55 protein-coding genes, 2 tRNA genes and 1 other RNA gene (1 of these 58 running past the window's edge) are annotated in these 57,671 nt (G+C 57.6%); 17 read left to right on the top strand and 41 right to left on the bottom strand.

Features of this window, described 5'->3' with window-relative positions; translation table 11 throughout:
* The 8 genes from L1249_RS11245 to L1249_RS11210 form a co-directional block, all read left to right on the top strand.
* A protein-coding gene (locus tag L1249_RS11245) for an ATP-binding protein (protein ID WP_044629486.1) crosses the window boundary here: on the top strand, positions 1–1,259 show its 3' end. 1,687 nt of this gene lie to the left of the window's left edge; the window shows 1,259 of its 2,946 coding nt (coding positions 1,688–2,946); its start codon lies off the left edge, out of view; the stop codon is at positions 1,257–1,259.
* Positions 1,237–2,619 (top strand): sigma-54-dependent transcriptional regulator, encoded by a 1,383-nt coding sequence (locus L1249_RS11240; RefSeq protein WP_137094229.1) that lies wholly within the window; start codon positions 1,237–1,239, stop codon positions 2,617–2,619. The genes L1249_RS11245 and L1249_RS11240 overlap by 23 nt, the downstream gene beginning before the upstream one ends.
* Positions 2,620–3,514: 895 nt before the next feature.
* Entirely contained in the window at positions 3,515–4,903 is a 1,389-nt protein-coding gene (gene pcnB / locus L1249_RS11235; RefSeq protein ID WP_054640977.1) for a polynucleotide adenylyltransferase PcnB, read from the top strand.
* Complete coding sequence (folK, locus tag L1249_RS11230) at positions 4,896–5,423, top strand: 2-amino-4-hydroxy-6-hydroxymethyldihydropteridine diphosphokinase (RefSeq protein ID WP_062360566.1); 528 nt, start codon at positions 4,896–4,898, stop codon at positions 5,421–5,423. Before pcnB ends, folK begins: the two co-directional genes overlap by 8 nt.
* A 154-nt stretch (positions 5,424–5,577) precedes the next feature.
* Positions 5,578–6,369 carry a 3-methyl-2-oxobutanoate hydroxymethyltransferase gene (gene panB, locus L1249_RS11225; RefSeq protein ID WP_062360564.1) on the top strand — a complete coding sequence of 264 codons (792 nt, stop codon included), beginning with the start codon at positions 5,578–5,580 and terminating at the stop codon, positions 6,367–6,369.
* Positions 6,370–6,390: 21 nt separating this feature from the next.
* On the top strand, positions 6,391–7,251 hold the full coding sequence (gene panC / locus L1249_RS11220) for a pantoate--beta-alanine ligase (protein ID WP_137094227.1): 861 nt from the start codon (positions 6,391–6,393) through the stop codon (positions 7,249–7,251).
* 33 nt (positions 7,252–7,284) lie between these two features.
* On the top strand, positions 7,285–7,665 hold the full coding sequence (panD, locus tag L1249_RS11215) for an aspartate 1-decarboxylase (protein WP_009723730.1): 381 nt from the start codon (positions 7,285–7,287) through the stop codon (positions 7,663–7,665).
* A gap of 212 nt (positions 7,666–7,877) precedes the next feature.
* On the top strand, positions 7,878–9,056 hold the full coding sequence (locus L1249_RS11210; RefSeq protein WP_044629480.1) for an acetyl-CoA C-acetyltransferase: 1,179 nt from the start codon (positions 7,878–7,880) through the stop codon (positions 9,054–9,056).
* Between the two features lie 75 nt (positions 9,057–9,131).
* On the opposite strand, the gene L1249_RS11205 is transcribed toward L1249_RS11210, so the two are convergent.
* From L1249_RS11205 to rlmE, 16 genes are all read right to left on the bottom strand, one after another.
* On the bottom strand, positions 9,132–10,301 hold the full coding sequence (locus L1249_RS11205; protein WP_137094226.1) for an MFS transporter: 1,170 nt from the start codon (positions 10,299–10,301) through the stop codon (positions 9,132–9,134).
* Positions 10,302–10,390: 89 nt separating this feature from the next.
* Positions 10,391–12,556 (bottom strand): polyribonucleotide nucleotidyltransferase, encoded by a 2,166-nt coding sequence (pnp, locus tag L1249_RS11200; RefSeq protein WP_137094224.1) that lies wholly within the window; start codon positions 12,554–12,556, stop codon positions 10,391–10,393.
* 136 nt (positions 12,557–12,692) lie between these two features.
* Entirely contained in the window at positions 12,693–12,962 is a 270-nt protein-coding gene (gene rpsO / locus L1249_RS11195) for a 30S ribosomal protein S15 (RefSeq protein ID WP_009723734.1), read from the bottom strand.
* Between the two features lie 117 nt (positions 12,963–13,079).
* Complete coding sequence (gene truB, locus L1249_RS11190; protein WP_137094222.1) at positions 13,080–14,000, bottom strand: tRNA pseudouridine(55) synthase TruB; 921 nt, start codon at positions 13,998–14,000, stop codon at positions 13,080–13,082.
* Positions 14,000–14,413, bottom strand: a complete 414-nt coding sequence (rbfA, locus tag L1249_RS11185; protein ID WP_044629476.1) for a 30S ribosome-binding factor RbfA — start codon at positions 14,411–14,413, stop codon at positions 14,000–14,002. The genes truB and rbfA overlap by 1 nt, the downstream gene beginning before the upstream one ends.
* A gap of 19 nt (positions 14,414–14,432) precedes the next feature.
* Positions 14,433–16,973, bottom strand: coding sequence for a translation initiation factor IF-2 (infB, locus tag L1249_RS11180; protein WP_137094220.1), 2,541 nt, complete (start codon positions 16,971–16,973; stop codon positions 14,433–14,435).
* A 27-nt stretch (positions 16,974–17,000) separates the two neighbouring features.
* Positions 17,001–18,515, bottom strand: coding sequence for a transcription termination factor NusA (gene nusA / locus L1249_RS11175; protein WP_044629474.1), 1,515 nt, complete (start codon positions 18,513–18,515; stop codon positions 17,001–17,003).
* A gap of 70 nt (positions 18,516–18,585) precedes the next feature.
* Positions 18,586–19,047, bottom strand: a complete 462-nt coding sequence (gene rimP / locus L1249_RS11170) for a ribosome maturation factor RimP (RefSeq protein WP_044629473.1) — start codon at positions 19,045–19,047, stop codon at positions 18,586–18,588.
* Between the two features lie 325 nt (positions 19,048–19,372).
* A tRNA-Met gene (locus L1249_RS11165) sits at positions 19,373–19,449 on the bottom strand.
* A gap of 147 nt (positions 19,450–19,596) precedes the next feature.
* Positions 19,597–19,683: transfer RNA gene (locus L1249_RS11160), tRNA-Leu, on the bottom strand.
* Between the two features lie 34 nt (positions 19,684–19,717).
* Positions 19,718–20,077, bottom strand: a complete 360-nt coding sequence (secG, locus tag L1249_RS11155; protein WP_044629472.1) for a preprotein translocase subunit SecG — start codon at positions 20,075–20,077, stop codon at positions 19,718–19,720.
* Between the two features lie 4 nt (positions 20,078–20,081).
* Positions 20,082–20,831, bottom strand: coding sequence for a triose-phosphate isomerase (gene tpiA / locus L1249_RS11150; RefSeq protein WP_044629471.1), 750 nt, complete (start codon positions 20,829–20,831; stop codon positions 20,082–20,084).
* 129 nt (positions 20,832–20,960) lie between these two features.
* Positions 20,961–22,310 carry a phosphoglucosamine mutase gene (gene glmM / locus L1249_RS11145; protein ID WP_044629470.1) on the bottom strand — a complete coding sequence of 450 codons (1,350 nt, stop codon included), beginning with the start codon at positions 22,308–22,310 and terminating at the stop codon, positions 20,961–20,963.
* A complete protein-coding gene (folP, locus tag L1249_RS11140) occupies positions 22,307–23,233 on the bottom strand; it encodes a dihydropteroate synthase (protein ID WP_044629501.1) in 927 nt (308 codons plus the stop codon). The genes glmM and folP overlap by 4 nt, the downstream gene beginning before the upstream one ends.
* A 107-nt stretch (positions 23,234–23,340) precedes the next feature.
* On the bottom strand, positions 23,341–25,338 hold the full coding sequence (gene ftsH / locus L1249_RS11135; protein ID WP_044629469.1) for an ATP-dependent zinc metalloprotease FtsH: 1,998 nt from the start codon (positions 25,336–25,338) through the stop codon (positions 23,341–23,343).
* A gap of 228 nt (positions 25,339–25,566) precedes the next feature.
* Complete coding sequence (gene rlmE, locus L1249_RS11130) at positions 25,567–26,214, bottom strand: 23S rRNA (uridine(2552)-2'-O)-methyltransferase RlmE (protein ID WP_044629468.1); 648 nt, start codon at positions 26,212–26,214, stop codon at positions 25,567–25,569.
* 114 nt (positions 26,215–26,328) lie between these two features.
* On the opposite strand from rlmE, the gene yhbY reads away from it, so the two are divergent.
* Positions 26,329–26,655, top strand: coding sequence for a ribosome assembly RNA-binding protein YhbY (gene yhbY / locus L1249_RS11125; RefSeq protein ID WP_016915916.1), 327 nt, complete (start codon positions 26,329–26,331; stop codon positions 26,653–26,655).
* Between the two features lie 102 nt (positions 26,656–26,757).
* Here yhbY and greA read toward each other — a convergent pair whose 3' ends face one another.
* The 8 genes from greA to grpE form a co-directional block, all read right to left on the bottom strand.
* Complete coding sequence (gene greA, locus L1249_RS11120; protein WP_044629467.1) at positions 26,758–27,234, bottom strand: transcription elongation factor GreA; 477 nt, start codon at positions 27,232–27,234, stop codon at positions 26,758–26,760.
* The gene (carB, locus tag L1249_RS11115; RefSeq protein WP_044629466.1) at positions 27,231–30,461 is read right to left on the bottom strand and encodes a carbamoyl-phosphate synthase large subunit; all 3,231 of its coding nucleotides are present in this window, start codon (positions 30,459–30,461) and stop codon (positions 27,231–27,233) included. Before carB ends, greA begins: the two co-directional genes overlap by 4 nt.
* A gap of 75 nt (positions 30,462–30,536) precedes the next feature.
* Positions 30,537–31,682, bottom strand: coding sequence for a glutamine-hydrolyzing carbamoyl-phosphate synthase small subunit (gene carA / locus L1249_RS11110; protein WP_197931393.1), 1,146 nt, complete (start codon positions 31,680–31,682; stop codon positions 30,537–30,539).
* Positions 31,683–32,073: 391 nt separating this feature from the next.
* Positions 32,074–32,880 carry a 4-hydroxy-tetrahydrodipicolinate reductase gene (dapB, locus tag L1249_RS11105; protein WP_044629465.1) on the bottom strand — a complete coding sequence of 269 codons (807 nt, stop codon included), beginning with the start codon at positions 32,878–32,880 and terminating at the stop codon, positions 32,074–32,076.
* A 114-nt stretch (positions 32,881–32,994) separates the two neighbouring features.
* Entirely contained in the window at positions 32,995–33,276 is a 282-nt protein-coding gene (locus tag L1249_RS11100) for a DUF2218 domain-containing protein (RefSeq protein WP_044629464.1), read from the bottom strand.
* 188 nt (positions 33,277–33,464) lie between these two features.
* Positions 33,465–34,604: a molecular chaperone DnaJ gene (dnaJ, locus tag L1249_RS11095; RefSeq protein ID WP_044629463.1), complete on the bottom strand. Its 1,140-nt coding sequence runs from the start codon at positions 34,602–34,604 to the stop codon at positions 33,465–33,467.
* A 109-nt stretch (positions 34,605–34,713) separates the two neighbouring features.
* Positions 34,714–36,645 carry a molecular chaperone DnaK gene (dnaK, locus tag L1249_RS11090; protein ID WP_044629462.1) on the bottom strand — a complete coding sequence of 644 codons (1,932 nt, stop codon included), beginning with the start codon at positions 36,643–36,645 and terminating at the stop codon, positions 34,714–34,716.
* 145 nt (positions 36,646–36,790) lie between these two features.
* The gene (gene grpE / locus L1249_RS11085; RefSeq protein WP_044629461.1) at positions 36,791–37,420 is read right to left on the bottom strand and encodes a nucleotide exchange factor GrpE; all 630 of its coding nucleotides are present in this window, start codon (positions 37,418–37,420) and stop codon (positions 36,791–36,793) included.
* A 199-nt stretch (positions 37,421–37,619) separates the two neighbouring features.
* On the opposite strand from grpE, the gene recN reads away from it, so the two are divergent.
* Positions 37,620–39,293 carry a DNA repair protein RecN gene (gene recN / locus L1249_RS11080; RefSeq protein ID WP_172415838.1) on the top strand — a complete coding sequence of 558 codons (1,674 nt, stop codon included), beginning with the start codon at positions 37,620–37,622 and terminating at the stop codon, positions 39,291–39,293.
* Positions 39,294–39,446: 153 nt separating this feature from the next.
* On the opposite strand, the gene fur is transcribed toward recN, so the two are convergent.
* A complete protein-coding gene (gene fur, locus L1249_RS11075; RefSeq protein WP_016915905.1) occupies positions 39,447–39,899 on the bottom strand; it encodes a ferric iron uptake transcriptional regulator in 453 nt (150 codons plus the stop codon).
* A 72-nt stretch (positions 39,900–39,971) separates the two neighbouring features.
* Between fur and L1249_RS11070 the strand changes: the two genes are divergently transcribed.
* Entirely contained in the window at positions 39,972–40,436 is a 465-nt protein-coding gene (locus L1249_RS11070; RefSeq protein WP_054640973.1) for an outer membrane protein assembly factor BamE, read from the top strand.
* Positions 40,437–40,444: 8 nt separating this feature from the next.
* Here the strand turns inward: L1249_RS11070 and L1249_RS11065 are convergent, their stop codons facing one another.
* Together L1249_RS11065 and L1249_RS11060 are read right to left on the bottom strand one after the other, a co-directional pair.
* Positions 40,445–40,756, bottom strand: a complete 312-nt coding sequence (locus L1249_RS11065; protein WP_054640972.1) for an RnfH family protein — start codon at positions 40,754–40,756, stop codon at positions 40,445–40,447.
* Positions 40,746–41,180, bottom strand: a complete 435-nt coding sequence (locus L1249_RS11060; protein WP_039181434.1) for a type II toxin-antitoxin system RatA family toxin — start codon at positions 41,178–41,180, stop codon at positions 40,746–40,748. Before L1249_RS11060 ends, L1249_RS11065 begins: the two co-directional genes overlap by 11 nt.
* Before the next feature lie 127 nt (positions 41,181–41,307).
* Here L1249_RS11060 and smpB point away from each other — a divergent pair, with 127 nt between their 5' ends.
* The 6 genes from smpB (at position 41,308) to L1249_RS11030 (ending at position 44,935) form a co-directional block, all read left to right on the top strand.
* The gene (gene smpB / locus L1249_RS11055) at positions 41,308–41,799 is read left to right on the top strand and encodes an SsrA-binding protein SmpB (protein WP_054640971.1); all 492 of its coding nucleotides are present in this window, start codon (positions 41,308–41,310) and stop codon (positions 41,797–41,799) included.
* 44 nt (positions 41,800–41,843) lie between these two features.
* Positions 41,844–42,223: a transfer-messenger RNA gene (ssrA, locus tag L1249_RS11050) on the top strand.
* Positions 42,224–42,426: 203 nt separating this feature from the next.
* A complete protein-coding gene (locus L1249_RS11045) occupies positions 42,427–42,660 on the top strand; it encodes a DUF1654 domain-containing protein (protein WP_235253601.1) in 234 nt (77 codons plus the stop codon).
* The gene (locus L1249_RS11040; RefSeq protein WP_235253600.1) at positions 42,657–43,106 is read left to right on the top strand and encodes a LexA family protein; all 450 of its coding nucleotides are present in this window, start codon (positions 42,657–42,659) and stop codon (positions 43,104–43,106) included. Before L1249_RS11045 ends, L1249_RS11040 begins: the two co-directional genes overlap by 4 nt.
* Positions 43,103–44,377 carry a Y-family DNA polymerase gene (locus L1249_RS11035; protein ID WP_235253599.1) on the top strand — a complete coding sequence of 425 codons (1,275 nt, stop codon included), beginning with the start codon at positions 43,103–43,105 and terminating at the stop codon, positions 44,375–44,377. Before L1249_RS11040 ends, L1249_RS11035 begins: the two co-directional genes overlap by 4 nt.
* 30 nt (positions 44,378–44,407) lie before the next feature.
* Positions 44,408–44,935 (top strand): hypothetical protein, encoded by a 528-nt coding sequence (locus L1249_RS11030; protein WP_235253598.1) that lies wholly within the window; start codon positions 44,408–44,410, stop codon positions 44,933–44,935.
* Positions 44,936–45,016: 81 nt separating this feature from the next.
* Here L1249_RS11030 and L1249_RS11025 read toward each other — a convergent pair whose 3' ends face one another.
* The 14 genes from L1249_RS11025 to L1249_RS10960 all read right to left on the bottom strand — a co-directional run bounded on the left by L1249_RS11025 (position 45,017) and on the right by L1249_RS10960 (position 57,534).
* Entirely contained in the window at positions 45,017–45,328 is a 312-nt protein-coding gene (locus L1249_RS11025) for a hypothetical protein (RefSeq protein WP_235253597.1), read from the bottom strand.
* Positions 45,325–45,645, bottom strand: a complete 321-nt coding sequence (locus L1249_RS11020) for a hypothetical protein (RefSeq protein ID WP_235253596.1) — start codon at positions 45,643–45,645, stop codon at positions 45,325–45,327. Before L1249_RS11020 ends, L1249_RS11025 begins: the two co-directional genes overlap by 4 nt.
* On the bottom strand, positions 45,642–46,601 hold the full coding sequence (locus tag L1249_RS11015; RefSeq protein ID WP_235253595.1) for a hypothetical protein: 960 nt from the start codon (positions 46,599–46,601) through the stop codon (positions 45,642–45,644). Before L1249_RS11015 ends, L1249_RS11020 begins: the two co-directional genes overlap by 4 nt.
* On the bottom strand, positions 46,601–46,957 hold the full coding sequence (locus L1249_RS11010) for a hypothetical protein (RefSeq protein WP_235253594.1): 357 nt from the start codon (positions 46,955–46,957) through the stop codon (positions 46,601–46,603). Before L1249_RS11010 ends, L1249_RS11015 begins: the two co-directional genes overlap by 1 nt.
* Complete coding sequence (locus tag L1249_RS11005; protein WP_235253592.1) at positions 46,947–47,330, bottom strand: hypothetical protein; 384 nt, start codon at positions 47,328–47,330, stop codon at positions 46,947–46,949. Before L1249_RS11005 ends, L1249_RS11010 begins: the two co-directional genes overlap by 11 nt.
* Before the next feature lie 2 nt (positions 47,331–47,332).
* Complete coding sequence (locus tag L1249_RS11000; RefSeq protein ID WP_235253591.1) at positions 47,333–50,803, bottom strand: phage tail tip protein J-related protein; 3,471 nt, start codon at positions 50,801–50,803, stop codon at positions 47,333–47,335.
* Entirely contained in the window at positions 50,796–51,203 is a 408-nt protein-coding gene (locus L1249_RS10995) for a DUF6950 family protein (protein ID WP_235253590.1), read from the bottom strand. Before L1249_RS10995 ends, L1249_RS11000 begins: the two co-directional genes overlap by 8 nt.
* A gap of 3 nt (positions 51,204–51,206) precedes the next feature.
* Positions 51,207–51,800 carry a hypothetical protein gene (locus L1249_RS10990; protein WP_235253589.1) on the bottom strand — a complete coding sequence of 198 codons (594 nt, stop codon included), beginning with the start codon at positions 51,798–51,800 and terminating at the stop codon, positions 51,207–51,209.
* A complete protein-coding gene (locus L1249_RS10985; RefSeq protein WP_235253588.1) occupies positions 51,800–52,246 on the bottom strand; it encodes a hypothetical protein in 447 nt (148 codons plus the stop codon). Before L1249_RS10985 ends, L1249_RS10990 begins: the two co-directional genes overlap by 1 nt.
* Before the next feature lie 137 nt (positions 52,247–52,383).
* Positions 52,384–55,773 carry a tape measure protein gene (locus tag L1249_RS10980; protein ID WP_235253587.1) on the bottom strand — a complete coding sequence of 1,130 codons (3,390 nt, stop codon included), beginning with the start codon at positions 55,771–55,773 and terminating at the stop codon, positions 52,384–52,386.
* Between the two features lie 68 nt (positions 55,774–55,841).
* Positions 55,842–56,222: a hypothetical protein gene (locus L1249_RS10975; protein WP_074211115.1), complete on the bottom strand. Its 381-nt coding sequence runs from the start codon at positions 56,220–56,222 to the stop codon at positions 55,842–55,844.
* Between the two features lie 89 nt (positions 56,223–56,311).
* Entirely contained in the window at positions 56,312–56,602 is a 291-nt protein-coding gene (locus L1249_RS10970; protein ID WP_074211116.1) for a phage tail assembly protein T, read from the bottom strand.
* A 26-nt stretch (positions 56,603–56,628) separates the two neighbouring features.
* On the bottom strand, positions 56,629–57,057 hold the full coding sequence (locus L1249_RS10965; RefSeq protein ID WP_074211117.1) for a phage tail assembly chaperone: 429 nt from the start codon (positions 57,055–57,057) through the stop codon (positions 56,629–56,631).
* A 3-nt stretch (positions 57,058–57,060) separates the two neighbouring features.
* A complete protein-coding gene (locus tag L1249_RS10960) occupies positions 57,061–57,534 on the bottom strand; it encodes a hypothetical protein (protein WP_074211118.1) in 474 nt (157 codons plus the stop codon).
* Positions 57,535–57,671 lie beyond the last annotated feature (137 nt).

Genomic DNA, 57,671 nt, shown 5'->3' with positions numbered 1-57,671 from the left:
ACCGCATTCAAGCCAACTTATCAGGGCTCATGGGGCCGTCGGTGGCGCGGGATATCGTGGATAGATACCTGCCCTATCGCCACGACGATGCTCCCGTCACCGATGATATTCACTTTGTAGAGAGCCGCTTAGAAGCCTACCGCTCGCGCCTCACCGGGCTTGCCAGAGAACTCGACGGGCTGCGCCGCCACCACCGTCAAACCCTAGCCTATCTGCCGGTGGGGCTGTGCGTTTTGGGCGACGACGATGAGCTTCTGATGTGGAACCAAGCGCTCTCCCAGCTCTCCGGTATCAGTGGCGATAGCGTGATCGGCTCCCGACGCGACAGCCTGCCGCCGCCCTGGCCCACGCTGCTAGGCAGCGTGCTGAACGCCAGCCAAACGCCGCTGTATAAACAAGCGGTCACACTGCACGGCAAAGACTACTTTTTGACGCTGCACAAAGCGGTGCTCAGCGGCCACGATAGTCGTGGCGGCAGCGTCATTCTGGTAGAGGATCACACCGAGATGAAATGGCTGGAAGAGGAGCTAGTGCACGCCGCGCGGCTCGCCTCCATTGGCCAGCTCGCCGCTGGTGTAGCCCACGAGATTGGCAACCCGATTACCGGCATCTCATCGCTGGCGCAAAACCTGCGCTACGACACCGAAGACCCGGCGCTGCTGGAAACCGCCGACCAAATTCAGCAGCTCACTCAGCGGGTGACTAAAATCGTCAACTCCCTGGTGGGATTTGCCCATGGCGGACGGCCCGCACTACCGCTCCCCGCCGCGCCAGCATCGCTGAAAACGGTCAGCGAAGATGCGCTTCACTTGATCCATTTAGCCCGCTCGGGCGAGGATGTCACCTTTACCAACGCCTGCCCAAGTGACATTGTGGTGCGCGGTGATGCACAGCGCCTGACCCAAGTCATGGTAAATTTACTGAGCAACGCCAAGGACGCCTGCCAGCCACAGGGTACGGTACGTATTGAGGCAGGCACCCAGGCCAGCCACGCTTGGTGGCGCGTCGTCGATGACGGCCATGGGATTGATCCCAGCGTTAAACACCGTCTGTTCGAACCGTTCACCACCACCAAACCGGCGGGTGAAGGCACCGGACTTGGGTTATCGTTGGCGTATCAAATTATCAATGAGCACCAAGGCAAAATAGAGGTCGCTTCACCACCTCCCGGAAAGCCTCGCGGCACGGCCATTACGCTATGGCTACCGCTTTACCAACAGGATGATCACTTGCCCCATGCCCAGGATACTGATTGTTGAAGATGAAGCGATTATTCGCAGCGCGCTAAAGCGCTTACTGGAACGTCATCACTACAGCGTCAGCGAAGCGGCCAGCGCCGAAGAGGCCCGCACGCAGCCGCTCAGCGACTTTGACCTCATCATCAGCGACCTGCGCCTGCCGGGGGAGCCGGGCACGACGCTCATTGAGCTAGCGGCCCCCGCCCCGGTATTGATCATGACCAGCTACGCCAGCATGCGTTCGGCGGTGGATGCGCTCAAGCAGGGCGCCGTTGATTATGTCGCCAAGCCCTTCGACCACACCGAGCTACTGGAAACCGTCGAGCGTATTCTGCACAAGCAGTCGATGCAGCAGGGCACGCCGCCTGATGTCACCGACGAGGGCGGCGGCCGTCAAACCATGATTGGTGACTGTACCGCCATGCAGGAGGTGTACACGCGCATCCGCAAAACCGCGCCTGCGGACGTCACCGTGCTCATCCAAGGCGAATCAGGCACTGGCAAGGAGCTGGTCGCCCGCGCCATCCATCAGCAGAGCAAGCGCGCCAAAGCGCCGCTGATTTGCGTGAACTGCGCGGCGATCCCCGAAACGCTGATCGAGTCCGAGCTGTTTGGTCACGAGAAAGGAGCGTTTACCGGTGCCAGCGCGGCGCGCACCGGCTTGGTCGAAGCCGCCGACGGCGGCACGCTTTTTCTCGATGAAATTGGCGAGCTGCCCCTGGACGCCCAGGCGCGATTGCTGCGGGTACTGCAAGAGGGCGAAATCCGCAAAATTGGCTCCGTGGAAACCCGCCATGTGGACGTTCGCTTGATTGCCGCCACTCACCGTGACCTGCGCGCGCTTTCCAAAAGCGGCGAGTTCCGGCTTGATTTGTACTACCGGCTGAACGTGATGCAGATTGCCCTGCCACCGCTACGCGAGCGCGAAGATGACGTACTTAAAATCGCCGACATCCTGCTGGAAAAGGCCTGCAAGCGCCACGAGCGCCCCGGGCTGCGGCTCTCTAGAGCGGCTCGTCAGGACCTACGCGACTACCCCTGGCCCGGTAACGTGCGCGAGCTTGAAAATGCTCTGGAGCGCGGAGTTATTCTCGCCGAAGGGCATTTGATTCATCCCGATGATTTGGGACTTGGCCCGGCGACTAACCGACCTCACCCACCTGCCGTTAGCCCTGGGGCTTCCACAAATGACGACGCCACGACGGCTGACGAAGACGACCTTTCCCTCGAAGATTACTTCCAGCATTTTGTGCTGGAACACCAGGACCAAATGAGCGAAACCGAGCTGGCCCAGAAACTAGGTATTAGCCGTAAAAACTTATGGGAACGTCGCCAGCGACTGGGCATTCCGCGGAAAAAAACTGCCCGCCGCCAGAATTAGCGTACCGATTGGCTGTTTTTGCAGGGGCTACCCCCTGATCATAAGACTAACGTCCAATAGATTGATTTTCATAAGAAATACTCAAAATATCGTTACCCAGACACTGTTACCTTCCCACACAACGAAGCGAAAAATAGGGTCAAAAACGGGTAACACTTTCCCTTCCAATTAGTTCCCTGGCCCACCCAAAAATCGCCAAACCATTGAAATACATAACGTATCAAATGAGTGGCACGGCGAGTGCAATATTACTGGGTAAGAAGAACAAACTGGGCAGCGCGGTTAGTCGCTAACAAAAACAACATGACACCGCCCCGACCTGAGCCAAAACAAAAACAACAAGGCCAGGTAGAGATAACGGCACGAACAAGAACAACAGGCTTGAGTCTCATGACTTGCACGCGCAGCACAGGGTTACCTAGCGGAGCCAAGCAAACGCGCAGCAAACAATAACAATACACAGCAAGTGCCCAAATAAGGACGCGACGTACACAAGGTCTGCACCCAAACAACAACAATAGCAGCATAGGTGTACACCCCCGGAGCCAATAACAACTCGCCGGGAGAGAAAAGTTCGCGGTTGGATTATTGTTTTGAATACGAGGCGGTCGGAATCAGAGTGATTCTTTACGCCTGCCGACTGCGGTGCGTATTCAGGGCGATGTGCCATCATGAATAAAAACAGCAGCATGGACGCTGATTGTCTGCTTTATAGGGGAGGCTCACGTAGCCTCCCCTTTCCGCGTTTATAGGGCTCGTCATTGTGGTCTTTAGCAAACCTCTCATAGGCGCTTTGCAAGCCAGAAGGGGTCGGATACACTCAATCCCTTACCGTCCTCCATACGGTCACGTTTTTCGAAACTGTTTTCGATACACTGCGAGTCGATATCGCCGCATGTTTAAAGGATTTACCCGTTTATTACATAGCCCGGGAGAGCACTTGAAATCCCTGCTCGATTCCCCAGAGAGCGCCTCTGATGCGCTCAGCCCTCGTATTATTCCGCGCTCCGAGCATCCCGTCTCTCGTCAGCAAATCAGTGAAGCCGCGCTCAAGGTGCTGTACCGCCTCAATGGGGCTGGTTTCGATGCCTATCTTGTCGGTGGCTGCATTCGCGACGCGCTGCTGGGCAAAATGCCGAAAGACTTCGATGTTGCCACCAACGCAACGCCCGAGCAGGTGCGCGACCTATTTCGCAACTCACGCCTGATTGGCCGCCGCTTCCGCATCGTTCACGTGCGCTTTGGCCGCGAAGTCATCGAGGTGACCACCTTCCGTGGTAAACCCCAGGACGAGCACGGCGACCATATCGCTCACCAGTCGGACGATGGCCTGCTGCTGCGGGACAACGTGTGGGGCAATATCGAAGAGGACGCGCTGCGCCGTGACTTCACCGTCAATGCGCTCTACTACAATATTGCTGATTTCACGATCCACGACTTTGCCAACGGCGTGCGGGATATTGAGTCGCGCACGCTGCGGCTGATCGGCGACCCCGCCACCCGCTACCGTGAAGACCCGGTACGGATGCTGCGCGCGGTTCGCTTTGCAGCCAAGCTCGGCTTCACGATCGAGCCCGCCACCGAAGCGCCGATGTACGACTTGGCGCCACTGCTGCTGCAAATTCCGCCTGCGCGCCTGTTTGATGAAGTGCTCAAGCTGTTTATGGCGGGCCACGGATTAATCACTTTCCGCCTGCTCAGCCATTACAATCTGTTTGGCATGCTCTTCCCGGAATCAGAAGAAGCCATGGCCGATGCCGCTTGGGCAGAAGAGCTCATTGAGCAGGCACTCGCCAATACCGATAAGCGTATCGCCGAAGACCGGCCCGTCACGCCCGCGTTTTTGCTGGCAGCATTTCTGTGGGCGCCGGTCGTTCACCGCCAGGCCGAGCTCGAGCGCGAGGGCATGCCTGCCGTGCCCGCCCTGCAAACCGCAGCTCAGCAGGTCGTATCGCGCCAGCTTCAGCACACCTCCATTCCCAAGCGTTTTGGGATTCCCATGCGCGAAATTTGGGAGCTGCAAGCACGCTTGCCGATGCGCCGGGGCAAACGGGCTTTCCAAACCCGCGAGCATCCGCGCTTCCGTGCTGCTTATGACCTCCTGTTGCTACGTGAGCAGGCGGGTGAAATTCCCCGTGGGCTGGGCGACTGGTGGACGGCATTTCAGAAAGGCGATGAGCACGAACAGCTCCGCCTACTGCAAAAAGTCGGCAGCGATCCTGCCAGCCAAGGTGACCGCCGGCGCAAAAAACGCCGCAAGCCGCGGAAGGCGAACAGTGAATAACGCCATTCGTAGTTACATCGGCCTTGGTAGCAATTTGGAGAACCCCAAAGGTCAGGTGCAGCAGGCGCTTCAAGAGCTAGCTGCCCTGCCCTTGTCTCGGCTGGTGGCTAGCTCGTCACTCTACGCCACCCCCCCTGTAGGCCCTCAAGACCAGCCTGACTTTATCAACGCGGTCGCCTGCCTCGAGACGCATCTTTCGCCTTTGGCACTGTTGGATCAACTGCAGGCGCTGGAGCAGCGCCATCGCCGGCGGCGGCTGCGCCACTGGGGGCCGCGCACGCTGGATTTAGACCTGCTGCTCTACGGCGAACTCACGCTTCATCAGCCACGCTTGACCGTTCCCCATGGGCAGATGCACGCCCGCGCTTTCGTGTTAGTCCCACTGGTGGAAGTGGCCACAGCGCTTCAGCACCCCATCACCCTACATCAGCAGCCGCTTAATCACTGGCTAACAGCTGTAAATATGAGCGATATTCGGCACTTAAATGATACCGGCGTCACCGCGACTGCTACCATCTGACACAAATCTCGACACCACGCCCCCAATCAGGTAACAATTGCCGGTTACGCCACATCGCGCAGGCAGGGACGCTGCGATAATAATGGCCGAGCAAAGCAGGCGTGTCACACCCCCCTGCCGCATCGGCCCCATAAAGATTGAATGAGAGCACGCCATGAAAACCGTCACCCTGAGCACTCTGCAGGCGTATAAGCGCGCCGGTGAAACGTTCAGTTGCCTGACTGCTTACGATGCCTCCTTTGCCCATGCCGCTAGCGCGGCAGGTATTGATGTCCTACTGGTAGGCGACTCCCTGGGCATGGTTCTGCAAGGCCATAGCAGCACCCTCCCTGTGACCATCGACGACATCTGCTACCACACCCGCTGTGCAGCACGTGGCAAAGGCCACAGCCTGCTAATGGTCGACCTGCCGTTTATGAGCAACGCCACCACCGAACGCCTGCTGGAAGATGGCGCGGCACTCATGCGCGCAGGTGCGGAGCTGGTGAAGGTAGAGGGCGAGGCGTGGATGGCCGACGGCATACGCGAACTGACGCGCCGTGGCGTACCGGTGTGCGCCCACTTAGGCTTAACGCCGCAAACCGTTTACCAGTTGGGCGGTTATAAAGTGCAGGGCCGCGAGGCCGAGCAGGCAGAAAAAATCATTAATGATGCCAAAGTGCTGGTCGAGGCGGGAGCGTCGGTCATCCTATTAGAGTGCGTGCCCGCTAGCCTTGGCAAAGCGGTTACCGACGCCCTCGATGTCCCAGTCATCGGTATTGGCGCAGGCCCGGATACCGACGGCCAGATTCTGGTAATGCACGACGTGCTGGGCGTTACCCATGGCCGCACACCGCGTTTTGTGAAGAACTTTATGGCGGACGCACACTCTATTCAAGGTGCGTTTGAGCAGTACCATGAAGCGGTCAAAACCCGCACGTTTCCCGCTCTGGAACACTGTTTTTAAGTGAGTGACAGCGAATCCCCTATGCGCACTTTGCGAGATATTAACGAGCTACGCGCCACTCTGCGCGACTATCGCCTAAAGGGCCAGCGCATTGCGCTGGTGCCTACCATGGGCAACCTGCACGCTGGGCATTTGGCACTCATTGCGACCGCCCGCCAGCATGCAGATGTGGTCGTCTCCAGTCTGTTTGTTAACCCAATGCAGTTTGGCCCTGGCGAAGATTTAGACGCCTACCCGCGCACGTTTGAAGCTGACCAGCGCCAGCTCACCGAAGCAGGCTGTGATCTGCTGTTTGCCCCGACAGTGAGCGCCCTTTACCCCAACGGCTTGGATGCGCAAACCCGTGTTCACGTGCCCGAGGTCGGCGAAGGGCTTTGCGGTGGCTCACGCCCTGGGCATTTTGACGGTGTCTCCACCGTAGTGAGCATGCTGTTTAACCTAGTGCAGCCAGACGTCGCCTGCTTTGGTGAAAAGGATTACCAGCAGCTCGCGGTGATCCGCAAGCTGGTGGCTGATCTGCACATGCCCATCGAGATTATTGGCGTGCCGATTGTGCGCGCCGACGATGGCTTGGCGCTCTCCTCACGTAATGGCTACCTCAGCGAGCAGGAGCGCGCCATAGCGCCCACGCTCTACCGTACGCTGTGCGAGCTACGTGATGCGCTGGCCCAAGGCGAATCCGCCGAACAGGTACTACAACGGGGTAAAACCGCGCTGTATGATGCCGGTTTTACGCCGGACTATCTTGAGCTGCGGGATGCCACCCTAAAACCTGTGGCGGCCTCCACGCGCCATGCCGTGCTCTTAGCCGCCGCCAAGCTCGGCCCAGCCCGGCTTATCGACAATCTCAGCGTGCAGCTTCCTAGCGCTGCCACTGACTAGCCCGTCAGGCTAGCTCTTTACCCAGGAGTTTCTATGCATACCATTATGCTCAAAGCCAAGCTGCACATGGCCCGCGTTACCCACGCCGTTCTCAATTACGAAGGCTCGTGCGCCATCGACGGCGAACTGCTGGATATGGCCGGTATCCGCGAAAATGAACAGATTCAGATTTATAACGTGGAGAACGGCGAGCGCTTCACCACTTATGCCATTCGTGGCGAAGAGGGGTCACGTTTGATCTCGATCAACGGCGCAGCGGCGCACCTAGCCTCGCCAGGGCACCGCATCATTATTTGCAGCTACGCCCACTACTCAGAAGCCGAACTTGAAAACCATCAGCCTGCGCTGGTGTACCTCCAAGAAGGCAACCACGTTAGCCATACCAGCAACGCCATTCCGGTCCAATTGGCATAAGCTAATCACCTGAGAATGCGTTGTTATTTAACGGGCCGTTGATCGGCCTGTTTTTATTTGCCAAAAAAGCGTATTGCCGCAATGCACAACCTTCCCCTATGCTGATAGCCAAGCCTGTCAATACACGCTAATAACGATGTTAATAACAACGGATAGGCAGCGACGTCTATCTGCCATAGGAACGATGCAACACTTACTCAAGGAGTCATCGTATGCAAGACGTGGTCATTGTGGCGGCACGCCGCACCGCCGTAGGTAGCTTTGGTGGATCACTCGCTGGTATTCCTGCCAGCGACCTGGGCGCACTAGTGATTAAAGATATTATGGCTTCCACTGGGGTGGCTCCTGCGCAAATCGATGAAGTGCTACTGGGCCAAGTGCTCACCGCAGGCGTTGGCCAAAACCCGGCGCGCCAAGCAGCCATCAAGGCAGGCCTGCCAGACACCGTACCGGCCATGACGATCAACAAAGTGTGTGGCTCTGGCCTCAAAGCGCTGCACCTGGCGACTCAAGCCATCCGCTGCGGCGATGCCGAGATCGTGCTGGCCGGTGGTCAGGAGAACATGTCCGCCTCTCCCCATATTCTGCCGAACTCGCGCAACGGCCAGCGCATGGGCGACTGGAAGGCTATCGACTCCATGGTGCACGATGGCTTGTGGGATGCGTTCAATAACTACCACATGGGCATCACGGCCGAGAACCTGGCAGAGAAGTACGGTATCACGCGAGAAGCCATGGACGAATTTGCCGCCGCTTCCCAGCAAAAAGCTGCTGCCGCCATCAAAGAGGGCAAATTCAAAAGCCAGATTGTCCCGGTCGAGGTGCCGCAGCGTAAAGGCGACCCGGTGGTCTTCGATACCGACGAAAACCCTCGTGAAGTCACGGCAGACAAGCTGGCCGGGATGCGTCCTGCGTTCAAGAAAGACGGCACCGTGACGGCGGGTAACGCCTCGTCGCTGAACGACGGCGCGGCCGTGGTTATGCTCTGCTCGGCGGAAAAAGCCAAAGAGCTTGGCCTGGAGCCCCTAGCCCGCATTGCCGCCTACTCCAACGCAGGCGTCGACCCGGCCATTATGGGTATTGGCCCAGCCCCGGCAACACGCCGCTGCTTGGAAAAAGCAGGCTGGAGCTTGGATGACCTGGACCTCGTTGAAGCCAACGAAGCCTTCGCTGCTCAAGCGCTGTCGGTCAATAAAGAGCTGGGCTGGGACACGTCGAAGGTGAACGTCAACGGCGGCGCCATCGCGCTAGGTCACCCTATTGGTGCGTCGGGCTGCCGCGTGCTGGTGACACTGCTCCACGAAATGATCGCCCGCGATGCCAAAAAAGGCTTGGCGACGCTATGTATTGGCGGTGGCCAAGGGGTTGCACTGGCGATTGAGCGTCCGTAACACCTCTTAAGCGGAACGTAGAGAGAGTGCCCCCGCCACGCGGGGGCATTTTTTTTCACTGGTCTTGCCAAGCCATTAGCGACGCTTCTCCCCCACAATGCGCGAGGGTGTGCGCCATACCAATAGCATCCCCAACAGAAACAGCCCTGATGCCGCCCACATGGCCATGGGCAGGCTGGTGGTATCAACCACTTGGCCACCTACCATAGCTCCCAGGCCAATCGACATATTAAAGACAAATGCCATCAGCGCCGTGGCGGCTTCCGTGTTAGGCGCGGTGCGCAGTATCCAAGTTTGAATGCTCACCGACACACTGCCAAAGACTGCGCCCCACACCATCAGCAGCATAACGCCGCTAGTGGGCTGAACACCTAATAGTGGGAATAGCGCCACGACTACCAGCAGTAGGCTGGGAATCGCCAGCACCGCACGGTAGGGATGTCGCCCAGCAAAGACACCCGCCGCGATATTGCCCAAAATCCCCGCCGCCCCGTAGAGCAACAGCAAGCTTCCGACGTGACGCTGGGCAATACCGCTAATCTCCTGAAGGATCGGGCTGATAAAGGTATAAGCGGCAAAGTGGCCAACCACCACAAAGCCCGTGGTCAGCACCGCTACCCGCACGCCACGATTCTTTAGCTGTTGCGCAAGCATCCGTAACCTTACTGGCTCGCGGGGCGGCAGTGGCGGTAGCCAGCGCCAAAGCGCCAACGCCGTGAGCAAACTCAAGCCCCCCAAGGCACCAAAGGCCACGCGCCAGTTACTGATATCACCCAGCAGCGTGCCCAACGGTACGCCGAGCACCGAGGCCGCCGCCACGCCGCCAAAAATGATGGTCATGGCCCGCGACACCTGATCGCTAGGCACCAGACGTGGCGCAATACTGCCCGCAATGGCCCAAAAACCGCCGATACTGATCCCCACCAACACTCGCGCCGCCAACAGTAGGGCAAAGTTGCTGGCCATGGCGGAGAGCACGCTGCCCAGCACCATCACTGCCATCATCAGCGTCAGCATGATACGGCGATCGAGACGCCCTACCGCCACCGGTAGCAGCGGCGCTGAAAACGCCGCCACGACGCCGGGCACCGTCACCATCAACCCTGCCATACCTGGGGTCACGCCCATCGATTCTGCCACCTGAGAGAGCAAACCGATGGGTAGTTGCTCTGCGGTCACCAACAAAAAAATGCCGATCATCACGGCCACCACCGCCCACCAACGCGGCGATTCCTGCTGCTCCATGCTATGTCCTCACATTCCTGACCTATCAAAACGACACCGCCCCCACAGCCAAGGGCTGCGGGGGCGGTAAATCCTACGCTGAGCACTCGTTAGCTAGCGACGTCCGCCTCGGCAGCTTCAAACGCTGCTTTCTCTTCTTCGGTGATCTCTTTGATCGAGAGCTTCACGCGGTTGCGGTTGTCGATATCCAACACCTTCACGATGACATCGTCGCCTTCGTTCAGGAAGTCGCGCACGTTATTGACGCGCTCCTGGACGATTTGCGAGATGTGCACCAGGCCATCGGTTCCCGGCATGATGTTCACGAACGCACCAAAGTCGGCGATACGTACGACCTTGCCTTTGTACAGCTTGCCGATTTCCGCTTCGGCGGTGATCGCCAGTACGGTATCGATCGCTTTCTTGGCAGCGGCTTTGTCTTCGGCGTAGATGCGAACGGTGCCATCGTCATCAAGATCGATCGATGCGCCGGTGTCTTCGCAAATCTTACGAATGGTGGCGCCGCCCTTGCCGATGACGTCGCGAATCTTGTCCGGATCGATTTTGATCGTCGCCATGGAAGGGGCGTTTTCCGACACCTCGTTACGGCTCTGGCTGATCACGGCGTTCATCTGCGCCAGGATACCGATGCGCGCATCGTGGGCCTGTTGCAGCGCAGTCTCCATGATCTCTTCGTTGATGCCCTCGATCTTGATGTCCATCTGCAGGGCAGTGACGCCCTCTTCAGAACCGGCCACTTTGAAGTCCATGTCACCCAGGTGGTCTTCGTCACCCAGGATATCGGTCAGCACCGCGTAGCCGTCTTCGTCTTTGACGAGGCCCATGGCAATACCCGCTACCGGGGCTTTCAGCGGAACGCCCGCATCCATCAACGCCAGCGAGGAGCCGCACACGGACGCCATGGAGCTAGAGCCATTGGATTCGGTGATTTCCGACACCACACGGATGGTGTAGGGGAACTCTTCTTCGGATGGCAGCATCGCTTGGACACCGCGACGCGCCAAACGGCCGTGGCCGATTTCACGGCGCTTTGGGCCACCCATGAAGCCCGCTTCACCCACCGAGTAGGGAGGGAAGTTGTAGTGCAGCATGAAGCGGTCTTTACGCTCGCCTTCCAGCGACTCGATGAGCTGCGAATCGCGCAGCGTGCCGAGTGTTGCGACCGCAATGGCCTGGGTCTCACCACGGGTGAAGATGGCTGAGCCGTGAGTTTTCGGCAGCACGCCGACTTCGATGTTCAGCGGACGCACGGTGACGTTGTCGCGGCCATCGATACGCGGCTCGCCCTTGACCACGCGGGAGCGCACCACACGCTTCTCAAGCGCTGCGAACGCGCCTTTCACGTCATCCTTGCTGAACTTGCCTTCCGCTTCCTCTTCGCCTTCGGCAGCCGCTAACTGTTCGACGGCCGCGTCTTTCAGCGCTGCGAGTGCATCTTGGCGCTGCATTTTATCGGTGATGCGGTACGCCTCACCCACTTTGGCTTCAAAGGCATCGGCCATGGCCGTTTTCAAGGCAACGTTTTCTGCCGGCGCCTGCCACTCCCAGCGCGGCTTACCAGCGTCGGCAGTCAATTCTTTAATGGCGTCGATCGCGACTTGCATCTCCTGGTGGCCAAACAGTACGGCACCCAGCATTTCGTCTTCGAGCAACTCTTGCGCTTCGGACTCCACCATCAGCACGGCGTTTTCGGTACCGGCCACCACCATGTCCAGCTCGGAGGTGGTCAGCTCTTCGACGGTGGGATTCAGGAAGTAGCCTTGCTCTTCGTTGAAACCAACGCGAGCAGCGCCAATCGGGCCATTGAACGGAACGCCTGAGATGCTCAGCGCCGCAGAGGTGCCCAACATGGCCGCGATATCCGGGTCATGGTTACGGTCGGTGGAAAGAACGGTACAGATCACCTGTACTTCGTTCATAAACCCTTTGGGAAACAGCGGACGGATCGGACGGTCGATCAAACGCGAGGTCAGGGTCTCTTTTTCAGTCGGGCGACCTTCACGCTTAAAGAAGCCGCCGGGGATTTTACCCACGGCGTAGGTCTTCTCTTGGTAGTGTACCGAGAGCGGGAAAAAGGGCTGGCCTGGGTTGACGTCTTTCTTCGCCACCACCGTACACAGCACGACGGTTTCGTCCATGGTGACCATCACGGCACCAGTGGCTTGGCGAGCAATACGCCCAGTTTCGAGGGTGACGGTGCTGCGACCGTATTGGAACGTTTTTTTGACCGGATTCACGGCTACTTCCTTTAACATTAATAGCTACTTGTCTTTTCGCTTGGGTCGTTTGACTCGCCACCATTCTAGGCGTTGACGCGCCGTACGGCTACCAGAAACAAAAAACGGGCAGCCCACAAGGAGCTGCCCGTTTTAGATCATGGCCGTTAAGAACTTAACGGCGCAGACCCAGACGCTGAATCAGAGACTGATAGCGTTCGAAATCTTTACGCTTCAGGTAGTCCAGCAGCTTACGACGCTGGTTTACCATGCGGATCAGACCACGACGAGAGTGGTGATCCTGCTTGTTGGTCTTGAAGTGGTCCTGCAGGCCGTTGATGTTGGCGCTCAGCAGTGCAACCTGAACTTCAGGGGAACCGGTATCGTTATCGCCGCGGCCGTATTCGTTGACGATCTCGGCCTTTTTCTCAGCGGTTAATGCCATCTGTCTCTCCAGTAAGCAATATGCCTAAAAATGAATGGGTGAGACCACGCATATTTGCAGTCTCAGGCGACCATTTTCGCGCAAATCGCCACATCCTTGCAACGTTTTACCGCGATATTACGAACGAGCGACCGTACTTAACAGCCGCTTAGGGGCCACTTCCTGAGGCCCTTTTACAACGCCAAGGCCGATAAACGTCTCGGCGTAATAAAGTCGTGCTAGCGCATCTGGTGCTAATTCACCAATGGCTAGATGGGCAGACTGCCCGTGGGCAAGCCTTCCAAACGAGGTGTCATCGACGCTAAGCGACGGCAGGTGATCGACCAGCACATCCACGGGCATCAGTTCCGCCTCGCGGTCGGCTTGGCTAGCCAGTGCTTCCAGTGCCTCGAGTGTCCACATCGCATCACCATCGAACGGCCCGGTTTTGAGCCGACGTAGCTGACTGATATGGGCACCACAGCCCAGCGCGTGGCCAATGTCTTCCGCCAACGTGCGGATGTACGTGCCTTTGCTGCAGCTGACTTCCAGCTCGAACGCCCTGCCCTCGAACGAAAGCAGGCGCGCATCATACACGCTTACCCGCCGCGCTGCACGTTCAACCTGTTTCCCCTCGCGGGCCAACTCGTAGAGCTTTTTACCCTGATGCTTGAGCGCCGAGTACATGGGCGGCACCTGATCGATCTCGCCGCGAAAACGCGTCAAGACAGATTCGATGTCCTCGACCGCAAGGTTTGGCACCTCGCGCCGCTCCAGCACAGTGCCTTCGGCATCGCCGGTATCGGTGATCACCCCCAGTTCGACCCGGGTGCGATACATCTTGTCGGCTTCCAGCAGATGCGCGGAAAACTTGGTGGCCTCCCCCAGGCAGATAGGCAGCAAGCCTGTCGCCATCGGGTCCAGCGTGCCGGTATGCCCGGCTTTTTGCGCGTCGAACAGACGGCGCACACGCTGCAGCGCGTGATTGCTGGAGAGGCCTTTCGGCTTATCCAGCAGCACCACGCCATTGACCGGTAATCCGCGACGGCGACGGGGCATTAGCGCGCCTCCTCACCTTGCTCTTCACTGCCGCCCTCGTCTTCCGCTTGACGGGCACGGTCAGAAGAGACCGCTTCGTCGATCAGCGATGAGAGGTGCTGGCCGCGCACCACACTTTCATCGAAATGAAAGCGCAGTTCGGGTACGTGACGCAGCTTGATGCGCTGGGCGATTTGGCTTCTCAGAAACCCTGCTGCACGTTTCAGTACCTGCAGGTTCTCCTTGATACGCTCGGGATCCTGTTCACCCAGCAGGGTGACGTAGATATCGGCGTAGCCAAGGTCACGACTAACGGTGGCCCCGCTCACCGTGACCATGCCCAAGCGCGGATCTTTCACTTCGCGTTGGATCAGTACCGCCAGCTCCTTTTGGAGCTGGTCGGCTACTCGGTCGGTACGCTTAAATTCGCGCATGGTTGCTCCTCGCGCGGCCTTACAGGCTGCGCTCGACCTTCACTTGGTCAAAGACTTCGATCTTGTCGCCGACCTGGACATCGTTGTAGTTCTTCACGCCGATGCCACACTCCATGCCGTTACGCACTTCTTGTACGTCGTCTTTGAAGCGGCGCAGCGATTCGAGCTCACCTTCGTAGATGACCACGTTGTCACGCAGAACGCGGATACGCTTGCTGCGCGACACGGTGCCTTCGACGACCATACAGCCAGCCACCGCACCGATCTTCGGCGCGCGGAACACGTCGCGTACTTCGGCCACACCCACGATCTCTTCTTTCCACTCGGGGGCGAGCATACCGCTCATCGCCTGTTTGACTTCGTCGATCAGGTGGTAGATGACACTGTAGTAGCGCAGATCCAGACCTTCACGCTCGATGATCTCACGAGCAGCGGCATCGGCACGGACGTTGAAGCCCACCACGATGGCTTCCGAGGCCAGCGCCAAGTTGGCGTCGGTACCGGTGATCCCCCCCACACCAGAGGAGACCACGGCCACCTGCACTTCTTCGGTGGAGAGCTCTTCCAAGGCGCCTTTGATCGCTTCCAGCGAGCCCTGTACGTCGGCTTTGAGGACGATGTTGACCTTGGCCACTTCGTCTTGGCCCATCTGGCTGAACATGTTCTCCAGCTTGGCCTTCTGCTGACGCGCCAGGCGTACTTCGCGGTATTTACCCTGACGGAAGTTAGCTACTTCGCGGGCTTTCTTCTCGTCGGCCACGACCATGAAGTCGTCACCAGCATCTGGCGTGCCGTCGAGACCTTGGATCTCGACCGGCATGGCGGGGCCAGCGGTATCGACCTGCTTGCCCAGCTCGTTGGTCAGCGCGCGAACGCGGCCGTAGTGCAGGCCCGCCAGGACGATGTCGCCCTTCTTCAGAGTACCGTTTTGTACCAGCACGGTCGCCACGGGACCGCGGCCTTTATCCAAACGTGACTCGACGACGACCCCTTTACCCGGCGCAGACGGCACAGCTTTGAGTTCGAGAACCTCGGACACGAGCTGAATCGCTTCCAGCAGGTCTTCGATGCCTTCACCACTTTTCGCCGAGACGTGAACGAACTGCGTATCGCCGCCCCACTCTTCCGAGATGACGCCGTGCTGAGATAGCTCGTTCTTGACACGATCAGGATCGGCCTGGGGCTTATCGATCTTGTTCACGGCCACGACCATCGGTACACCAGCAGCTTTCGAGTGCTCGACGGCCTCGATGGTTTGCGGCATGACGCCGTCGTCGGCCGCCACCACCAGGATGACCACGTCGGTGGCTTTCGCACCGCGAGCACGCATGGCGGTAAACGCCGCGTGACCCGGGGTATCCAGGAAGGTCACGCCACCGTGGTCATCTTCCACATGGTAGGCACCGATGTGCTGGGTAATACCGCCCGCTTCGCCAGTGGCGACCTTCGCACGACGGATATAGTCCAGCAGCGAGGTCTTACCGTGGTCGACGTGACCCATGACGGTGACGACCGGTGAGCGGGTGATCTCTTCGCCTTCGTAGGAGATGCCTTCCAGCATTTCCGTTTCCAGCGCGTCGTCCTTCACCAGCTTGACCTTGTGGCCCATCTCTTCCACCACAATCGCCGCTGTATCCTGGTCGATTGTTTGGTTGATGGTCACCGCAGCACCCATGGTGAACATGGCCTTGATGACTTCGTTGGCCTTGATCGACATCTTGTCGGCCAGCTCAGCAACGCTGATCGACTCAGGGATCGAGACTTCACGAACGATCGGCTGCGTCGGCTTCTGGAAGCCGTGCTTGCCATTACCGCTTTGGCTAGCACCACCACGACGTCCGCCACGGCGCTCGGCACGCTTCACTTTCTTGCCGCCGCCGCGCTTACGCTCTTCGCGATCACCACGATCATCGTCGTCGTCACGACCTTTCTTCTTCGCGGCTGCCTTTTTCGGCGGCGCAGTACGACGATCGGTACGGCCCTCTTTCGGCGGTGCCGGCGGCAGATCATCGGCTACCGGCGTGTCGTCGATTTCAAGCTCGGGCACTTCGATATCCGGCACTTCAGCGGCTTTGGCTTTGGCCTTCTCTTCCGCTTCTTTACGCGCGGCGTCTTCGGCAGCTTTGGCTTTCGCAGCGGCGGCTTTCTCTTCAGCGACGCGGGCATCGCGCGCTTTACGCTCTGCTTCTGCTTCCGCCATATCGCCTACCAACTGACGCGGGCCAGAGTGCTTGGGCTCAGGCGCCTTCGGCTTCTCATCTTCTTCGCGCTTAACGTAGGTTTTCTTCTTACGAACCTGTACTTCGATCGTTTTACCGCGCTCGCCGGTCTTGATGCGGCTGCGGGTTTTACGGGTCAGCGTAATACGGTTTTTGCTCGGTTCGCTGTCGCCGCCGCCGTGGCTTTTCTTCAAAAAGCTTAGCAGTGTCTGCTTGTCATCTTCAGACACGGCGTCGTTTTCTGAAGTATGCTTCAAGCCAGCTTCTTTCATCTGTTCCAATAGGCGGGGCACATCGCGGCCCACCTTTACTGCAAAATCTTTAACTGTCATATCTGACATAGTGACCCTCCTCAGCCCGTGACCTGTTTACTGTGTGTTTGAATCCGATGTGTCATCGACTTCAAACCAGGGCGCACGGGCAGTCATGATCAGTGCCGCTGCGCGCGCTTCGTCCAACTCCTCGATATCGACCAGATCGTCGACAGACTGCTCGGCGAGATCTTCCATTGTGACGATACCGCGGCTGGCCAGAATGAAGGCCAGGTGGCGCTCCATACCGTCCATCTCCAGCAGGTCATCCGCTGGTTGGGCACCGTCCAGCGCTTCTTCCGAGGCAATCGCCATCGTCAGCAGCTCGTCTTTTGCGCGTGCACGCAGCTCTTCCACCAGCTCTTCGTCGAACTCTTCGATTTCGAGCATCTCTTCCAGCGGCACGTAGGCAACTTCTTCCAGGGTGGTAAACCCTTCCTCCACTAGCAGGCGAGCGACCTCATCATCGACCCCCAGATGATGAACAAAGGAATCCACCAGGCTGTCGATTTCCTGCTCGCGCTTGGACTCCGCTTCATCTTCGGTCATGACGTTGATCCGCCAGCCGGTCAATTCAGACGCCAAACGCACGTTCTGGCCGCTACGGCCAATGGCCTGTGCCAGGTTGTCCTGTGCCACGGCGACGTCCATAGCGTGCGCATCCTCGTCCACCAAGATCGAGGCCACGTCGGCCGGCGCCATGGCGTTGATCACCAGTTGAGCCGGGTTGTCGTCCCACAGAACGATATCTACACGCTCGTTTTGCAGCTCAGATGATACCGCCTGAACCCGTGAGCCACGCATACCGACGCAGGCACCGACCGGATCAATGCGGCGGTCGTTGGTTTTCACTGCGATCTTGGCACGTGAGCCGGGGTCGCGAGCGGCACCTTTGATCTCGATCAGCTGCTCGGCGATTTCCGGCACCTCGATCTTGAACAGCTCAATGATGAATTCAGGGCAGGTGCGTGAGAGTTGCAGCTGCGCACCGCGAGCGTCCGGGTCAACCTTGACCAGCAGCGCGCGAACACGCTCGTTCATCCGGTAGCGCTCGCCGGGGATCATCTCGTTACGCGGCAAAAACGCTTCGGCGTTTTCTCCCAGATCAATGATCAGGCCGTCACGGGTGGTCTTCTTAACGATACCCGCAACGAGTTCGCCTTCACGGTCAGCGTACTGACGCACGACTTCGGCACGCTCCGCTTCGCGCACTTTCTGCACGATGACCTGCTTGGCAGTTTGCGCGGCGATACGCCCGAACACAGCGTTTTCGATCTTTTGCTCGACCACATCGCCCAGCTTCAGCGGCGGGTCGCGCTGCTCGGCAATGCTCTGCTTGATTTCATAGTCTGGCGTTTCGAATTCGTCATCTTCGACCACGGTCCAGTAGCGGAACGTATCGTAGTCTCCGGTGCGGCGATCAATATGCACGCGCACATTGGCTTCTTCGTGCTCAAAACGCTTACGCGACGCGCTGGCCAGCGCGGCTTCTACCGCTTCGAAGATGACATCGCGGGGGACGCCTTTTTCATTAGAGATCGCGTCCACGACCATTAAAATTTCTTTACTCATGCGTTTGCCTCGCCAGAAAACCTGTCCTTTTGTGCATCATCCCGGCGCCTGCCGGAAGCCGCGACCCGTGTTATTCGTCGAACTGCGGGACAACGTGCGCAGAATCGATGCTTTCGATAGGAAAGCAGTACTCTTCGCCTTCCAGTTGCAGTAGCACTTCATCGCCCTCGACACCTGCGAGGAGCCCTTGGTATTTGCGTCGCCCATCGAACGCGACACGTAGCTTCAGAGCGACCTGGTGGCCCTGATAGCGGATAAAGTGATCCAGGGAGTAAAGGGGACGTGCCATGCCGGGCGACGAGACTTCCAAGCGGTATTCGCCGGGAATGGGGTCTTCCACATCCATCACGGCACTGACTTGGCGGCTAATATCAGCGCAGTCTTCCACGCTGACACCGCTCTCGCGCTCGATGTAAATCACCAGCCGCGAATGCTTGCCCTGGGAAATATGGTCGATACCCCATAGCTCGAAGCCCATGGCGGCAACGACAGGTTCGATCAGCGCGTGAAGCGCAGCGTGTTTTGTGGCCACAGACAAAGCTCCTATAGCCGTTGCATCAGGCACCTGGCCAGGAGTCGTAAGAAAAGCTAGGTGGCTGATTGGCATTACCTGGGAATGTGTCTCTGGCTACTCGAACAACATCCGCTCTTGAGACACGCTTGGCTCGCAAAAAGCTCTTCATAAAAGCTGTTTACAAAAAACCAGTTACAAAAAGCTACTAACAAAAAGCCCCTTCACAGGAAGGGGCTTTTCAAAAGAAACCTGTAGTACCATTTTAGCAACATGTCGCGAATTTTTCGCAGCTCAAAAGCACCTTAATACATGCCGTTGATCCTAAACCATGCTACTAGATAAATGGTAGCGGGGACCGGATTTGAACCGATGACCTTCGGGTTATGAGCCCGACGAGCTACCAGACTGCTCCACCCCGCATCAATCTAGGTCGACGATAATAGACACTTGAAAGGCTTACGTCAAGAACTCATTCCAAGAACTTGTTTCAAAAACTTTTTCAAATGCGTCTTTCGCCTCAGGTGCCAATCCTGACATTCTGGGAAGCTGGTAAACCAGCGAAACAGATGGTGCCGAAGGCGGGACTTGAACCCGCACGACCATACGGTCACTACCCCCTCAAGATAGCGTGTCTACCAATTCCACCACTTCGGCATCAGGGGAGGCTAAAGAAAGCGACATCAAGAAGTTACTCGCTGCTTTCCTCTAGCACTGGCGCGGTATTATCCATACTTGCAGGGGAGTCGTCAAGCATTGGAATGTTTTGCTGCTGTTCGATCAGCCGCGCATCAGGAATACCGGCTTCCGGCGCTTGGCCTGCCTGAGTGGCAAAGTATGCTAGAGCCATCGAGGTCACAAAAAAGCCAGCGGCTAAAATACCGGTGGTACGCGACAGGAAGTTACCACTGCCCCGCGAGCCGAAAACCGTTTGCGACGCACCACCACCAAAGGCTGCGCCTGCTTCGGCACCTTTTCCCTGCTGGAGCAGGATGAGTACAACCAAGGCGACCGCAATCACCACGTGAACCATAAGAATTGCAACTTGCATGGAGTTATCCTGCTGACTGACAAATGGCGTAGAAATCGTCGGTTTTAAGCGAGGCACCGCCCACTAAACCGCCGTCGATGTCCGGCTGGGCGAGCAGCTCAGCCGCGTTACTTGCGTTCATGCTACCGCCGTAAAGCAGTTTCAGCTGCTCGGCAAGCGACGCATCAAACCCTGCCTGATAGGCACGAATGCCTGCCATGACCTCTTGCGCCTGCTCTGGCGTGGCCGTACGGCCGGTACCTATCGCCCACACAGGCTCGTAGGCAATAACGATTTGCAGACGCTGCTCTGGTGCTAAGCGAGCCATGATATAGCCTACTTGGCGCAACACAACGTCCATCGTGCGGCCTGCATCGCGCTCTTCCAGCGTTTCACCCACGCATAGAATAGGCGTCAGCCCAGCATCAAGGGCTGCCAACAGACGGTCAAACACCTGCTCGTCGCTTTCGCGGTAAAGCTGGCGGCGCTCAGAATGCCCCACCAACACGTAGGCCACACCAAACTCTTTGAGCATGCTACCGCTCACTTCCCCGGTATGTGCCCCGGAGTGATGAGGATTAAGCGTTTGCGCCCCTAACTGCAGCGGCGTGTTGCTGAACGCATGGCGCGCAGCATCTAGATAGGGAAACGGCGGAATGACCACCACGTCGATATTGGCGGGCAGCGCAGCAGAAGCAAACGTTTTGCCAAACGACTCAATCAACGCCGCAGAACCGTTCATTTTCCAGTTACCGGCGATTAATGGCGTACGCATGGATAATCCTCACTCAAGGTGGAGCGAAATGGTATAGGAGCCGCCTTGTCAAGACAACCGCTGTTGCAAGCCCAATGACAAGCAGGACGCGCTTCGCCAAGCAAGGACGGCTATTCACGACCCAGCATGCTAGCCGAGTAGCGCCTGCACTTGACCTGCCAGCTTATTGGCTAAGCGATCCACATCCAAATGAGCGCGCCCTTCCACCATTACGCGGATTAATGGCTCGGTGCCGGATGGGCGCAGCAGTACCCGCCCTTGGTCCCCTAATTCAGCCTCTAATGCAGCAACAGCATCCAACAGCGGTTGGGCAGCCATAACCTCTTTGGCATTCGACCCTGCGGGCAAGCGCACATTAACCAGTGATTGCGGCACTTTTTCCAGCCCTTTCAGCAGCGATGGTAACGGCTTTTGCTCCCGCACCATTAACCCCAGCACCTGCAAGGCTGACACAATACCATCACCGGTCGTTTGTACGTGGCCACAGACAATGTGTCCCGACGCTTCGCCGCCCAGCTCCCAGCCGTTGGCTGCCATCATTTCCATCACGAAGCGGTCGCCTACTTTGGCACGCTGGAACGGGATACCGAGCCGGTCTAATGCCATCCCCAAGCCGAAGTTACTCATCAGCGTGCCGACCACGCCGCCTTCCAGAAGGCCGCGCTCAAAACGGTCACGGGCGATTAAGTACAAAATATCGTCGCCATCGACCTCACGACCATCCGCATCAACGAGCAGTACACGGTCGCCATCGCCATCGAAAGCAATGCCTAAATCCGCCCCTTGCTGAATTACCGCCGCCCGCAGCGCTGCTGGGTGTGTCGATCCCACATGGTGGTTGATATTTAATCCATCTGGCGCAGCGCCAATCACGCTCACTTCCGCCCCTAGCTCGCGAAAAACGCTGGGCGCGATATGGTAAGTGGCACCGTGGGCGCAATCCAATACCACTTTCAGTCCGTGCAGACTAAGTCGGTCCGGCAGGGTAGATTTACAGAACTCAATATAGCGGCCTGCGGCATCGTCAATGCGTGCCGCCTTACCTAGCTGCGCTGCATCGGCGGTGGTCAACGGGGCTTCCAGCATCGCTTCAATGCGGCCTTCCACGTCATCCGGCAGCTTTTTGCCTTCTGCGGAGAAAAACTTAATGCCGTTATCGTCAAACGGATTATGAGAAGCTGAAATCACAATGCCCGCATCCGCCCGGAAGGTACGTGTGAGATAAGCGATCCCAGGCGTGGGCATCGGCCCTAACAGGGAAACATCCACACCGGCGGCTGAAAGCCCCGCTTCCAGCGCCGACTCAAACATATAGCCAGAAATACGCGTGTCTTTACCAATTAATACCCGCGTGCGGCCCTTTTCACGGCGCAGCACCTGCCCAGCGGCCCACCCCAACTTGAGCATAAAGTCAGCAGTAATCGGTGACTGCCCAACGGTACCGCGAATACCATCAGTGCCAAAATAGCGTCGTGTCATAACGAGAGTTCCTTATCAACGGGCGGCTCACAGCCCTCTTGTAGTACCGCCCAAGCCATATTCACAGCATCCACTGTAGGCCCAACATCATGCACTCGTAGAATGCTCGCCCCACGTTCAACCGCCATAGCCGACAAAGCCAAGCCGCCAGCTAACCGCTCTTCTACCGGACGACCCAGTACTTTGCCAATCATGCTTTTACGTGACATGCCTACCAATATCGGCAGATCAAGCGCGAGCAGCGACTCCATATACTTGAGCAAACGCAGGTTATGCTCGACGGTTTTGCCAAACCCAAAGCCAGGGTCGATCAAAAGACGATGACGGCGCAGCCCTGCCGCTTCACAAGCATCGATACGCTCGGATAAATACGCCGCGACCGCACGCTCTACGGGCTCGCTGTACTCAGGAGAGTGCTGCATGTTCTGCGGCTCACCCTGGCGGTGCATCAGACACACAGGCAAACCGCTACTGGCGGCAGCTGCCAGTGCGCCCTCGCGCTCTAGCGCACGCACATCGTTAATCATCCCCGCCCCTAAGGCGCTGGCTTCACGAATTACCGTGGCGCTGCTGGTATCCACCGATACCAACGCATCTAGTTCGCGCACCAGCGCTTCCACTACGGGTGCGACACGGTCTAGCTCTTGCTGCTCAGAAACCGCCATAGCGCCTGGACGGGTCGATTCGCCGCCCACATCAATCAAGGCAGCGCCTTCGGCCAGCATGCGCTCGGCGTGGCGTAGCGCATCTTCTAAGGCAACATGCTGACCACCATCGGAGAACGAATCAGGCGTGACGTTCAAAATACCCATCACCCGTGGAAACGAAAGATCAAGCGTATGGCGCCCACAGCGCAGCTGCAAAGCACTCTCTGCTTGGCGTGAAGGCGATGAAGGCGATGAAGGGTCAACGTTCGGTGTCATGCTACCGCCTAAAAATAGAAAAGAAACGTAACTGCTATTGGCCCACAGCATAACAAAAAGGCGCCCCAATATGGGACGCCTTTGCTAACACCAGCAGTATGGCTTGATTAAGGACCTGCAGGGCCACCTAGCGGGTCAGATGGACGACGGCGAGGCTCATCGTCACCCTCTTCGCCTTCATCGCTTGACGCGTTAGGCGCTTGGTCATCCGCTTTCGCTTCTGGCTTATCGTCGCTGATGCGCATTCCACCACCGGAGGAGTCACCGTCGTTCCAGCCTTCCGGCGGACGCGGGTCACGTCCTTCCATGATGTCTTTAAGCTGGCTGGCGTCGATGGTTTCAAACTTCATCAGCGCTTCTGCCATGGCATCCAGCTTGTCGCGGTTGTCATGCAGAATCTGACGCGCCTGCTCGTAACACTCATCGATAATCTTGCGCACTTCTTTATCAAGACGCGCGGTGGTTTCTCCAGATTTCAGCTTACCACCGCCCTGACCAGGGCCACCGAGGAACTGGTGAGACTCGTCCTCATCGTACATGATCGGACCCATCTCATCCGAGAGACCCCATTTGGCCACCATGTTGTGAGCCAGCTCAGTGGCACGCTTGATGTCGTTAGATGCACCAGTGGTCACACCGTTAGCACCCAGCGTCATCTCTTCGGCAATACGACCGCCAAACAGCGAGCAGATCTGGCTGATAATTTGCTGGCGCGACAGGCTGTAGCGATCCTCTTCCGGCAGGAACATCGTCACACCCAGCGCGCGGCCACGGGGAATAATCGTCACCTTGTAGACCGGATCGTGCTCAGGCATGACCAAGCCAATAATCGCGTGGCCTGCTTCGTGATAAGCGGTATTGAGCTTCTCTTTATCGGTCATGACCATGGATTTGCGCTCAGCGCCCATCATGATCTTGTCCTTGGCCAGCTCAAGCTCTTCCATGCCTACCAGGCGCTTGTTACGACGCGCCGCAAACAGGGCAGCCTCGTTCACCAGGTTGGCCAGGTCGGCACCGGAGAAGCCAGGCGTACCACGGGCAATCAGCTGCGGCTTCACGTCATCCGCCAGCGGCACCTTGCGCAGGTGAACGCCCAGAATATGCTCACGGCCACGGATATCCGGCAAGCCCACGGTTACCTGACGGTCGAAGCGGCCCGGGCGCAGCAGCGCGGGGTCAAGAACGTCCGGGCGGTTGGTGGCGGCGATGACAATAATGCCCTCGTTGGCTTCAAAGCCGTCCATCTCGACCAGCAGCTGGTTCAGCGTCTGCTCACGCTCATCATTACCACCACCCATGCCGGTACCGCGCGAGCGGCCAACAGCATCGATTTCGTCGATAAAGATAATGCAGGGCGCCTGCTTCTTGGCCTGTTCGAACATGTCGCGTACGCGGGACGCACCCACACCGACGAACATTTCAACGAAGTCGGAACCCGAGATGGAGAAGAACGGCACTTTAGCTTCGCCCGCGATAGACTTGGCCAGCAGCGTTTTACCGGTACCGGGCGGGCCCACCATCAGTACGCCGCGGGGAATGGTACCCCCCAGACGCTGGAACTTGGTCGGGTCGCGCAGGAAGTCGACCAGCTCTTCTACTTCCTCCTTCGCTTCGTCGCAGCCTGCGACATCGGCAAAGGTGGTTTTGATCTGATCCTGGGAGAGCAGCTTCGCCTTGGATTTGCCAAAGCTCATCGGGCCACCCTTGCCACCACCGGCACCGCCTTGCATCTGGCGCATGAAGAACATGAAGATCGCCAGAATGAGCAGGATCGGGAAACTGGCAATCAGTAGCCGCGTCCAGATGCTTTGCTGCTCCGGCGCCTTGCCGACCACCGTGACATTGTTGCTCAGCAGGTCGTCGATCAGCTTGGGATCTTCTGCGGCAGGGCGGATGGTCTGGAACTGCGAACCATCGATCCGCTCACCGGTGATGGTATACCCATCGATGGTGACGCTGCGGATCTGCTGATTTTGCACCTGCTGCACAAACTGGGAGTAGTTAGTGGTTTGCGGTGCGCTTTCCGTACTGAAATTATTGAACACTGTCAGTAGAACGGCCGCGATGACCAACCACAGAATCAGGTTCTTCGCCATATCGTTCAAGGGGCTACCCTCATTACAAGAATCCGTCAGTTAACCGCTAATACTCTGACCTTACACTAGAGCTTAACGTTCAACCATTGCCAAAGCACATTTGGCTTTGGGCCATCTGTGTCACGTTCGTCCAATGTACATAATGTGACACACCTTACGCTTGCCTGTCTGGCAATCGTGGTGATAAATCTTTGCTATAGCACTTTGCCATAACACCAGGGCCTTGCCAGCACTGGTTTAACCGCGAAAACCCTCCGCCAAAAAATAGACTTCTCGGGAGCGCGCCCGGGAGGCATCCGGTTTGCGGGTAACCACGCGGTCAAAACTGCCGCGCAGCTCTTTTAGGTAGGCGTCAAAGCCTTCCCCCTGGAAGACCTTTACCAAAAACCGCCCTTTGGGCGAGAGCGTTTCACGGGCCAACTCCAACGCCAGCTCGACAAGATACATCGCTTGTGGCTGATCGATGGCTGCCATACCACTCATATTGGGGGCCATGTCCGACATAACAAGGTCTACCGGACGATTTCCCAGGCGCTCAAGAATCGCGTTAAGTACGCTCTCCTCGGTAAAATCGCCCTGAATAAAGTCCACCCCTGCCAGCGCATCCATCTCCAGAATATCAGAGGCGATGACCACGCCCTCTGGCCCGACTTTTTCGGCGGCGATTTGGCTCCATCCACCGGGGGCTGCCCCCAGATCAATGATCGTCATACCATTACGAAACAGTTTATCCTTCTCATCCAGCTCTAGCAGCTTATAGCTCGCCCGGGAGCGGTAGCCATCCTGCCAGCTCTGTTTTACGTACTGGTCGTCGAAATGTTCTTTCTTCCAGTTGTTGCTGGTTTTGCTCACTGAATGTTTACGGCTTGGAGGCTTTTGCTGCATGTGGGAATCTGACACTGGAATAAGAGATGGGTGCGTTCACGTGATTGCTTTCACTTAGCGGCATTTCACCGTAAGATGGAACGTTAAGCGCTAACCGGGATACCGCAAGATACCATGAGCTTGTCACAGGCACAAAAGAAAGCATTTCGTAGCATTGGCCACCATTTGAACCCCGTGGTCACCGTTTCTGAGAACGGCGTCTCCGAAAACCTGCTCGCAGAACTCAGCCGCGCGCTCAACGACCACGAGCTGATCAAAGTGAAGCTCGCCCTGCCCGAGCGGGATGATCGCGCCGCGATGATCAACGAGCTGCTGGCTGACAGCAAGGCCGAGCTGGTGCAGACCATTGGCAAAATGGCGCTGCTTTATCGCCGCAACCCAAAGGCTAACCCCAAGCTCTCCAACGTTACCCGCTTCGAAAACCATCACGGGCGGCACTAAAGCACACAGTACTATGCTGACACGGTGCCAAGCGCCGCTAAGCTAAAAGGCCCGAAGCAGCTACCTGCATCGGGCCTTTTTTATGGCGCTATCCGCACAATATTAGAGGTGTTCAACACTCTCAATTTCGTACTCAACGTCGCCGCCGGGCGTTTTCACCACCACCACATCGCCCTCTTCTTTACCAATCAGCGCGCGCGCAATGGGTGAAGTGACCGAAATACGCCCCGCTTTAATGTCGGCTTCATCTTCGCCAACAATGCGATAGGTAACGCTGGCATCACTATCCAGGTTCAAGAGCGACACAGTCACCCCAAAAATCACCTTGCCGGTTTTCGGCAGCTTGGTGACATCAATCACCTGGGCGCCAGAGAGCTTACTCTCGATTTCCTGAATACGGCCTTCAATAAACCCCTGTTGTTCACGGGCGGCGTGGTACTCGGCGTTCTCCTTGAGATCGCCGTGTTCACGCGCTTCAGCGATGGCCGCAATCACCTGAGGGCGAGCTTCGCCCTTCAAGTGGTTGAGCTCTTCGCGAAGACTTTTTTCTCCCGCTACCGTCATCGGGACCTTGTTCATTGACTTGCTCCTGCATGCAGATCCTGAAGGCGCCGCACCGTAATCTCCCTACCGTACTCTAGCGCCATGCAAACAGCATTAGCGCCCGCCAAGGTGGTCGCATAGGGCACCTTGCGCGCGAGAGCAGTACGGCGAATGATCGAAGAGTCGTTGATTGCCTGACGACCTTCGGTGGTATTCACGATGTAGGCGATTTCGTCGTTCTTCAGCAGATCGACGATATGGGGACGGCCTTCGTAGACTTTATTGACGTGCTCCACGGGCAGCCCGGCGGCTTCGAGGGCCGCAGCGGTACCGCGTGTTGCACATAGCGTGAAGCCCAATGTTAGCAGAGAACGGGCCACTTCGATAATCCCCTGCTTATCAGGCTCACGCACCGACAGGAACGCTTTACGGTCGCCATCCAGCGCCGGGATCGCCTCGCCCGCGCCCAGCTGCGCCTTGAAAAAGGCTTCCGCGAAGGTATCGCCCGAGCCCATCACTTCACCGGTGGATTTCATTTCCGGCGAGAGAATTGGATCAACGCCCTGGAACTTGTTGAACGGGAAGACCGCTTCTTTGACGCTATAGAAGTGCGGCACTATCTCACGTTCGAAGCCCTGCTCGGCCAGCGTCTTACCAGCCATGCAGCGCGCGGCAATCTGCGCCAGCGAGGTGCCGATGCACTTGGAAACAAACGGCACGGTACGCGATGCACGAGGGTTGACCTCGATCACGTAGATCTCGCCCTCCTGCCAGGCCAGCTGCACGTTCATCAGGCCTTTGACGCCCAGCTCCACGGCCATTTTCTTGACCTGCTCACGCATCTCGTCCTGCACGTCGGCAGGCAGCGAGTAAGGCGGCAGCGCGCAGGCGGAGTCACCGGAGTGAACGCCCGCTTGCTCGACGTGCTGCATGATACCGCCAATCACGACCTGCTGGCCGTCAGAGACCGCATCGATATCCACTTCCACCGCCGCGCTCAGGAAGTGATCCAGCAGTACCGGAGAGTCGTTAGAGACCTTCACCGCGTTGGTCATGTAGTTTTCGAGCTCAGAGGCATCGTAGACGATCTCCATGGCACGGCCACCTAGTACGTAGCTGGGGCGCACGACCAGCGGGTAGCCGATCTTCTCGGCCTTGGTGAAGGCTTCTTCGAAGCTCCGGGCCGTGGCGTTGGGCGGCTGCTTCAGGTCGAGCTTGTCGATCATCACCTGGAAGCGCTCGCGGTCTTCGGCGCGATCGATGGCGTCCGGCGTGGTACCGATGATCGGCACGCCTGCCGCTTCCAGCTCACGAGCCAGCTTCAGCGGCGTTTGGCCGCCGAACTGGACGATGACGCCCACCGGCTTCTCCTTGTCGGCGATTTCCAGCACGTCTTCCAGCGTCACCGGCTCGAAGTAGAGACGGTCGGAGGTGTCGTAGTCGGTGGAGACGGTTTCCGGGTTGCAGTTGACCATGATGGTTTCATAGCCGTCGTCGCGCATGGCGAAGGCGGCGTGCACACAGCAGTAGTCGAACTCGATACCCTGACCGATACGGTTCGGGCCACCGCCCAGCACCATGATCTTCTGGCGATCCGACACGTCCGCTTCGCACTCCTCTTCATAGGTGGAGTACATGTAGGCGGTATCGGAAGCAAACTCGGCGGCACAGGTGTCCACGCGCTTGTACACCGGGCGAATGCCTGCTGCCTGACGCGTCTTGCGGAACTCCTTCTCGGAGACGCCCAGCAGCTTCGCCAGCCGCGCATCGGAGAAGCCCTTGCGCTTGAGCTGGAACAGCTCACGCGCCGAGAACTCTGCCAGGGCGCGCTTGGACACGGCGGCTTCGGTGAGAATCAGGTCTTCCATTTGCACCAGGAACCAGCGGTCGATGTTGGTCAGCGCAAAGATCTCTTCCACGCTCATACCAGCGCGCATAGCATCAGCCACAAAGAAGATACGCTCGGCACCCGCGGCCTGCAGCTCGCCCTTAATCTGGGCCATCGTTTCATCGGTGAACTCGGTAATGATCGGGTCGAGGCCGTCGTTACCGGTTTCCATACCGCGCAGCGCTTTTTGCAGCGACTCTTGGAACGTGCGGCCAATCGCCATCACTTCACCCACCGACTTCATCTGGGTGGTCAGGCGGTCGTTCGCTTGGGGGAATTTCTCGAACGTAAAGCGCGGAATTTTGGTCACGACATAGTCGATGGACGGCTCAAACGACGCTGGTGTTTGACCGCCAGTAATATCGTTCTGCAGCTCGTCAAGGGTGTAACCCACCGCCAGCTTCGCGGCGATTTTAGCAATCGGGAAACCGGTGGCCTTCGATGCCAGCGCCGACGAGCGCGACACACGCGGGTTCATCTCGATCACGACCAGACGACCGGTTTTCGGGTCCATACCAAACTGCACGTTGGAGCCGCCGGTTTCCACGCCGATTTCACGCAGTACCGCGAGGCTCGCGTCCCGCATGATCTGGTACTCTTTATCGGTCAGCGTTTGTGCCGGCGCGACAGTGATGGAGTCGCCGGTGTGGACGCCCATGGGGTCGAAGTTCTCGATGGCGCAAACGATAATGCAGTTATCGTTTTTGTCGCGCACCACTTCCATTTCGTACTCTTTCCAACCCAGCAGCGACTCATCAATCAGCAGCTCGTGGTTATTGGAAAGCTCGAAACCGCGGGTACAGATCTCTTCGAACTCTTCCTTGTTGTACGCCACACCGCCGCCAGAGCCACCCATGGTGTAGGAAGGACGAATAATTGTTGGGAAACCTAGCTCTGCCTGAATTTCCCACGCCTCGTCCATGGTGTGCGCCACTTTGGCTTTCGGGCACTCCAGGCCAATGCGCTTCATGGCTTGGTCGAACAGGTCGCGGTCTTCCGCCATATTAATGGCGTCGGCGTTGGCGCCGATCATCTCAACACTGTACTTAGCAAGTACGCCATGTTTTTCAAGATCCAGCGCACAGTTCAGCGCGGTTTGGCCGCCCATGGTGGGGAGAATGGCGTCCGGGCGCTCGACTTCGATAATTTTCTCAACCGCCTGCCAGGTAATCGGCTCGATGTAGGTGGCATCGGCCATGGCCGGGTCGGTCATGATGGTGGCCGGATTAGAGTTGACCAAAATAACCCGGTAACCCTCTTCGCGCAGCGCTTTACACGCCTGAGCGCCAGAGTAGTCGAATTCGCAGGCCTGGCCGATGACAATCGGACCAGCGCCAATGATAAGAATGCTATTGATATCGGTACGCTTAGGCATAACGGTTCCCGCAAAAAGTGGTGACGATGAGCATCAAAACGGCGTAACTAGGCAATGAGAGGCAGCGTGGCTAACTTAGCGGCGCGCCTGCATCATGGCGATAAAGCGATCAAATAGCGGCGCTACATCGCGCGGGCCAGGGCTGGCTTCCGGGTGGCCCTGAAAGCTAAACGCCGGGCGGTCGGTACGCTCAATGCCCTGCAGGGTGCCATCGAACAGCGAGCGGTGCGTGGCACGTACGTTGCTGGGCAGGGAGGCTTCATCGGCGGCAAAGCCATGGTTCTGGCTGGTGATCATCACCGTGCCGGTATCTAGGTCTTGTACCGGATGGTTAGCACCATGGTGGCCGTGGCCCATCTTGACGGTTTTGGCACCGGAGGCCAGCGCCAGCAGCTGGTGGCCCAAGCAAATGCCGAACACCGGCGTGTCGGTTTCCAACACTTCCTGGATCGCTTTGATGGCGTAGTCACAGGGCTCGGGGTCGCCGGGGCCGTTAGCCAGGAACACGCCATCCGGGTTCATCGCCAGCACCTCTGCCGCAGGCGTTTGCGCCGGCACCACGGTCAAGCGGCAGCCGCGCGCCGCCAGCATACGCAGGATGTTGAACTTCACGCCGTAATCAAACGCGACCACATGGTAAGGGCGCTCGCCCTGGCTCGCATCCGCATAGCCTTCGCCCAAGGCCCACTCGCCTTCCGACCACTCGTAAGCCTCTTTGCAGGAGACTTCCTTGGCTAAATCCATGCCCTTCAAGCCCGGAAATGCCTTCGCCGCCGCCAGCGCCCGCTCGACGGCATCCTCACCTTCTGCATCGACACCCGCCAGAATCGCACCGTTCTGGGCACCTTTATCGCGCAAAATACGCGTCAGGCGGCGGGTATCGATATCCGCAATACCCAGCACGTTGTGGCTTTTCAGGTAATCAGAGAGGGTTTGCTCAGAACGGAAGCTACTGGCCAGCAGGGGGAGATCGCGAATTACCAAGCCAGCTGCCGCAATCGAGGCGGACTCTACATCTTCAGAGTTAATGCCAGTGTTGCCGATGTGCGGGTAAGTCAGGGTGACGATTTGGCGGGTGTAAGAGGGGTCGGTGAGGATTTCCTGGTAGCCGGTCATGGCTGTATTGAACACCACCTCACCGCTTGTGACTCCATCCGCGCCAATGGCAGTTCCATGAAACACACTGCCATCTTCCAGGGCCAATATCGCGGGTTTGCTCAATGCGGGGTTATTCAAGACAAGTTCTCCCATGCTGGTGGGAGCCTGTGGGCGCAGGCTCGGCGATCCGGTTGTCGGCGTTTGCGTGCAAACGTCGGGTCGTAAAAAAGCGGGACGAAGCCGATAATAAAAAATCGGTTTCATCCCGCTTGTTGTTCTCTTTCCTTGGCCTTCATAACGGTGTTAGCCATGGCGCAGCATTTAGCTGACTACTTTTCCCACTTAACGGCCAGTGCAACAAGCGCGGTGCTCTCTCTGCTCTCTCTACAGCTCTTCACTGTAGATATTTTGCTGCTCTTTGCAGCCACTGGGCCAAAATTTTTGGAATGTTACAGCATTTAGCGCATCAGGGCCAGCGCTTTATGCCGACCTTGGTCTAACACAAGCCCACGGCTCAGCTCAGCGCCAGCACGTCCTGCATGTCATAACGGCCATGCGGCTGAGCGGCCACCCAGCGTGCCGCCCGCACGGCCCCTTTGGCGAAGGTCATACGGCTGGAAGCTTTATGAGTGATTTCGATGCGCTCGCCTTCGGTGGCGAACATCACCGTGTGCTCACCGACGATATCGCCCGCCCGCACGGTAGCGAAGCCGATCTCTTTATCGGTACGCGGGCCGCACTGCCCAACCCGCTCAAACACGCCGTGCTCTTTCAAGGTACGGCCCAAACTTTCGGCCACCACTTCACCCATTTTAATGGCCGTGCCGGAAGGCGCATCGACTTTATAGCGGTGGTGGGACTCAATCACCTCAATATCGTAGCCTTCATCACCCAGCGCCTTGGCCGCCGTTTCCAGTAGCTTGAGCGTCAGGTTCACGCCCACGCTCATGTTGGGAGCAAACACCATGGCCACCTTATCGCGGTAGCTATCTAGCTCGGCCAGCTCTTCATCGTTCATACCGGTGGTGCCGATCACGATGCACTTACCGTGCTCAGCGCAGAATGCCAGATTCGCCAAGGTGACTTGGGGCGCAGTGAAGTCGATCAGCACGTCGAAGTCATCCACAATGGCGTCGAGCGAATCCACGGCGGCCACACCACGCTTACCCACACCTGCCAGCTCGCCGATATCTACGCCCGCCAGGGAGCTGCCCGGCTCCACAATACCGCCTGCAAGCGAGGCATCAGCCTGTTGCTCAACAGCGTTAACTAACGTGCGGCCCATGCGGCCAGCTACGCCTACAATGGCAATTCGGGTCATGGAAACTCCTACGCGTGCGCTATTTGGCATCAACTAGAAACAAAAAAGGTGGCCGCGATTATAGCAGACCACCCTTAGCGATGCGGCGCTAACGGCAGCGCCCTTCATGCACTTTCAATTCTCCCAGACAATCTCCAGCGACTCGTCTTTCGCCATACGCATTAGATGGCTCTCGACCACGCCCTCTAGCTGGTCCAAGTGCTCTTCTTCCAGGGTTTCGATGGAGACCAGTAGCCGATCAGGTTCGGCGTGCATCAGGCAAGTACCGCTGGCAAACACGATCTTGGCGTCCTGCTCACTGTGCTCCACCTCAAGCTTATGCGCCCAGTGTTTACACAGGCGGTTGATCAACCGCGCGCCGGATGGGGTGGCAATTTCTGCTCGGGATAAAGGCATAGAGATCTCTCCATATAGGTGGCGGGTGAGCACCCACTAGCCTAATCCCCACCGCGATAAGAGCCAAGCGTTGAATGAGAATTCGTTGCAACGGTGCAGCCACCTAGCTACATGCAACAAAAAACCAGCACCCAATGGATGCTGGTTTTTAGCGTTGCTACACAAACTGCATGAAATAGATAAAGACCTTACGGCTTCATCTCTTCAAAGAACTTCTTCACGCTATCGAAGAAGCCAGTCTTCTTCGGCGAGTGGCTATGACTATTGCTGTCATCAAAGCTCTTTTGCAGCTGGCGAAGCAGGTCTTTCTGCTCGTCGTTGAGGTTGACGGGCGTTTCCAACACTACTTTGCACAGCAGGTCGCCGGGGGCACCGCCGCGTACCGGCTTCACGCCTTTGCCGCGCAGGCGGAAGAGTTTGCCGGTTTGGGTTTCCGGCGGGATCTTCAGCTTCACGCGACCATCTAGCGTGGGCACTTCCAGCTCGCCACCTAACGCTGCATCAACAAAGTTGATCGGCACGTCGCACTGCAGGTGCTTACCGTCACGCTTGAAGATGTGGTGCGGCTTAATGGACACCTGAACGTACAGATCGCCCGCCGGGCCACCGTTCACGCCGCTCTCGCCTTCGCCGTTGAGACGAATACGGTCTCCCGTATCCACACCCGGCGGAATCTTCACCGAGAGGGTGCGGGTTTCGCGCACGCGCCCTTCGCCGTTACATTTGTGGCACGGCACTTTGATGTGCTGGCCACTGCCGTGACAGGTCGGGCAGGTTTGCTGAACCGCAAAGAAGCCCTGCTGCATGCGTACTTGGCCGTGACCATGACAGGTCGGGCAGGTCTCTTTGGTGGAGCCCGGCTCGGCGCCGCCACCGTCACAGCGGTCACACTCAATATGACGCGGGACGCGAATATCCACCGTGGTGCCCGCCACTGCGCTCTCTAGATCCAGCTCTAGGTTGTAGCGCAGGTCGGAACCCCGTGCAGGTGCGTTGGGCCCACGACGACGGCCACCGCCGCCACCGAAGATATCGCCAAACACATCGCCGAAGATATCGCTGAAATCGCCAGCGCCGCCGCCACCGAAGCCGCCGCCCTGGCCGTCCACACCGGCATGGCCGAACTGGTCGTAGGCCGCGCGCTTCTCACCATCGCTCAGAACTTCGTAAGCTTCCGACACTTCGCGGAATTTTTCCGCTGCGGAGGTATCGTCCGGGTTTCGATCAGGGTGGAATTTTTGCGCCAGACGGCGATAGGCCTTTTTGATCTCTTTCTGATCGGCCCCTTTTTCGACACCCAGGACTTCGTAATAATCGCGTTTGGACATGGGTCCTACGCCTCCTGGTTAGCTACACACTATAGGCGTCTCGGCCGCGGAAACAGCAACGCGGGAGTTGCCTCCCGCGTCACCGCTTTCCTTGGCAGAAAGAGGTGGGTTACTGCTTCTTCTTGTCGTCGTTGACTTCTTCGTACTCGGCGTCAACCACGTCATCGTCCTGCTTGGTGTTGGCTTCTTCAGCACCTTCACCACCCGCCTGGGCCGCTTCTGCCTGTTCGGCGTACATCTTTTGCGCCAGCTGGCCGGAGACTTCGGTCAGCGCATCCAGTTTCTTCTGGATGTCGTCCTGGTCATCGGTTTTCACCGCTTCTTCCAGTTCGGCGATGGCGGTTTCGATGGCCTGTTTCTCGTCATCGGTGGCCTTATCGCCCGCTTCTTGAACGGTCTTACGGGTGGCGTGAATCATGCCGTCCGCTTGGTTACGCAGCTGCACCAGCGCTTCGAACTTTTTGTCTTCGTCCGCGTGGGCTTCGGCATCACGCACCATTTGCTCGATCTCTTCATCGGAGAGGCCGCTAGACGCCTTGATGACGATGGACTGCTCTTTGCCGGTCGCCTTGTCTTTGGCAGACACGTTCAGAATACCGTTGGCATCGAGGTCGAACGCCACTTCGATCTGCGGCACACCGCGCGGTGCCGGCGGAATGTCGGCGAGGTCGAAGCGACCCAGCGACTTGTTCTGCGACACTTGCTTACGCTCACCTTGAACGACGTGAATGGTCACGGCGGTCTGGTTGTCATCCGCGGTCGAGAAGGTTTGCGTCTTCTTGGTCGGGATGGTGGTGTTCTTGTCGATCAGCGGCGTCATCACGCCACCCAGGGTTTCGATACCCAGGGTCAGCGGGGTAACGTCAAGCAGCAGAACGTCTTTTACGTCGCCACCCAATACACCGCCCTGAATCGCAGCGCCCACGGCAACCGCTTCATCCGGGTTCACGTCTTTACGGGCTTCTTTACCGAAGAAGTCTGCCGCTTTCTTCTGAACCAACGGCATGCGGGTCTGACCGCCGACCAGGATCACTTCGTCGATTTCAGAAGCGGATAAGCCTGCATCTTTCAGCGCCATTTTGCACGGCTCGAGCGAACGCTGTACCAGGTCTTCGACCAGCGACTCCAGTTTGGCACGAGTCACCTTCACGTTGAGGTGTTTCGGGCCAGTGTTGTCGGCGGTGATGTACGGCAAGTTCACATCGGTCTGCTGGGCGCTGGAAAGCTCGATTTTGGCTTTCTCGGCGGCTTCTTTCAGACGCTGCATGGCCAGATTGTCACCAGACAAATCGATACCGCTGTCCGACTTGAACTGATCGACCAGATAGTTGATCAGCGCGAGGTCGAAATCTTCACCACCCAGGAAGGTGTCACCGTTGGTTGCCAATACTTCGAACTGCGTTTCGCCATCCACGTCGGCGACTTCGATGATGGAAATATCGAAGGTACCACCACCCAAGTCGTAGACTGCGATGGTTTTGTCGCCACGGGCTTTGTCCATGCCGTAGGCCAGAGCAGCAGCGGTCGGCTCGTTGATGATACGCTTGACGTCTAGACCGGCAATGCGGCCTGCATCTTTAGTAGCCTGACGCTGGCTGTCGTTGAAGTAGGCCGGTACGGTGATGACCGCTTCGGTGACCGCTTCGCCGAGATAATCTTCGGCGGTTTTCTTCATCTTCTTCAGCACTTCCGCACTCACCTGCGGCGGTGCCATTTTTTTGCCTTTTACTTCTACCCACGCGTCACCGTTGTCGGCTTCGGCGATTTTGTAGGGCACCATCTTGATGTCTTTTTGAACGACGTCGTCTTTGAAGCGACGGCCAATCAGACGCTTGATGGCGTAAAGAGTGTTTTCCGGGTTAGTCACGGCCTGGCGCTTGGCGGCCTGGCCTACCAGGATTTCACCGTCGTCGGTGTAGGCAATGATAGAAGGCGTGGTACGACCGCCTTCGGCGTTTTCAATGACTTTAGCGCTGTCACCATCGAGCACGGCCACACAAGAGTTAGTGGTGCCCAGGTCGATACCAATAATGCGTCCCATAGTAAAAACCTCGAATTCAGTTGTTACAAAACTAAAAAATTTGTTCTTTAAACAAGTTGCGGGCTTATCCCGCGGGGTTGACCTTTATTTGGGGGCCGCTTGCCGCATTTCAAGGGCTTTTTTTGCGGCAATGCGTCAACGCGGCTTAATTCGCTTTTTGGCTGACCACGACCATGGCAGGACGCACGAGGCGGCCGTTCAACAGATAGCCTTTCTGCATCACATCCATCACGGTGTTGGGGTCGAGCTCTGGGTTCGGTACCATCGCCATGGCTTCATGCACCTGCGGATCGAAGGGCTCGCCCTGAGGCTCGATGCTTTCGACGCCAAACTTGCTCAGCACGTCGAGCTGCATCTTGAGGGTCATGGAGACACCTTCGCGATGCGCCTCGGACGCATCGTCCTGCATGCTTTCCAGCGCTTTCTCCAAGCTATCCACCACGGGCAGTAGCTCTTTGACAAACTTCTCTAGGGCAAACTTGCGCGCCTTTTCGGCTTCTTGCTCCGCCCGGCGGCGAACGTTCTGAGCTTCGGCAGCAGCCCGCAGCGCTTGGTCTTTGGCTTCCGCCAGGCTCTGCTCGAGCTCTTCTACCTGAGCGGCCAGCACGTCGGCTTCGGGGCTACCAGCGCTATCTTTCAGCGGTGCATCGTCATCGATCAGCCCTTCCAGTTCGCCTTCCACCAACCGCTCTTCGGCAGACTGGTCGGTGACCTCTGCTTCCTGCTCTTGGCGTGCCAGCTCATCTTCCAACGGGGTTTGCGGTTCTTTTGCCATGCCTTGCTCCTGGAATAAGTAATGGTGCCGGTGGCGGCCACCTGAGGTAAGTAGCGGGTGTTAACCACGTATGCAGCCTATATGGGGGCCATCAAAGCCATCTCAAGAGGGGCATTGAAGTGAGTGATCGACTACTGTATAAAACAACAATTATTGGATAAGTATCCAGCTTCTGTGCCGCACCGCCTCAGGAGGCCTTATGCTTACGCAGCTAGCGATCCAAGACTATGCGATCGTTGATCGTCTCGAACTCGACCTCACCCGTGGCATGACCGCCATTACGGGGGAAACCGGGGCGGGTAAATCCATTCTGCTGGGTGCTCTGGGGCTCTGCCTGGGCGAGCGCGCCGATGCGGGTAGCGTGCGCCACGGCTGCGAGCGAACCGACCTCTCCGCCCGTTTCGATATCCAGCACCTGCCCGCAGCAGCCGAGTGGCTCGACGCCCGCGAGCTGCCTGCCGATGAGTGCCTCTTGCGTCGCGTGGTTACTGCCAACGGGCGCTCCAAGGCGTGGATCAATGGCCACCCAGCGACCATTGCCGATTTGAAATCTCTGGGTGAACAGCTGATTCAGATTCATGGCCAGCATGCCCACCAAGCCTTGATGCGGGAAGAGACGCACTTGGCGCTACTGGATGACTACGCCGGGCTTCGCGAACGCAGCCAGCAGCTCGCCGAGACGTTCCGCGAGTGGCGCAGTGCCCGCCGTCTGCTGAAAAAACTCAGTGAAGAGGGCAGCGAAGTCGAGGCCAAACGCCAACTACTGCGCTATCAAGTCGAGGAGCTGGACCAGTTGGGCCTTGCCGAAGGTGAGCTGCAAACCTTGGAAGAGGAGCAGCACACCCTGGCCCACGCCGAAGAGACCCTACGTGAAACCCAGTTTGCCGCCGACTGCTGCGAAAGCGATGAAGGGGGCGCGCTGTCGCTTCTCAACCAAGCCTACGCCCACTTAAGCGCGCTGCCCGGCAGCGACAAAGGCACGCTGGCCAATACGCTCACCATGTTGAGCGATGCCCGAATTCAAGTCGAAGAAGCCGCTAGCGAGCTGCACCGATTGGCCAGCACCACCGAACTGGACCCAGAGCGACTGGCGTGGGTCGAGGAGCGCATGGGCGACGTACACCGCATTGCCCGTAAGCACCACGTCGCTCCCGAAGAGATTTGCGCGCTGCATGCCCAACTCAAACAAGAGGTGGCGCAGCTCGAAGCCAGCGATGACGATCTAGAAGCCCTCAGCAGTCAAGTGGCCGAGTACCGCGAGCTTTACCGCAGCGAGGCCAAGCAGCTCACCGAAGCACGCCAAAAGGCTGCTGTTCGCTTGGGCAAAGAGGTGCAGCAGCAGTTGGCCTTCCTGGCCATGGGCAAAGCACGTTTCGACGTGGACGTCACCCCGCGCGAAACACCTTCCCCCGAGGGCTTGGACCATGTGCAATTCCTGATCAGCGCCAACCCGGGCCAACCCGCCCGGCCGCTCACTAAAGTCGCTTCCGGCGGCGAGCTGTCGCGCATCAGCCTGGCCATTCAGGTGGTAGCGGCGTCGCATTCGACGATTCCGAGCTTGGTCTTCGATGAAGTGGACGTGGGTATTTCTGGGGCAACGGCGGAAATCGTCGGCCAACTGCTACGTAAACTAGGCGAAAACGGCCAGGTGATGACCGTGACCCACCTGCCGCAGGTGGCCGCCCAGGCGCATCAGCATCTGCACATCGAAAAGCGCGCCAAGCGAGACACCACACTCACCCACATGGCGCTGCTGGACGAACGCGGCCGGATTAGCGAGCTGGCGAGGATGCTGGGCGGCGTGACGCTTTCCGACCAAACCCTGGCCCATGCACGTGAGATGCTTCACGCCAGCCAGCGCCCTCCTCACTAAGTTCAACCAAACTCAACCAAGCCCACGCCAAGCCTTTGCCCTCCGCCGGGCGAAGGCGGCAGTGCTTCGGCCATCACGCGACCTACAAAAACGCCCCTGAGGCGCCAGATGAACTGCTCTGGCACCCCAAGGGCGTTTTCATGTGGCAGCGGACTACTTGCGGTTCGTGGGGCCACTGTCCTGGCGCGTGACGTCCGACCCACGGGGGCGTACGTACAGCACCAGAGCGTGATCCACTAGCTCGTAGCCGTGCTCTTCGGCGATCTCTTGCTGGCGACGCTCGATGATGTCATCGACGAACTCGATGATTTCACCGCTTTCCAGACACACCATGTGGTCGTGGTGGTCTTCTTGGGTCATCTCGAAGACCGCATGGCCACCGTCGAAATTGTGACGAATCACAAGGCCTGCCGACTCGAACTGAGTCAGCACGCGGTAGACGGTCGCCAGACCAACATCCTCGCCCGCATCAATCAGTGTTTTATACACTTCTTCTGCGCTAAGGTGGTGTTGGCCCGAAGCATTTTCGAGAATCTGCAGGATCTTGACGCGCGGCAGGGTCACTTTCAGCCCGGCTTTGCGTAGTTCATGGTTCTGATCGGCCATGGTTGCTCTTCGCAGTAACAGGTTAGGTCGGGTATCATCGACCGAAACCACGATAGTGAAGAACAGGCTCAAATGCAAAAATTGACTCGTATCATTACCCTTTCCGTCGCCCTGACCATTGTCAGTGGCTGTAGCTATGTCGGCGTTTATAAGCGTGACATCCCCCAGGGCAACCTGATCACCCAGGAGATGGTCAGCCAGCTCCAGCCGGGCATGACTCAAGAGCAGGTAGCCTACGTAATGGGCCGCCCACTGCTGGAAGCGCCCTTCGACTCCCGCGAATGGGACTACGTTTACCGCATCGATAAAGCCTATGGAGATGTTGAGCAGCGCCGCGTCACGCTCACGTTTGATGACGCGAGCCGACTGGTCAACATTGAGCAGGAGGGAGACCTATCCCGCGACCTGCCGGTGAGCACAGACCGCGGTATGGGGCCGGCCGTTGAAGGTGCCGACCCGCTAGATGCACTGCCCAGCCAGCGAACACCCACGCCGGAAACCGCCCCCGAGCCGCAGCCGATCATCACTGGCGAGTAAGCGCCAGGCTACTGCTCTTTGGCCTGACGCTTGGCCCGCTCTAGGCGGGCCACCTTCGGGTCGATCTGCAGCGGGCGATACACCTCCACACGATCGCCCTCGCGCAGCGGCTCCTTATCGGGGTGGCGCAACGCCTTGCCGAAGATGCCCAGCGGCGCCTGCTCGAAGGTCTTGGCGGGCAGTTCCTGAAACAGGCTGGGCAGGTCAGCCATGGCAACGGCTGCTCTGGCAGTGGTGCCGCTGGGTACCTTCAGCGCGACGATTCGCTGCTTGTGAGGCAGCGCGAAGGCCACCTCGACGGCAATGTCATCAACGGCCATACAGTTCGTTGGCGCGCTTGGTGAAGGCATCGACCAATTGCCCAGCAATCTGCTGGAACAGTTTGCCAAACGCCATGCTCAGCAACCGATTGGCAAATACGAACTCCATTTCCAGGCTGACCTTGCAAGCATCATCCCCCATGGGGATGAACAGCCAGCGGCCTTTGAGCTGCTTGAAGGGCCCTTTGACCAGCGAAAGCTCGATCCGCTCTGGTGCGTGCAGGTCGTTGCGCGTAGTGATGGTTTGCTCGACCCCCGCACGACCCAGAGTCATTTCTCCGACCAGGTGCTGATCGTCCTTTTCCAGCAGACGCGCGCGGCGGCATCCCGGCAGGAACTCGGGGTAACGTTCGAAGTCATTGACCAAATCGAACATTTGTTGGGGGGTGTGCCGCACCAAGGCGGTACGATTAACGGTTGGCATTGACCTCTCCGCTGACTTCACAGTGCCCAAAGCGTATCATGGGAAACATTTTTTCAGACCTTGAATGGTATCACGCCTCCCCACATAACGAAGGGGGATGCTACTGACAGATCAACGATGAGGTTCCATGGCCACTAAGAAAGGTAACAGCAAGGGCCCCGGCAGCAGTGTCATTGCCCAGAACAAGAAGGCACGATTTGAGTACCATATCGACGAAACCTTCGAAGCGGGTTTAGCGCTGGCTGGCTGGGAAGTGAAAAGCCTGCGTGCTGGTAAAGCGCAGCTCACCGACACCTACATTTTAATTCGCAACGGCGAAGCGTTCCTGCTGGGCAGCCATATTATGCCGCTGAATACGGCCAGCACCCATGAAATTGCTGATCCCACGCGAACTCGTAAGCTGCTGCTTCACCGTAAAGAGATCGCCAAAATCTTTTCGGTCACCCAGGACAAGGGCCACACCTGTGTGCCGCTCAAGCTCTACTGGAAGCGCAACAAAGTGAAGTGCGAGCTGGCGCTGGTAACCGGTAAGAAACTCCATGATAAGCGGGCCACTGAGAAGGACCGCGACTGGAATCGCCAAAAAGGTCGAATTATGCGGGAACATAACAAGGCATAACTGGTCAATTAGCGATGAGCACGTTAGAATACGGCTCTGACTAAGGGGGCGACATGGTTTCGACGCCGGTGACAAACCCTGCGGTGCATGCCGAGAGCGTGATGTATCTCGTAAATACCACATCACGAAAAATAGTCGCAAACGACGAAAACTACGCTCAAGGCGCGCTGGCAGCTTAAACCCTGCTAGCTTCTTGTCTGGCCCCAAGGTGATGTGCCTATTCATCACTGCGGGGATATGAGCTAAAGCTGATAGGACCGCGGTTGGCGGTGTCTTCTCGTCAACCGTTAAACTTTAGAAGGCTCGCGTGGCTGAATCCTGACCGTCGGAGTCAGTCGCGCTAAAGCAAATGACGGAATCTAAGCATGTAGAGCCAATGGGCGCGTGCTGGCGGACGCGGGTTCAATTCCCGCCGCCTCCACCACCTTACTATGCAAATCAAGCACCTACGGGTGCTTTTTTTGTGCCTGTCGTCTGAGAATGGCCTGTTTAGGCATAGCGTGGTCAGTTTTTTAGTCAGCTTTTACAGCCTGCTCCCTGATACCTTCCCACTAGCGTTCGATAACGTCACTGGCTATACTCGCACCTAAATACTGTATATAACACCAGCTATTTAAGGAGGCGCTTATGTCAGAGAAAACGTACCAAGCCCTGGTCGAGCGCGTGAAGCGCAAGATCGGCAGCCCTGCCGCTCAGTCAAAGCACTGTGTTGAGATCCAACGTCAGCCCGACGACACTGCGGAAGATTGGGCACAGCTGCTGGCAGACCTAAGCACCGTCGAGAACGTGACGATGATCCCTCTCGACGATACAGCCGAGCATGTACGCCTGCGCTGGAATCCTGAGGAATCGATGGCATGAGCATTCACCTGACCATCATGGGCCGCGTTGACACTACTGCCCCACCGGTAAAGCTGCCACTCGCTGCGGGTGAAGTGCGCACCGGGTTTCCTAGTCCTGCCGATGACTATTTGGAAGGCGAGCTGGATCTAGTAGAGCATTTGATTCAGCACCCCAGCGCTACCTATTTCCTACGCACCAAAGGCACCAGCATGGAAGGCGTGGGTATCTATGACGGCGACCTGCTGATTGTCGATCGCTCGATAGAGCCCAAGCCAGGTCATATCGTCATCATGAGCGTAGACGGTGAGCTGACCTGCAAGCGCTACAGCGTAATGGGCAACCGCCACTACTTGTTTGCGGCTAACCCTGAGTTTCGGCCGATACCGCTCGAAGGCCGGGAATGCCAAGTGTGGGGCGTTGTCACCCATAACATTCACGCTTTGGCCCCAGGCTTCACCGTATGATCGCCTTAGTCGATTGCAACAACTTCTACGTAAGCTGTGAGCGAGTCTTTAACCCTAAGCTTGAAGGTCGACCGGTCGGCGTACTGTCGAATAACGATGGTTGCGTGGTGGCGCGCTCGCAAGAGATCAAGCAACTGGGCGTGGCCATGGGCGCTCCTGCCCACCAGATCGAACCGCACATACGCCGCCAGTGCATCCTGCTGAGCTCAAACTACGCGCTCTATGGCGATATGAGCAGACGCGTCACCGATGTGCTTAGCCAACACACGCCCCACGTTGACGTGTACTCCATCGATGAGTCATTCCTTTCCTTTGAAGGCTTCCCTACTGAAACTCTGATCGAGCGCTGCCAGGCAATGCGCTACCAGGTGCGTCGTGATACCGGCATACCCGTTAGTGTAGGCCTCAGCACGTCCAAAACGTTGGCGAAGATCGCTAACCATCGTGCCAAAAAAGAGGCCTGCTTTGATGGCGTGATGATGATGGAGCCAGGCAGCGACAACACCCGAGCATTTCTGCAGCAGTTGCCGGTGACAGAGATCTGGGGCGTGGCCGGTCGAAGTGCTGCACGTTTGCGCACACTCGGTATAGAGACGGCCTGGCAACTCAGAGAGGCCAGTCCCAAGCACCTACGCAAGCACTTCTCGGTGGTGATGGAGCGCATCGTCTACGAGCTACGTGGTGAAGACTGCATTCCACTGGATGATATGACCCAGCCTAAAAAGCAGATCATGGTCAGCCGATCCTTTGGGCGCCTCACTCAGAACAAAACGGACTTGCGCGAAGCCGTACGCACCCACACCAGCCGCGCTGGCGAGAAGCTACGCAAGCAACAGGGGCTTGCCCAAGCCATTATGGTTTTCGTGCGCACGAATCGTTTCAGGCAGGACCTACCCAGTTATAGCAAGAGCATCGTCATTCCCCTGCCCTATGCCACGTGCGATAGCCGCGACTTGATACGCGCTGCGATGGCCGGACTGGAGCAGATATTCAAAAGCGGGATCTGGTATCAAAAATGCGGCGTCATGCTTTTGGATCTGTGCGATCACCACAATGAGCAGCTTGGGCTACTGGGTGAACATCAGAGCAATGAGAAGCGAGAACGCAATGAAAAGCTGATGGCCACGCTTGATAAGCTAAATCGGGAACATGGAAAAAATACGGTGCGGCTGGGTATGCCGAGGAAGGTAAATGCTTGGGAGTTGCGTTGCGAGAACCGAACGCCTAGGTATACTACGAGGTGGGATGAGCTTCCTAATGCGACATCTTAAATATTTATTATAGCCGAGAGAGAAGCAAGCATGTGGTCTATAGTCGCGGCAATAATTGCTGCCTTTTTATCCTCTTTTTTGACTACTATATTCGCATCGCGGAGGTACCGTGACGAAAGGGCTTGGGATAGAAAGGCTTCAGCTTATGCAGAAGTAATTAGCGGTATAAAGAAATCAATAAGATACTCTGAGAGTTTTAAGGCAATGTACGACTCTCAGAATAACGGCGACTACGACAGTACCCTACCCAAGCTCTTAAAGGAATCACAATCAGCAAAAGAAGACATTGAGAAAACCACCGACAGCCACTTTATCTTCCTTAGCGACAAAGCCATCAATAAAATTGAAGCTTACCTTTATGACGATTCACATTTACTTCCTGAGCTTTCGAGTGAAGAGTTAGCAGAAGAAGACACAATCAAGCACAAGCAGCTTCTTAGGGAATTAGTGGAAATATCTCAACAAGAGCTTTCTCATCCTTTGTCTCATTTATACAGCCGCTTAAAGCAAGCATTTTCTGCAACCTTAAATTTTTTTAAATCCTCAAAGTCTGGCTAAAACGCCCCCAAAGGGGGGGGCGCGCTGGATCGAACACAAAACCGATCTATCTCGGTCCGTGTGCTGTTGCGTTTTGTTGCCCTAAAGCAACGCCGCCTCTCTAAACAGCTCGTCCACCCCCTCCTGCGATAACCCCAACGACCCATACAGCACATTCACCCACGGCGCTGAGCGCTCAATCGTGGTGGCATACTCCCACTCGATCTCAGCCACCTGCCGCTGCTGCTCGTCTTCAATCGCTGCGATGGCATCGGCAACGCCAGTCAGCAGGCCATGCTTGGCCAGCACAAGACGCGCCTGCCGTGGCGTGATGAATGCACTCTCCCGCCAACGCTCTAGCTGCTCCGTTTCGCTTTTGGGCAAGATCACGTTCGCATCATTTAACCAGCTCATGCGTTTGGCTCCTCTTCGGCGGTAGGCAGTGCATCATGCAAGGGCAGGTCGACAGTTCCACTGTGATTTTCTAGCAGGATTGGCTCAGGAAAACGCGTTGCATGCGGTGCCGTAGGCGCATGCCCTAACGTGATCGTGCACGCGTATTCGCTGCCTTGGCGGGTTACCTTGCCCAGTGCAGGGTGAATCGCTGTGGCACCATCGGGCAATTCGCGGAGGTCATAGTCGATGCCATCAACCGTTAATGTGGTGTTGTTGACGCTGACAGTCGTGGCGTTATCACGCACAACGGGCGATAGGTGTATCGTCAATTTCATAAAGCTCTCCAGTTGCCTATGGCGAGGTAACTAACGTTGAACTGAGCAGCGGTTAACATGGAAACAGCAATAGCGCGTATCGCCACCGAAGTTTCCAATGGAGACGCGGGCTTGATGGAGAACAAAGCACCTCGGGTACCTGAGCCATCTGCAACTGTGGTATCTAGCCCGTAAGGTGCCCCCAAAAACGGATGAGGAAACGTAATAGTTTCCGTGAAACCTGACGCATAAAGCGCCCCATAAGCTGCATCAATATTGAAGTTAACCGACTTATTGCCGTAGCAAATGAGGGTTCCGTTGGCGAACTTTAGATAAAAGCCGTTGGCGTTCTGCCCTGACTCAAAGAGCGCTCCAGAAGGAAAGCCATTGGCGAAGGCTACCGCGCCTAAAATTCGCTTGTGGTGCAGCAGCTCAAAGGGCTCGTAATCAGCAGGGTCGGTCGTTCCTCCCGAATTCACCCCGTAAACTACCCGTTTAGACGTGGGAAAAAACGATAAGATGGAATTGGTTGATGACCCTGGTGACGACAGGTTGATGGGTAAATGCGCGGCGTACTCAGCACCCGGCGAGTAAGACGGCGCTCCCGTCACGGTATCCGTAACCGGGCGATCAATGCCGTAAATGCCTCGACCTAGCCCTTTAAAGTTGACGCTCTCACCAGATCGAATATCACGGCCAACACTCCCTAGCCCTAACCCACCGATGGCGATTAGGTCACTATTAACCCCTCCTACAACACCACGGTCAGCGACATTGGATAAGGTTAGCGCGGATAGCAGGCTAGCCAGGTTGCCCACCGGCGCACTCGAAAGGTCATTGATCAGTGCCAAGTTACCAAGCGTCCCGCTCTGGCCTACGTCGATGCCAGCCTTCAGAAGGTTGATCAGCTCTTGCGTGAGTCGCCCGACCTCCGCGAGCCAGTCATTCGTTTGATCATAGTTGGTAGGTGCTGCCATTAGAGCGACTCCTTGAAGGTTTGGTATACCGCCTGCATGTGTGCGGCCGTGCTCGCGTTTCGAATACTCGCCTTGGCTTGGACGCGAGCTAATTCAATGTGGGTAATGCGCTGCTGCCAGCGTTGGTGATTGCGTAATACGGCTTGGCGTACGGTCTCGGCATCAGTGCCAAGGGCTGCCGCTTCTGCATTGATTAGCCCCCCACCCCCTACCTGTGCTTGGGAAAGCTTTTGGCGGTACATCTCCGCCTGAGCAGGATCAATCCATCGCTCATCGGCGGCAGCCTTGTCGATTACCGCCAAGTAATGAGCCTCGGCGTCATCGCGACATGCAAAGGTGCCAGCGTTAAGGGTCACCAAGAGTCACCTCCAATGTCGTATCAATAAGATGTGGGTGGCCACGCAGGTATATGGCGTAGGTGCCAGGCAGGTCGTACTGAATGAAGAGCGACCCCCCGTCCGTGGTAGCTTGCTGCCCATTCGTCATCACCCATATACCTGCAGGTAGACCGTTGATAGTGACCGAGAGGCCATTCACCACAGGCTGAGCGTTCAGCTCGCGTTTGGCGTGCAATGTCTTTGTAGCGACATCTACGTAATAGCGGGCATCATCAACGGGGGCAGTAATACGAATCGAACTTTTAGGGGCTTTGACTCTGAGAGGCTGCGAGACGATGCCAAAGATCACGCCATCGCTACCGAACACGGCGTAATGAGCTTGCTTGCCCATGGCTACCTCTTGGTGGATTGAACAATGAGTGATCGATTAGAGGAAAAACGGTAACTGTTGCCAGTCAACAACACTTGAAATTCGATCAAGCGCGAGCCCGTCCAACCGCTAACATCACACGCCCCAAACCACGAATCGTCTAAAGTGACGTTGGTCGTGCCACGGTCAGGCTCTTGCTTAATCTTCCCAAAGCTGTACACCACGCTGCCGTTAATCAGAATGCGAACCTGTGCATTGATGCTGGCGTTCGCCCCTGAGCGCGCCCCAAAAGCGGCCCCCACCAGCACCATCACGCGCCCGCCTTCCGCATTGAAATTCAGACTGGCGATAGTGCCCCATTCGTTAAATGGCGTGGATAGGCCAGACGACGCGGTAAACGATGAGGCGGTGGTCACGGCATTACCGGCAATCTTCAGCGTGTCCACTGAGGCATTGCCCAGCTTCGCGGTGTTGATGGCCGCGTTCTGAATATCTGCCGTACCAATGCTGACGTTCTGGATTTGTGCCCACTGAACCTGCAGCTGTTCCACCGCCAAATACGCCGCCTGCAGCTTGTCGTTTTGAAACACTAAGCTGCCGGTACTACTGCGCAGCTTGGTGATCGTCAGCGCATCGATAAACGCCTCGGGAATGATCACCCGCCCATCACTCACTACGAACGCGGTCACTAGCTGGTTATTGACCGGGTTAAGAATCGCAAACTGATTAGCAATGCCGATGATCTGCGCTTGCCCGCCAGCGACCTGAATACCTACCACCCCCCGAACGCCGTTGACGTTCACGGTGGTCACTGCTTGGGCCACAGCGCCTGTGTTTGAGTCGTAGACCGCCGACACTTCTTGCCTAACCTCTGCGAACTCGTCATCAACAGAGACTTCGAATGTGTCTAGACGACCAGCTAGTGCCTGTTGACTACTGCTAAGTGAGATGAGCTGACTGCTTACATAGGCTTGATTACCTAAAAAATCGGCACTCAACGTTGTAATCTGCTGCCCCAACGACCGCTCTTGATCTACCCGCACCACGTTTTCAACGTCTACCACCGCATTACCAAGCGCGTTTTGCGCCTGCAGCGTGGCGTTTTTAATCGCCTGGGCGAGCGTATCGAGCGCGATGGTCTGGCTAACGTTCTCGATGCTGACGGTGTTATCGCCCACGGTTGACGTTAGCGCGGTCACACTATTGGCGATGGCTTGCTGATCGTTGGCCAGCACCGCCAAGTCTTCCGTGAGCGACGCCGTTTTGCCGTTGAACGTGACTTCTAACTGCGTGATCTGCTGAGCCAGCGCGAACTCCTCGCTGACGCGCACGCTATGCTCCACATCCAGCACGGCATTACCGAGGGCGTTTTGTGCCTGCAGCACATTGGCTTGGATCTGCTGTTCCAGCGCGGTGAGCTCACCGTTAGCGAGGGCGTCGCGGGCAGACTGTAGAGCTTCGCTGGCATCGGCTCGGGTGCTATCCACCGTGATCGTTAGGTCGCCTACTGTGTCAGCCAGGCCGTCTAAATCACTTTGGAACTGATCAGCAATGCCGCCCGGCTTGTAGATCTCGTTTTCGAGGTAGGCGAACTCTTCATCAAAGTTGTTCGTTGTGACTACTTCCACGCGCAGGAATGGCGACGCACCGTAGGCATTCACACTCTGCACGAAGTAATAGTAGGTAGTAGCCGCTGACAAACCGGTGTGTGTGAACGTCAGGCCATCGCCCAGATACTCCGCCTGGGGCTGTGTCGCGGCTTCGGATTGCGTGACGTAAAAACGGTAGTGGCCACCGCCGAGTGACTCGCCTGGTGGCATCACTGGCACCAGGGTGACTTCACGGTTACCCACGGTAGTAATCACGCGGTCTGGCGTGGCAGGTACGTTTACGGTGAAGTTGATCACCGCAGGGCCAGACTGCCCCAACCGCCCACGCGCCCGCACTTCTGCTGTGTAGCTCCCCGCTTCTAGCCCGCCCACATCGCAGCGCTCTACGCCTGCGGGCACTTGGGCCGCTTGCACGGCTAAGCCTTCGCGCTTGATCACCACGTTGTAGTGCAGCGCGGCGTCTACCGGGTTCCACACCAAACGGCCTTGAATCACCTCGCCAACGTTTTGGAGCACGTACTGCAGGCCCGTAGGCGAGCCGATGCCGCCCGTGGGTAGCTGGATGAAGCCGAGGGGGTTGAAGGGTTGGCCCACGGCATCATCGTAGATCTCGGGCTGTTCCTGCTGCAGCGTGACGCGGCAGCCGTTTTCCCCGCTGAAGTCCCAGTCAACGACGCGAAACTCACCGCTGATATTCAGCGTGGGGAGTGCGACTTGCACCACGCGGCCCGGGCGGCAGGCGTAGCCCCGGAAGTTCAGCGGTAGCTCTAACGTACCCCCGGCCCGCTTGCGGCGTAGCGCGATGTTAGCAAGGCGCTGCGCTTGATACGGGCTGCTGACGAAACGGAGGTCTAGCGTGTCCTCGATCTCCTCACCATCTTCGGCCACCCACTCGGCCACGCTCACCGCTGGGTAGTCGGTTTCAGTCCAGCGCTGTTCCGGAGAGATAAACTTGCCGCGCATGGTGTTCACGGCATCGGCGCGGCTGACTTCGGTTTGCCCGGTAACGGTGCCAATCACCATGTCTTCATCGATGGTCAGCTCATAGGGGCCGTAGTACGCGCCCACCTGCAGGCCGAACTTTCCGCCCACCCGGATCAGCGAGCCCGCGCACGCGGACTCTAAATCAGCAAGCACGCGGTCTTTGCGCTCGTCGGCTTTGAAGCCTCCGGACACGGTATAGCGGCGCTCGGTGCTGCCGTCTGGGTTCGTAACGATCTCATCGCACACGTTGGCGGCATCGATGAACGTATCCCATAGGATCTCATCATCGGGCACACGCAAGCGGTGACGGATGTACCACAGGATGACCAGTGCCCCGTTATCGCTATATCCGCTGGTGTCGGTGCGCGGATCGTAAATATCACTGCGGCCACGGTACTCAAAGAGAAGATCCGGAATGCCACTGGCGAAGTAGTCCGGGTCATACTTGAGTGTGACGCGCACCCAAGAGAGATCACGGCCAATCTGGCTGTTTTGCCAGTCCGGGCTATTCGCCAGCATGTAGGCATCGGGGGCAGTGGCGCCGGTGATGAGCTGGTATTCGATGCGGTCACCAGCACTGGCCACTGGCTCTTGATCGACGTAGATCTGATCAAGGCCTGCGATGGTGCCCTCGGTCAGCACGTACACCAGGTGCAGCCGTTCGTTCTCTTGCTGCTCGCCCGGCTGCTCTTGCGCCCACGCCAACAGCGCGCCGGTACCGGCACGGCCAAATACATAGCGGGCGGGTTCTTTGGAGCTGCGGATAACCTGCTTTAGCTCATTGCCTGAGGAGGTCGCGCCCACGCTGGGGGGCTTGGGCATGAGCGCGCCAAACACCTTTTGCAGCGGCTTGGCGACGATGTTGAAAACTTTGGTGACCGCTTTAACTGCGCTACTCATTCCCGACGCTCCAGCAGATTAGCGGCTCAGCGCGCACGCGGTGCACACCGTCATCTGTTACCGCCCAAATGGCATTGGCCCACACCACACCCACGCAGCGGCCGTTATCGCTATCGAACAGCACCACGTCTCCCCGTTGCCGCATGGCCACCGGCACGCGCTTAAAGCAGGCATCCCACGCCCCCTCTAGGCTGCCGTGGGTATTACGCAGCACACGCTTTGCGCCGATCTCGGTGGTGTAGCGGCCCCGGTATTTCGCGGCGGGGTCAATGCCGCAAATGGCGATGCAGCAATCAGCGGCGAACAGGCAGCAATCAAATTCGCCCCACGAAAAAGGCCGCTCGGAAGCGGCCTTGATGGTGTTGTGAAGCTGGGTGGTCCAGTCTCTATAGCGTGGCATGGGTTACCTGTACGTGAAGTTGGGCGCGTCGCGCTTGGCCCCCCAGTAGATGGGCCAGTCTGAGAGCTGGGCAACGGCGAAAAAGAAGCGGTCATCTTGGTGACGGGAGCGGTGGTTCTCGTCGGTCCAGCGCTCGGTACCGCCGCGCTGCCAATCCACCATGCGATCGGTGATGGTCACGCTAATGGCGTTGTCGTCCTCGCTTCCGCCGTAGCTCAGGTTGGCGGCGTCCATCTTGCCGCTGAACAGAATGTCTGCCGCGTAGGTTCCGTCTTCGTCGTAGGCCACCACCATCAATTTACCGAAGCGCCCGCGGCAACGATCCTGTAGGGTTGCTGCTACTGTTGGTGCATCTAGACCCGAGAGAGTCAGCGTGACCGAAGAAGGCGAGCCACTATCTAACTGCTCTCTTGCTCGGGAAACAGCTGAGAAGTTTCCAACGCCCTCATAGGTCTGCCCATCAATCACTAGCGGGCCTACTCCGGTATGGGCTCGGGCCACGCCGTCTTTAAAGTGGAGTTCAGCGGCATGAACCAAACGTACAGTGGGCTTTGCTAACATTTCAACGACTGAATCACTAAATGGAAATACCTGCATTAGAACGCCTCTCTACACTCTAACGTGCCGCCCGCAATCAACGCCTGAACCGTTAACCGTGTATCGTCTCTAGTTAGTCGCATTACCGCATAGGGCTGCTGGTAATTAACGGTGGCACCATTAGCTGGCGGCATACGCAACCAGGGCGACACCGGCAACACAGCAATGCCCTGGGCATTACTGGTCACGTCCTTCAGCACTTCAAGGAGTTGGTCGTTAACAGTGATGTAATCCCCCATGCGCAACACGATAATGCTCGGACTCCAGTTGCGTGTAATAAGCTGCGCACCCGCTTGTCCACCACCATCTACCACCGCATTACCTACAAACGGCCCCGGTGGGCGCGTCCACGGTCTGAGCCGGAACGTGCCCGCCATGCCATGCAGGGAACCTAAAAAAGTGCTGAGTACCCGCTCTTTGTCCCGCTTCAAATTCCTAAAGGTCATTGAGCACAGCCAGAACGCACCAGGCTTAGAAACGATTTGCTGCGACTGTGAAAAAGGGCTGGTGAAAGCGAATGAATTAAACGACCTTCCCCAGTCCATCGTCGCGGGCTGCAGCTCGCTAGGCCATTCAATCATGCTCATACCCCCAAAGATCGGCGCAGATAACCGTTATTCGCAAAGTCCTCAGCAACCAGCCGATAGCCTTCCTCTGCCCCCCGCCGGGCTTGTTCACGGACATCAGCAGGATTGGTTGCACCACGCGCATCAACATTGATAACAGGTGCGGCACTTGCCGCTTTTTGGCCGGATAAAACGGGCGCTTTCGTGCCCACGGCACCACCCCGCGCAAAACCATTCATACCTTTTCGCAGCGCTTCGACGGTGCTCAATCCCCCAGCACGTAATACATCTTCTTGACTCCACACCACTTCACCGCGGTGCACGATTCCCGCCGGCTCATACTTCCCCCCGGGCCCGGTGTAACCACCGTCTGAAAACCCAGTCAACGCTAACGTGCTAGATAGCGCCGCCGTAGAGCTAATACCAGCCATAGCCGGTGCTGAGTTCGCACCAAACGACGCAAGGGACGCCATGGCCGCTGCTGGAGCATAAGCCGCTGCCATACTGGCGCCTGTTGTGACAGCGCCCGCTATGGCAACGGCTTCAGAGCTTTTTCCAAGCGCAAGCTGCAGCGCCTGATTCATCGCCATTCGAATCCCGATGCGAGCAAGATCCGAGACGATCGAAGCTGCTAGCTCTCTAAAGGAAAACTCACCTGTCGAAACAAAGCTGAACAGCTGATCCTCTGTACTTCGAAGTGCGCTCACCATTGCCTGTTCTATTTGGCTCGCAGTGTTACTCGCTTCATCCATATACGTTTCTAGCCCACGCGCCGCACCATTCAGCCAACTCTCCTCAGCTGCTCGCTTTCGCGCTGCCGCTTGCTCAACCAGCGACACTTCTTCCTCCATGAGCTCCATAAGCAACTCACGGCGGGCTTCATACGCGCTTTCACTAATCCGCGTACTGTCATCTTCCTGCCGTTGATGAAGCTCGCGCATTTCATCGGCGTAGCGTTGGCGAACGCTGGCGATCTCGCGCATGACCTCGATTGCCTGATCGCTTCGGCCCACGGCGATAATGTCGATTTCCATGTCCTGCTGGCGAGCAGCCAAGCGAGCGCGCTCTGCGGCCTCAAACCGAAGTAGCTCTTGGGCTTCGATCGATTGCTTGGCCAGCTGCTCGCGTGTCGTTAACTCCTGCTCTAACTGCTGCAGGTGGCGGGCATGGGCTTGGCTGATCTCGCGTAGGCTGCCATTTTCAAGGTCGTACGCTAGTGCTGCCGCTCGGCTGTTGTCGCCATGCAGCGCAATCTGACGCTGCAGCGAAGCGGCCTGCTGTTCGTATGCCTGAACGATTCGCTCCGCGTTACGTTGCCCATCTCGGGCGGCATCCCGCGCTGCGTCGGCGGCTTTCTTACGCGCTTCTGAATTGGCTTGCTCCTGTTCAGCGGTTGCGGAAAGCCAAAGCGTATAGCCGCGCATTACATCGCTGACTTCCGGCCCCATGGCATCCAGGCGGCGGTTAGTTTGCCCCATCGCGGAAGGGTCCCGCAGGTTGGCGATCTGTTCGCGCAGCTGGTCGTTGTAACGCTGCCAGGCTTGCAGAGTCTTATCGCTAGGGGCGTTATTCTCAATACCGCTTCCCGCCCGCCCCGCCGCGCTGGCGGTTTCATCTAGCAGGCCGTTCAGGGTATCGATGCGCTCGCCAAACTCTTCTGCATTGATATGACCATCTGAGAACTCAGCGGCCAGCAGGCGATATTCACGCATCACGCTATCATCGATACCGATGCGCGCCTGAACCTCTGTCAGCACACTGTCCATGCTGCGGGCGCCGGTCTTCACCTCCTCAAACATGGCGTTGACTTCATCAAAGAAGACACGCGCACTGGCACCATCCATATCGCTAAAGGCTTCACCCAACAGCCCTTGCCGGATGCTTTCCATGGCGCTTCGGGCTTTTTCCGCTTCCTCCTCTTGTCGATCGCCCCAACGAATCAGCGCCGCTTTTTGATTCTCAACCGTGAGCTCGCGGAACTGCTCGATCAGCGTATCCATAGGCTGTTCGATGTTCAGCAGCGAGGCGGCGGTTTCATCGGTGCGATCGCGGAACAGCATGAAGCTGGCGGCCGCACCGGCGGCCAACGTGATCAATCCAGCAGGCCCCGGCAGCAATGCCAACGCGGCTGCTTTGGCACGCCCGGCCAAACTGGTAGAGGCTGCCAGGCGTTGCTGAGCAGTGGCTTCCGCGTTGGTAGCTGCTGTGTGCTGTGCAGAGGCGGCGATAGAAGCCGCGCGGGCTGTGCCAAGGCGGGCCAACGCCGCCGTGTGTTGATCGGTACCCCGTGTGGCTCGCTCGGCTGCCATGGCCCGGCCTAACTCACGCTTGCTAGCAGTGGCCTCAGCAGCGGCTAGGCGAACCGTGGCGGCGGCAGCTTGCTGCTGGGCAGCGGCGTAGGCAATCTGTGCCTGGGTGTTTTTCACAAACTCAAGGGCAGCCGCACCGGCGGTAATCGCCAGATTGCTCATGTAGCGGGCCAAGCCCATGGCGGCAAACACACCGGCCACCGCTACCACGTTCTCGATATTATCGGCTAGCAGTTCGATGCCACCCGCCAGCGTGGCTGTGGTGCCATGGGCCTCATTGGCTTGGCCGATATAGACCATAAAGCTGTCTTTGAGTACCTGAGTGGCGTCTTCCACCGAGGTGGGCATTTCATCCAGCTCTTGGCGAAGATCACCCAACGACGCCTGCAGCGCCCGCATTACCACATCGGCGGTTAGCTCGCCTGCCGTCGACATCTCTTGAAGCTTGCGCGTTGTTACTCCCAACCCTTCTGCCAAGGCTTGCTGCAAACGCGGGGCGTTTTGAATCACCGCATCAAAGGCATCGCCTTGCAGCTTGCCTGCGATCATCGCTTTGCCGAACTGGTCGATCAGTGAGGTGGTGGCCTGCATGTTGGCACCACTGATGACAAGGCCAGCGCTCAAGGCTTCCGTTAGGTCGAGCACTTCTTCCGTCGCGAAGCCCAGCTCTTTCAAGGGGCGCACCGAGTTCACGAACAGCTCGCTGTTATCCATCAATGCTTTGTAGGTAACGCGGCTCACCTGCTGCAAGCGCTCCTGCACTTGGGCGTATTCCCGCTCCCCTTCGGTGGCTAGGCGGATGCGCGAGGCCATTTGCCCGTAGGCATCGGCGGTCTGAATCAACGCCCCCACGGCAAAGGCACCGGCCAGCACGCCCGCCATGCCCACCGCCGTTTGGCGGATCTCCAACATCTGTGCATTCAGCGCCCGCAGATTAGTTTGGTTGCGCTGCAGGGCCAGATCCTGACGACGCGCACCGCCTTCCATGGTGCGGTAGTAGTCGGTGCCCATGCGTGAGGCGCGGGCCATCTCGCGCTGGTAAACACTAGAATCAGCGCTAATACGCACAATCAATTCACGCAGGGACGCAGAGGCCATACTTTTCTCCAGGCGTAAAAAAACCCGCCAGTGGCGGGTTTTTTTAACGTTATTCGCTAATCACACACTTACTTGAACAGACCGGTGCCGGTACGTACATCCGATTCAGTCATTGAGTAGCGCGCAACAGTATCGTCTTCAAACATGACGGTCAGCTTTTTCTGTGTGCCAGACGCAGAAGTACCGAACCAGTTAACGACGGGAATATAAGCGACAGCATCAGCAGACATATCAGAGAACGCGTATTCCCAAATCTCTCTGCCACCATCAGTAAAAGAAGTGTCGTAAGGCGCGCCAAACACCTCCATCACTTCAGACTTAGTCGTTTCGCCTTCAACGATATACGATGAGACTGAACGCTCATCATGGTCACGCAGTGAGTCATTACCTGACGTTGCACACCCCGTTAGCAACGCTGCACAGATAGCGATCATGGCTAATTTTTTCATTATGTTCCCTTATATGATTTTCTTAAGCCCATTTCAGGCGGGAGTATTAAATCATAAACAAAGCCCATAATAAAAATTGACAAGACTAATTAGCCCTCTGCTAACGCCGCAAACAACGTTTCCAGCGCCTCATCATCTTCAACGCCTTCGGTGGTGTCGCTACCTCCCCAGTCGATCAGCACGTCTTCAAAATCGACCTTCGCGCCTTGGGACTGGTACACGGCGGTAGCGATCTGCGCGGCGTGCACGTCGCCGCGGCGGTCGCTGATGGGTGACAGCTGATCAAACGCCATCCACTGAATCAGCTCGCGGGCTGTCATAGGGGCGTGTTGCCCTGCCAGCTCTGCAAGGGTTTTGCCCAGCCGTAACGCCAGGGTCATCTGAAACAGAAGCCCCGGCTGGTCGGTTAGTTTTTTTTTGCGTCCTCGACGGGGGTGGCGGTGGTCAGGCCGGAGAGCTCGAACGCTGCGTTCAAGAATCGGCCATACACCGGCCCCCAACTGGCGGCCACGCTTTCCACGTCTTCATCGCTGAAAATACGGTCATAGGTTTGCGGGTCGATCAGTACACGGACCAGCATGGCCGCTTCAGGCGTGTGGTCGTCCAAGCGGCTGATACGTTCGCTCACGGCATCAGAGTTGTCTTCAGTGACCTCTTCGCCCGCTACCGCCTGCAGGCGGGCTTGCCACTCTAGCCAGTCATCGGCACCTGGTTCGCGCACGATCACCTTGCGCTTGCTAGTCGGCACGGGCACTTCTTTGTGCCGATACCCCGCCAGGGGCTGCAGTAGCTCCTGGCGAAGGTTGTGGGCTTCGGGTTTTTTACGCGCTGCCATAGATTAGGTTCCTGCCGGTGGCGTCGGGGCTGGTTCGTATACTGGCTTGCCAATCACTCGCAGGTTGAAGGTGCCGCTAGCCACGCCGTTTTGGGCAAGGCTCCAGCTGTCTTGACGCACCTGCACCAAAAGCTTCACGGAGTTGCCAGACTTGAACGTGATGTTTAGTAGACGCAATGAGTCGTCGGCATCCGCCGTACGCAGGCTGTCCTGCCCCTCGTCTTCTGGTTTCCAGTTGCCGCTGATGGTGAGCTCGCCCATACCGCGCAAGCCGTTCTCCATCTCCTGCTCATCGCTCTCCAAAACAGTCATATCGAGATCTGACTTTTGCCCACCGGTGTAGCTGATCTCTTTGGCCGTGGTGGAGATTTTCTTCTGCTCACCCTCCGCCACCGTGGCGGTGATATCGGCGACAGCAGTGGCGCTAACCCACACGATGGTACCGGCGGTTAACTGGTATTTAGCTTTACGTGCCATGGTGGCCTCCTAGGATCGAGTAGGAGGGGGAGTCGCCTCCCCCGTCCTCTCACACCACCGGGCAAACGGATCCGTACCACGGCGGTTCCTGTCCCCCATTATCGGGCTGAGCTTCGTTCCGCTGAATTCGCTCGCCT

The sequence above is a fragment of the Halomonas sp. Cn5-12 genome (genome assembly GCF_021532545.1).
GTDB classification, from domain to species: Bacteria; Pseudomonadota; Gammaproteobacteria; order Pseudomonadales; family Halomonadaceae; genus Vreelandella; species Vreelandella aquamarina.
Note: the sequence above shows the minus strand (reverse complement) of the source record. Positions and strands in the feature narration are given on the sequence as shown.

Coding starts and splice junctions, on each gene's coding strand:
- L1249_RS11240 (WP_137094229.1), top strand. CDS start 1,237: ATGCCCAGGATACTGATTGTTGAAGATGAAGCGATTATTCGCAGCGCG.
- pcnB (WP_054640977.1), top strand. CDS start 3,515: ATGTTTAAAGGATTTACCCGTTTATTACATAGCCCGGGAGAGCACTTG.
- panB (WP_062360564.1), top strand. CDS start 5,578: ATGAAAACCGTCACCCTGAGCACTCTGCAGGCGTATAAGCGCGCCGGT.
- panC (WP_137094227.1), top strand. CDS start 6,391: ATGCGCACTTTGCGAGATATTAACGAGCTACGCGCCACTCTGCGCGAC.
- panD (WP_009723730.1), top strand. CDS start 7,285: ATGCATACCATTATGCTCAAAGCCAAGCTGCACATGGCCCGCGTTACC.
- L1249_RS11210 (WP_044629480.1), top strand. CDS start 7,878: ATGCAAGACGTGGTCATTGTGGCGGCACGCCGCACCGCCGTAGGTAGC.
- L1249_RS11205 (WP_137094226.1), bottom strand. CDS start 10,301: ATGGAGCAGCAGGAATCGCCGCGTTGGTGGGCGGTGGTGGCCGTGATG.
- pnp (WP_137094224.1), bottom strand. CDS start 12,556: ATGTTAAAGGAAGTAGCCGTGAATCCGGTCAAAAAAACGTTCCAATAC.
- rpsO (WP_009723734.1), bottom strand. CDS start 12,962: ATGGCATTAACCGCTGAGAAAAAGGCCGAGATCGTCAACGAATACGGC.
- truB (WP_137094222.1), bottom strand. CDS start 14,000: ATGCCCCGTCGCCGTCGCGGATTACCGGTCAATGGCGTGGTGCTGCTG.
- rbfA (WP_044629476.1), bottom strand. CDS start 14,413: ATGCGCGAATTTAAGCGTACCGACCGAGTAGCCGACCAGCTCCAAAAG.
- infB (WP_137094220.1), bottom strand. CDS start 16,973: ATGTCAGATATGACAGTTAAAGATTTTGCAGTAAAGGTGGGCCGCGAT.
- nusA (WP_044629474.1), bottom strand. CDS start 18,515: ATGAGTAAAGAAATTTTAATGGTCGTGGACGCGATCTCTAATGAAAAA.
- secG (WP_044629472.1), bottom strand. CDS start 20,077: ATGCAAGTTGCAATTCTTATGGTTCACGTGGTGATTGCGGTCGCCTTG.
- tpiA (WP_044629471.1), bottom strand. CDS start 20,831: ATGCGTACGCCATTAATCGCCGGTAACTGGAAAATGAACGGTTCTGCG.
- glmM (WP_044629470.1), bottom strand. CDS start 22,310: ATGACACGACGCTATTTTGGCACTGATGGTATTCGCGGTACCGTTGGG.
- folP (WP_044629501.1), bottom strand. CDS start 23,233: ATGACACCGAACGTTGACCCTTCATCGCCTTCATCGCCTTCACGCCAA.
- rlmE (WP_044629468.1), bottom strand. CDS start 26,214: ATGCAGCAAAAGCCTCCAAGCCGTAAACATTCAGTGAGCAAAACCAGC.
- yhbY (WP_016915916.1), top strand. CDS start 26,329: ATGAGCTTGTCACAGGCACAAAAGAAAGCATTTCGTAGCATTGGCCAC.
- greA (WP_044629467.1), bottom strand. CDS start 27,234: ATGAACAAGGTCCCGATGACGGTAGCGGGAGAAAAAAGTCTTCGCGAA.
- carB (WP_044629466.1), bottom strand. CDS start 30,461: ATGCCTAAGCGTACCGATATCAATAGCATTCTTATCATTGGCGCTGGT.
- dapB (WP_044629465.1), bottom strand. CDS start 32,880: ATGACCCGAATTGCCATTGTAGGCGTAGCTGGCCGCATGGGCCGCACG.
- L1249_RS11100 (WP_044629464.1), bottom strand. CDS start 33,276: ATGCCTTTATCCCGAGCAGAAATTGCCACCCCATCCGGCGCGCGGTTG.
- dnaJ (WP_044629463.1), bottom strand. CDS start 34,604: ATGTCCAAACGCGATTATTACGAAGTCCTGGGTGTCGAAAAAGGGGCC.
- dnaK (WP_044629462.1), bottom strand. CDS start 36,645: ATGGGACGCATTATTGGTATCGACCTGGGCACCACTAACTCTTGTGTG.
- grpE (WP_044629461.1), bottom strand. CDS start 37,420: ATGGCAAAAGAACCGCAAACCCCGTTGGAAGATGAGCTGGCACGCCAA.
- recN (WP_172415838.1), top strand. CDS start 37,620: ATGCTTACGCAGCTAGCGATCCAAGACTATGCGATCGTTGATCGTCTC.
- fur (WP_016915905.1), bottom strand. CDS start 39,899: ATGGCCGATCAGAACCATGAACTACGCAAAGCCGGGCTGAAAGTGACC.
- L1249_RS11070 (WP_054640973.1), top strand. CDS start 39,972: ATGCAAAAATTGACTCGTATCATTACCCTTTCCGTCGCCCTGACCATT.
- L1249_RS11065 (WP_054640972.1), bottom strand. CDS start 40,756: ATGGCCGTTGATGACATTGCCGTCGAGGTGGCCTTCGCGCTGCCTCAC.
- L1249_RS11060 (WP_039181434.1), bottom strand. CDS start 41,180: ATGCCAACCGTTAATCGTACCGCCTTGGTGCGGCACACCCCCCAACAA.
- smpB (WP_054640971.1), top strand. CDS start 41,308: ATGGCCACTAAGAAAGGTAACAGCAAGGGCCCCGGCAGCAGTGTCATT.
- L1249_RS11045 (WP_235253601.1), top strand. CDS start 42,427: ATGTCAGAGAAAACGTACCAAGCCCTGGTCGAGCGCGTGAAGCGCAAG.
- L1249_RS11040 (WP_235253600.1), top strand. CDS start 42,657: ATGAGCATTCACCTGACCATCATGGGCCGCGTTGACACTACTGCCCCA.
- L1249_RS11035 (WP_235253599.1), top strand. CDS start 43,103: ATGATCGCCTTAGTCGATTGCAACAACTTCTACGTAAGCTGTGAGCGA.
- L1249_RS11030 (WP_235253598.1), top strand. CDS start 44,408: ATGTGGTCTATAGTCGCGGCAATAATTGCTGCCTTTTTATCCTCTTTT.
- L1249_RS11025 (WP_235253597.1), bottom strand. CDS start 45,328: ATGAGCTGGTTAAATGATGCGAACGTGATCTTGCCCAAAAGCGAAACG.
- L1249_RS11020 (WP_235253596.1), bottom strand. CDS start 45,645: ATGAAATTGACGATACACCTATCGCCCGTTGTGCGTGATAACGCCACG.
- L1249_RS11015 (WP_235253595.1), bottom strand. CDS start 46,601: ATGGCAGCACCTACCAACTATGATCAAACGAATGACTGGCTCGCGGAG.
- L1249_RS11005 (WP_235253592.1), bottom strand. CDS start 47,330: ATGGGCAAGCAAGCTCATTACGCCGTGTTCGGTAGCGATGGCGTGATC.
- L1249_RS11000 (WP_235253591.1), bottom strand. CDS start 50,803: ATGAGTAGCGCAGTTAAAGCGGTCACCAAAGTTTTCAACATCGTCGCC.
- L1249_RS10995 (WP_235253590.1), bottom strand. CDS start 51,203: ATGCCACGCTATAGAGACTGGACCACCCAGCTTCACAACACCATCAAG.
- L1249_RS10990 (WP_235253589.1), bottom strand. CDS start 51,800: ATGCAGGTATTTCCATTTAGTGATTCAGTCGTTGAAATGTTAGCAAAG.
- L1249_RS10985 (WP_235253588.1), bottom strand. CDS start 52,246: ATGACCTTTAGGAATTTGAAGCGGGACAAAGAGCGGGTACTCAGCACT.
- L1249_RS10980 (WP_235253587.1), bottom strand. CDS start 55,773: ATGGCCTCTGCGTCCCTGCGTGAATTGATTGTGCGTATTAGCGCTGAT.
- L1249_RS10975 (WP_074211115.1), bottom strand. CDS start 56,222: ATGAAAAAATTAGCCATGATCGCTATCTGTGCAGCGTTGCTAACGGGG.
- L1249_RS10970 (WP_074211116.1), bottom strand. CDS start 56,602: ATGACCCTGGCGTTACGGCTGGGCAAAACCCTTGCAGAGCTGGCAGGG.
- L1249_RS10965 (WP_074211117.1), bottom strand. CDS start 57,057: ATGGCAGCGCGTAAAAAACCCGAAGCCCACAACCTTCGCCAGGAGCTA.
- L1249_RS10960 (WP_074211118.1), bottom strand. CDS start 57,534: ATGGCACGTAAAGCTAAATACCAGTTAACCGCCGGTACCATCGTGTGG.